Annotated in this window: 48 protein-coding genes and 2 pseudogenes (1 of these 50 running past the window's edge); 26 read left to right on the forward strand and 24 right to left on the reverse strand. The window is 62.1% G+C overall.

Annotated elements, in window-relative coordinates; all coding sequences use genetic code 11:
- The 10 genes and pseudogenes from ASF84_RS06640 to ASF84_RS06690 form a co-directional block, all read right to left on the reverse strand.
- Positions 1-803, reverse strand: a pseudogene (locus ASF84_RS06640) (Ig-like domain-containing protein); the annotation flags it as partial.
- 1,178 nt (positions 804-1,981) lie between these two features.
- Positions 1,982-8,488, reverse strand: coding sequence for a DUF4347 domain-containing protein (locus tag ASF84_RS06650; RefSeq protein WP_056836504.1), 6,507 nt, complete (start codon positions 8,486-8,488; stop codon positions 1,982-1,984).
- Between the two features lie 90 nt (positions 8,489-8,578).
- Complete coding sequence (locus ASF84_RS06655) at positions 8,579-9,217, reverse strand: phage tail protein (protein WP_056836506.1); 639 nt, start codon at positions 9,215-9,217, stop codon at positions 8,579-8,581.
- A 47-nt stretch (positions 9,218-9,264) separates the two neighbouring features.
- Entirely contained in the window at positions 9,265-9,609 is a 345-nt protein-coding gene (locus ASF84_RS28995; protein ID WP_156684165.1) for a hypothetical protein, read from the reverse strand.
- Complete coding sequence (locus ASF84_RS06665; RefSeq protein ID WP_442963028.1) at positions 9,606-10,106, reverse strand: GNAT family N-acetyltransferase; 501 nt, start codon at positions 10,104-10,106, stop codon at positions 9,606-9,608. Before ASF84_RS06665 ends, ASF84_RS28995 begins: the two co-directional genes overlap by 4 nt.
- 118 nt (positions 10,107-10,224) lie before the next feature.
- Positions 10,225-12,324, reverse strand: a complete 2,100-nt coding sequence (locus ASF84_RS06670; RefSeq protein WP_177339452.1) for an efflux RND transporter periplasmic adaptor subunit — start codon at positions 12,322-12,324, stop codon at positions 10,225-10,227.
- Positions 12,321-13,640 carry an efflux RND transporter periplasmic adaptor subunit gene (locus ASF84_RS06675; RefSeq protein ID WP_056836510.1) on the reverse strand — a complete coding sequence of 440 codons (1,320 nt, stop codon included), beginning with the start codon at positions 13,638-13,640 and terminating at the stop codon, positions 12,321-12,323. The genes ASF84_RS06670 and ASF84_RS06675 overlap by 4 nt, the downstream gene beginning before the upstream one ends.
- Positions 13,637-14,398: an efflux RND transporter periplasmic adaptor subunit gene (locus tag ASF84_RS06680; protein WP_442963029.1), complete on the reverse strand. Its 762-nt coding sequence runs from the start codon at positions 14,396-14,398 to the stop codon at positions 13,637-13,639. Before ASF84_RS06680 ends, ASF84_RS06675 begins: the two co-directional genes overlap by 4 nt.
- 227 nt (positions 14,399-14,625) lie before the next feature.
- Entirely contained in the window at positions 14,626-15,807 is a 1,182-nt protein-coding gene (locus ASF84_RS06685) for a sensor histidine kinase (protein WP_082481398.1), read from the reverse strand.
- 212 nt (positions 15,808-16,019) lie between these two features.
- On the reverse strand, positions 16,020-18,212 hold the full coding sequence (locus tag ASF84_RS06690) for a TonB-dependent receptor (protein WP_056836516.1): 2,193 nt from the start codon (positions 18,210-18,212) through the stop codon (positions 16,020-16,022).
- 202 nt (positions 18,213-18,414) lie between these two features.
- Between ASF84_RS06690 and ASF84_RS06695 the strand changes: the two genes are divergently transcribed.
- From ASF84_RS06695 to dmeF, 5 genes are all read left to right on the forward strand, one after another.
- Positions 18,415-18,930 (forward strand): sigma-70 family RNA polymerase sigma factor, encoded by a 516-nt coding sequence (locus tag ASF84_RS06695; protein ID WP_056836518.1) that lies wholly within the window; start codon positions 18,415-18,417, stop codon positions 18,928-18,930.
- Positions 18,931-19,908, forward strand: a complete 978-nt coding sequence (locus ASF84_RS06700; protein WP_056836520.1) for a FecR domain-containing protein — start codon at positions 18,931-18,933, stop codon at positions 19,906-19,908.
- Between the two features lie 461 nt (positions 19,909-20,369).
- Entirely contained in the window at positions 20,370-22,784 is a 2,415-nt protein-coding gene (locus tag ASF84_RS06705) for a TonB-dependent receptor (RefSeq protein ID WP_056836522.1), read from the forward strand.
- Positions 22,785-22,904: 120 nt separating this feature from the next.
- Positions 22,905-23,177 (forward strand): metal/formaldehyde-sensitive transcriptional repressor, encoded by a 273-nt coding sequence (locus ASF84_RS06710; protein WP_056836524.1) that lies wholly within the window; start codon positions 22,905-22,907, stop codon positions 23,175-23,177.
- Positions 23,178-23,191: 14 nt separating this feature from the next.
- Positions 23,192-24,103 (forward strand): CDF family Co(II)/Ni(II) efflux transporter DmeF, encoded by a 912-nt coding sequence (gene dmeF / locus ASF84_RS06715; protein ID WP_056836526.1) that lies wholly within the window; start codon positions 23,192-23,194, stop codon positions 24,101-24,103.
- A gap of 30 nt (positions 24,104-24,133) precedes the next feature.
- Here the strand turns inward: dmeF and ASF84_RS06720 are convergent, their stop codons facing one another.
- Positions 24,134-24,448, reverse strand: coding sequence for a hypothetical protein (locus ASF84_RS06720; RefSeq protein WP_056836528.1), 315 nt, complete (start codon positions 24,446-24,448; stop codon positions 24,134-24,136).
- Between the two features lie 400 nt (positions 24,449-24,848).
- Here ASF84_RS06720 and cyoA point away from each other — a divergent pair, with 400 nt between their 5' ends.
- The 4 genes from cyoA to cyoD are packed head-to-tail and all read left to right on the forward strand — an operon-like array spanning position 24,849 to position 28,729.
- Positions 24,849-25,796, forward strand: a complete 948-nt coding sequence (gene cyoA / locus ASF84_RS06725) for a ubiquinol oxidase subunit II (RefSeq protein ID WP_056836530.1) — start codon at positions 24,849-24,851, stop codon at positions 25,794-25,796.
- Positions 25,797-25,798: 2 nt separating this feature from the next.
- Positions 25,799-27,772 (forward strand): cytochrome o ubiquinol oxidase subunit I, encoded by a 1,974-nt coding sequence (gene cyoB, locus ASF84_RS06730; RefSeq protein WP_056836532.1) that lies wholly within the window; start codon positions 25,799-25,801, stop codon positions 27,770-27,772.
- Between the two features lie 2 nt (positions 27,773-27,774).
- Positions 27,775-28,389 (forward strand): cytochrome o ubiquinol oxidase subunit III, encoded by a 615-nt coding sequence (gene cyoC, locus ASF84_RS06735; RefSeq protein ID WP_056836534.1) that lies wholly within the window; start codon positions 27,775-27,777, stop codon positions 28,387-28,389.
- A 1-nt stretch (position 28,390) separates the two neighbouring features.
- Entirely contained in the window at positions 28,391-28,729 is a 339-nt protein-coding gene (gene cyoD / locus ASF84_RS06740; protein WP_056836535.1) for a cytochrome o ubiquinol oxidase subunit IV, read from the forward strand.
- 63 nt (positions 28,730-28,792) lie between these two features.
- Here cyoD and ASF84_RS06745 read toward each other — a convergent pair whose 3' ends face one another.
- The 6 genes from ASF84_RS06745 to ASF84_RS29450 all read right to left on the reverse strand — a co-directional run bounded on the left by ASF84_RS06745 (position 28,793) and on the right by ASF84_RS29450 (position 34,690).
- Positions 28,793-29,062 carry a hypothetical protein gene (locus ASF84_RS06745; RefSeq protein ID WP_056836537.1) on the reverse strand — a complete coding sequence of 90 codons (270 nt, stop codon included), beginning with the start codon at positions 29,060-29,062 and terminating at the stop codon, positions 28,793-28,795.
- Between the two features lie 49 nt (positions 29,063-29,111).
- Positions 29,112-30,443 (reverse strand): APC family permease, encoded by a 1,332-nt coding sequence (locus ASF84_RS06750; protein ID WP_056836677.1) that lies wholly within the window; start codon positions 30,441-30,443, stop codon positions 29,112-29,114.
- A 162-nt stretch (positions 30,444-30,605) separates the two neighbouring features.
- Positions 30,606-31,538, reverse strand: coding sequence for a DNA-binding transcriptional regulator DsdC (gene dsdC / locus ASF84_RS06755; protein WP_056836539.1), 933 nt, complete (start codon positions 31,536-31,538; stop codon positions 30,606-30,608).
- Positions 31,539-31,553: 15 nt separating this feature from the next.
- Entirely contained in the window at positions 31,554-32,939 is a 1,386-nt protein-coding gene (locus ASF84_RS06760) for a D-serine ammonia-lyase (RefSeq protein ID WP_056836541.1), read from the reverse strand.
- A gap of 44 nt (positions 32,940-32,983) precedes the next feature.
- Positions 32,984-34,327, reverse strand: a complete 1,344-nt coding sequence (locus ASF84_RS06765) for a GntT/GntP/DsdX family permease (RefSeq protein ID WP_056836544.1) — start codon at positions 34,325-34,327, stop codon at positions 32,984-32,986.
- A gap of 210 nt (positions 34,328-34,537) precedes the next feature.
- On the reverse strand, positions 34,538-34,690 hold the full coding sequence (locus ASF84_RS29450) for a hypothetical protein (protein ID WP_164708410.1): 153 nt from the start codon (positions 34,688-34,690) through the stop codon (positions 34,538-34,540).
- A gap of 227 nt (positions 34,691-34,917) precedes the next feature.
- Here ASF84_RS29450 and ASF84_RS06770 point away from each other — a divergent pair, with 227 nt between their 5' ends.
- The 7 genes from ASF84_RS06770 (at position 34,918) to ASF84_RS06800 (ending at position 41,491) form a co-directional block, all read left to right on the forward strand.
- The gene (locus ASF84_RS06770) at positions 34,918-35,862 is read left to right on the forward strand and encodes a PDR/VanB family oxidoreductase (protein ID WP_056836546.1); all 945 of its coding nucleotides are present in this window, start codon (positions 34,918-34,920) and stop codon (positions 35,860-35,862) included.
- Between the two features lie 62 nt (positions 35,863-35,924).
- Positions 35,925-37,256 carry an aromatic ring-hydroxylating dioxygenase subunit alpha gene (locus tag ASF84_RS06775; RefSeq protein ID WP_056836548.1) on the forward strand — a complete coding sequence of 444 codons (1,332 nt, stop codon included), beginning with the start codon at positions 35,925-35,927 and terminating at the stop codon, positions 37,254-37,256.
- Positions 37,246-37,779 (forward strand): aromatic-ring-hydroxylating dioxygenase subunit beta, encoded by a 534-nt coding sequence (locus ASF84_RS06780; RefSeq protein WP_056836550.1) that lies wholly within the window; start codon positions 37,246-37,248, stop codon positions 37,777-37,779. Before ASF84_RS06775 ends, ASF84_RS06780 begins: the two co-directional genes overlap by 11 nt.
- On the forward strand, positions 37,779-38,372 hold the full coding sequence (locus tag ASF84_RS06785; protein WP_056836552.1) for a cysteine hydrolase family protein: 594 nt from the start codon (positions 37,779-37,781) through the stop codon (positions 38,370-38,372). The genes ASF84_RS06780 and ASF84_RS06785 overlap by 1 nt, the downstream gene beginning before the upstream one ends.
- Entirely contained in the window at positions 38,369-39,193 is an 825-nt protein-coding gene (locus tag ASF84_RS06790) for an SDR family oxidoreductase (protein WP_056836554.1), read from the forward strand. Before ASF84_RS06785 ends, ASF84_RS06790 begins: the two co-directional genes overlap by 4 nt.
- Positions 39,194-39,231: 38 nt before the next feature.
- Positions 39,232-40,467 (forward strand): dienelactone hydrolase family protein, encoded by a 1,236-nt coding sequence (locus tag ASF84_RS06795; protein ID WP_056836678.1) that lies wholly within the window; start codon positions 39,232-39,234, stop codon positions 40,465-40,467.
- A gap of 253 nt (positions 40,468-40,720) precedes the next feature.
- On the forward strand, positions 40,721-41,491 hold the full coding sequence (locus tag ASF84_RS06800; protein WP_056836556.1) for an SDR family NAD(P)-dependent oxidoreductase: 771 nt from the start codon (positions 40,721-40,723) through the stop codon (positions 41,489-41,491).
- A gap of 117 nt (positions 41,492-41,608) precedes the next feature.
- Here the strand turns inward: ASF84_RS06800 and ASF84_RS06805 are convergent, their stop codons facing one another.
- Complete coding sequence (locus ASF84_RS06805; RefSeq protein WP_056836558.1) at positions 41,609-42,220, reverse strand: hypothetical protein; 612 nt, start codon at positions 42,218-42,220, stop codon at positions 41,609-41,611.
- Positions 42,221-42,571: 351 nt separating this feature from the next.
- On the opposite strand from ASF84_RS06805, the gene ASF84_RS06810 reads away from it, so the two are divergent.
- On the forward strand, positions 42,572-43,123 hold the full coding sequence (locus ASF84_RS06810; protein ID WP_156684166.1) for a serine/threonine protein kinase: 552 nt from the start codon (positions 42,572-42,574) through the stop codon (positions 43,121-43,123).
- A gap of 421 nt (positions 43,124-43,544) precedes the next feature.
- On the opposite strand, the gene ASF84_RS06815 is transcribed toward ASF84_RS06810, so the two are convergent.
- The 3 genes and pseudogenes from ASF84_RS06815 to ASF84_RS06825 form a co-directional block, all read right to left on the reverse strand.
- Positions 43,545-44,018: a nuclear transport factor 2 family protein gene (locus ASF84_RS06815; RefSeq protein WP_056836564.1), complete on the reverse strand. Its 474-nt coding sequence runs from the start codon at positions 44,016-44,018 to the stop codon at positions 43,545-43,547.
- A gap of 10 nt (positions 44,019-44,028) precedes the next feature.
- A pseudogene (locus ASF84_RS06820) lies at positions 44,029-44,197 on the reverse strand (cyanase); the annotation flags it as partial.
- Between the two features lie 44 nt (positions 44,198-44,241).
- Positions 44,242-45,198, reverse strand: coding sequence for an alpha/beta fold hydrolase (locus ASF84_RS06825; RefSeq protein ID WP_082481401.1), 957 nt, complete (start codon positions 45,196-45,198; stop codon positions 44,242-44,244).
- 167 nt (positions 45,199-45,365) lie between these two features.
- Between ASF84_RS06825 and ASF84_RS06830 the strand changes: the two genes are divergently transcribed.
- The gene (locus ASF84_RS06830; protein ID WP_056836568.1) at positions 45,366-46,256 is read left to right on the forward strand and encodes a LysR family transcriptional regulator; all 891 of its coding nucleotides are present in this window, start codon (positions 45,366-45,368) and stop codon (positions 46,254-46,256) included.
- 221 nt (positions 46,257-46,477) lie between these two features.
- Here ASF84_RS06830 and ASF84_RS06835 read toward each other — a convergent pair whose 3' ends face one another.
- The 3 genes from ASF84_RS06835 to ASF84_RS06845 form a co-directional block, all read right to left on the reverse strand.
- The gene (locus tag ASF84_RS06835) at positions 46,478-47,497 is read right to left on the reverse strand and encodes an AraC family transcriptional regulator (protein WP_177339453.1); all 1,020 of its coding nucleotides are present in this window, start codon (positions 47,495-47,497) and stop codon (positions 46,478-46,480) included.
- Positions 47,497-48,510: an AraC family transcriptional regulator gene (locus ASF84_RS06840; RefSeq protein WP_177339454.1), complete on the reverse strand. Its 1,014-nt coding sequence runs from the start codon at positions 48,508-48,510 to the stop codon at positions 47,497-47,499. The genes ASF84_RS06835 and ASF84_RS06840 overlap by 1 nt, the downstream gene beginning before the upstream one ends.
- A 352-nt stretch (positions 48,511-48,862) precedes the next feature.
- A complete protein-coding gene (locus ASF84_RS06845; protein WP_056836573.1) occupies positions 48,863-50,119 on the reverse strand; it encodes an OprD family porin in 1,257 nt (418 codons plus the stop codon).
- Between the two features lie 361 nt (positions 50,120-50,480).
- On the opposite strand from ASF84_RS06845, the gene antA reads away from it, so the two are divergent.
- The 8 genes from antA to ASF84_RS06885 form a co-directional block, all read left to right on the forward strand.
- Positions 50,481-51,884: an anthranilate 1,2-dioxygenase large subunit gene (gene antA, locus ASF84_RS06850; protein WP_056836574.1), complete on the forward strand. Its 1,404-nt coding sequence runs from the start codon at positions 50,481-50,483 to the stop codon at positions 51,882-51,884.
- A 2-nt stretch (positions 51,885-51,886) separates the two neighbouring features.
- Entirely contained in the window at positions 51,887-52,378 is a 492-nt protein-coding gene (antB, locus tag ASF84_RS06855) for an anthranilate 1,2-dioxygenase small subunit (RefSeq protein ID WP_056836684.1), read from the forward strand.
- A 17-nt stretch (positions 52,379-52,395) separates the two neighbouring features.
- Positions 52,396-53,418 (forward strand): anthranilate 1,2-dioxygenase electron transfer component AntC, encoded by a 1,023-nt coding sequence (gene antC / locus ASF84_RS06860; RefSeq protein ID WP_056836576.1) that lies wholly within the window; start codon positions 52,396-52,398, stop codon positions 53,416-53,418.
- Between the two features lie 128 nt (positions 53,419-53,546).
- Complete coding sequence (locus ASF84_RS06865) at positions 53,547-54,707, forward strand: ABC transporter substrate-binding protein (protein ID WP_056836578.1); 1,161 nt, start codon at positions 53,547-53,549, stop codon at positions 54,705-54,707.
- Between the two features lie 63 nt (positions 54,708-54,770).
- Positions 54,771-55,682 (forward strand): branched-chain amino acid ABC transporter permease, encoded by a 912-nt coding sequence (locus tag ASF84_RS06870; RefSeq protein WP_056836579.1) that lies wholly within the window; start codon positions 54,771-54,773, stop codon positions 55,680-55,682.
- A gap of 9 nt (positions 55,683-55,691) precedes the next feature.
- Positions 55,692-56,717, forward strand: a complete 1,026-nt coding sequence (locus tag ASF84_RS06875) for a branched-chain amino acid ABC transporter permease (RefSeq protein WP_056836581.1) — start codon at positions 55,692-55,694, stop codon at positions 56,715-56,717.
- A complete protein-coding gene (locus ASF84_RS06880) occupies positions 56,714-57,463 on the forward strand; it encodes an ABC transporter ATP-binding protein (protein ID WP_056836583.1) in 750 nt (249 codons plus the stop codon). Before ASF84_RS06875 ends, ASF84_RS06880 begins: the two co-directional genes overlap by 4 nt.
- A protein-coding gene (locus ASF84_RS06885) for an ABC transporter ATP-binding protein (protein WP_056836585.1) crosses the window boundary here: on the forward strand, positions 57,456-57,671 show its 5' end (the start). It continues 471 nt past the right edge of the window; only the first 216 of its 687 coding nucleotides appear in the window; its start codon is at positions 57,456-57,458; its stop codon lies off the right edge, out of view. Before ASF84_RS06880 ends, ASF84_RS06885 begins: the two co-directional genes overlap by 8 nt.

Raw genomic sequence — 57,671 nt, forward strand, 5'->3', positions numbered from 1 at the left:
AACACCAGCGCCGCACTGCCGCTGCCGGAAACATACGTGGCGTAACGGGTCACCCCGCCCACGTCCAGCACCAGCCGGGGCGCCAGTGCGCCGGTTTGCACGGCTTCGCTGGCATTGACAGTGAAGTTCAGCGTGTCGCCGGTTTTATAGCTGCCATCGGCCGGGGGCGTCACACTGACCACCACCGGTACTACACCGTCGATGGTGACGTTGGCAGTGCTGGCAACATTGTTCAGGGTAAGCTGGGTGTCGTTGCCAACGCTGTCGCGCAGCGTGCCGCCGTTGAGCTGTATCGAACCGCCCAACACAATACCGTTGCTGTCCAGTTGGCCAATAGTGGCGGTCAGGCGGAATATCAGGGCGCTGCTTCCGGAGCCGGATACATAGCTGGCGTATACGGTGCCGCCGGTGTCCAGGGTCACGGCGAGGCGCGGCACGCCACCGGTGGCATCGACCACCATGGTCTCGCTGAAATTGACCGTAAAATCCAGGTTCTGCCCCGCCACATAAGTACCGTTGGCTGGCACCGTCACTTGGGTGACTGCGGGTGCGACGCGGTCAATGCTGTAGCTGGCGCCGATCAGGCCGCCACTGATGGCGTTGCCGGCAGCGTCGATAATTCCGGTACCACTGCTATCAAGGTCCAGGCGCAAACTGCCGACGCCGCTGACGGTATCAACCCGCACGGTATAGGTCCGCGCATCCACCTGGGTCACACTGGCAATGCTGCCGGACGCAGTGCCGGTCAGGGCCAGGCTGAAGTCCGAGGCCCCGACGCCGCTGACGTTCTCGCTGAAGCTCACCGTGAAGCTGACCGTACCGCTGTTGGTCGGGGTCGAATCGACCCGAACGATGCTGCTTGCAGTCGGCGCCGTGGTATCCACCAACACACCGGCGGCGCTGCCCAGGCCATTGAGGTTCAGGGTCCAGGCCGCTGGCGGCGGTGTCGCCCGCCTGCACGGTGTACTGGAACACCAGCGCGCCACTGGTGGCGCCCGAGACATAACTGGCATAGCGGGTCGCACTGCCCATGGTCAAGACCAGCCGCGGCGTACCGGTGGTGGTATCGACCACCACCCCTTCGCTGGTGTTGAYCGTGAAGCTCAGGACGTCGCCGGCGTTGTAACTGCCGTCGGCCGGCAGGCCGACCGAACCCACCACCGGCACGATCGCGTCGACCAGCACGCCCGYGGTGCTGCCCAGGCCATTGAGCGTGGTGTTGACATCATTACCGACGCTGTCGCGCAGGGTCGCGCCATTAAGCTGCAGGTTGTTGCCGACGCTGATGCCGTTGGTGTCCAKCTGGCCACTGGCAACGGTCAGGCGAAACACCAGGGCATCGGTCCCGGCCCCGGACAGGTAGCTGGCATACACCGTACCGCCCGTGCCCAGCGTRATTGCCAGGCGTGGCGTACCGCCGGTGGTATCGAGCAGCACGGCCTCGTCCAGGTTGACGGTGAAATCAAGGGCCTGCCCGGCCACATAGGTGCCATCGGCCGGGACATCGACACGGGTGACACTCGGTGCCACGCGGTCGATGACATAGCCGGTGCCGATCAGGCCGCCGGTKATGGCATTGCCGGCAGCGTCAACAATGCCGGTGCCGCTGGCTTTCAGGTCCAGGCGCAAACTGCCGACGCCGCTGACGGTATCGACCCGCACGGTGTAGGTCCGCGCATCCACCTGGGTCACACTGGCAATGCTGCCGGACGCGTTGCCRGTCAGGCTCAGGCTGAAGTCCGARRCYCCGACGCCGCTGACGTTCTCGCTGAAGCTCACCGTGAAGCTGACCGCACCACTGTTGGTCGGGCTGGTATCGACCCGCACGATGCCACTGGCCGAAGGTGCCGTGGTGTCGACCAGCACGCCAGCGGTGCTGCCGACGCTGTTGAGTGTCAGGTTCAGGTCGTTGCCGGCCACGTCGGTCAGCGCGTCACCGCGCAGGTCAAGACTGTTCACCGCGATGCCGTTGCTGTCGGTATCACCGGCCTGCACCACGTACTGGAACACCAGCGCCGCACTGCCGCTGCCGGAAACATACGTGGCGTAACGGGTCACCCCGCCCACGTCCAGCACCAGCCGGGGCGCCAGTGCGCCGGTTTGCAAACACCAGCGCCGCACTGCCGCTGCCGGAAACATACGTGGCGTAACGGGTCACCCCGCCCACGTCCAGCACCAGCCGGGGCGCCAGTGCGCCGGTTTGCATGGCTTCGCTGGCATTGACAGTGAAGCTCAGCGTGTCACCGGTCTTGTAGCTGCCATCGGCCGGGGGCGTCACACTGACCACCACCGGTACTGCACCGTCGATGGTGACGTTGGCAGTGCTGGCAACATTGTTCAGGGTAAGCTGGGTGTCGTTGCCGGCCGTGTCGCGGATGCTGCCGCCATTGAGCAGCAGCGCGCCACCCAGCACGATACCGTTGCTGTCCAGTTGGCCACTGGCAGCGGTCAGGCGGAATACCAGCGCATTGGAGCCAGCGCCGGACACATAGCTGGCGTATACGGTGCCGCCGGTGTCCAGAGTCACGGCGAGGCGCGGGGTGCCGCCGGCGGTATTGACCTGCACCGTTTCACTGAAGCTGATCGTGAAATCGAGGTTCTGGCCGGTGATATAGGTGCCATCGACCGGCGCGGCGACGCTGCTGATGCTCGGCACCACACCATCGATAACGATAGCTTTCTGGCCTGCGATCGAATCGCTGCCGCCCAGGGTCGGCAGGACCAGCGCGGCGTTGTCGTTGCTCACGCTCTTGATCGTCGCGCCATTCAGTTGCAGGGCCATGGTGCTGGCGTAGTCGAGGTCGGCACTCACATCACCGGCCTGCACCGTATAGGCGAACGTCAGGGTATTGCTGCCAGAGCCGCTGACATAAGTCGCCAGGCGGTCGGTCAGCCCGGTTTCCAGCAACAGGCTCGGGATACCGCCGGCGACATCGACGGCCATGTCGAAGGTCACCGTGACATCCAGCGTCTCGCCTGCTTTGTAGGCGCCGTCCGCTTGCACAACGCTGACATGGGTCACGGTCGGGTTCAGCGGTGCGACGGTGATGGCGATGGCATCGGTATCGGTCCTGGTAACACCGCTGCCGCTGTTGCCATTGTCGCTGCTCACGATTTGCAGCGACGCAGCGCCGTTGTAGCCCGCCGCCGGGGTAAATGTAAGGCCATCAAGGGCCGCGTTGACATCGGCCAGCGAACCGCTGAACCAGACACTGGTGTCGTTCGTACCCGAGCCGACTGTCAGGGTCAGGTTGGCCAAGGTCGCCAGAGTGATGCGGCCATTGGTTGCAGCGAGGGAGACAGCGATCTGATTGCTGCCCACGTCCACGTCACTAACCACAATGGCATTGTTGTTGGCCGTACTGAAGGTCAGCACGCTGTCTTGCGGCACGCTCTGGCTGACCGGCACGCTGTTGACCGGCGCATCGTTCACCGCACTGACAAGCAGGCTCACGTTCTTGCTGTCGGTCTGTGCAGAACCGCCGGTGTTGCCGTTGTCGTTGATCGACACGGTCAGCGTGACGGTACTGGTGTTGTCGAGCGCGGTCTGGAAACTGACGCTGGAGGCAGCAATAAAGGCGTTGATATCGCTCAGCGACCCCGACAACGACAGCGCGCCGGTGCCCGAGCCCAGTACTGTGACACCGCTGCCCGAGGTGGCGGTCAACGTACCGCTGGGCACCGAAAAGGTCGCCGTGACAGAAGCGCTACCGGCATCGACATCGCTGAAGCTGATACCGGTCAGCGCGCCCGGCACATCCTCGGTAACGCTGATACTGGCAGGTACTGTGACCACCGGCGCATCGTTCACCGGATTGACGCTGAGGGTCATGCTGGTGCTGTCGGTGCTGGCGCTGGCGGTATCGACGCGGATGGTCAGCGTCTCGTCGGCCGTAGCGTTGGCCACCGTGGTGTAGGTCAGTCCGTTGTTGGCAATGAAGGTGTTGATGTTGGTGAGCGTACCGGTCAGGGTCAGCGCGCTGGACGTACCGCCCACGGTCACGCCGCTGCCGCTGGTGGCGGCGAGGCTGCCAGCGCCGACACTCAGGGTCACGGTACCGCTGCTGGAGTCGACATCGCTGAGGCTGATCTGGTTGATGGCCGAAGCCACGTCCTCGACCACCTGGGTACTCGATGCCGCCGTGATGACCGGCGAGTCGTCGACCGCCGTGAGGGTAAGGCTGCGGGTGACGGCGGCAGCACTGGCACCCCCGCCATCGGTGACCACGAATTCGAGGGTACGGGTCGTGGTCGTCGGGCTGTCTGACAGATTGGTGTAGGTGACGGAGCGCAGCGCCGCCTGCCACTGCGCCTGGCTTGCCAGGTTGCCGGCGGAGCTCAGGTTCAGGATGCCGGTGGTAGCGTTCCACGAGCCGATGATATTGCCCATGGTCGCCGTATCGGACACCAGCGCCAGTACATCCTGACTGTTGCTGTAGTTACCCGAAACACGCACGGTGGCCGAGGCAATGCCCGGGCCGTCGGCATCGCTGAGGGTCAGGCCGCTGTCGATGACCACCGGGGTCGAGGTGACGTTGTTGCCTTCGGTCCAGGCCACGCTGCCGCCCGTGCCGGTGAGAGTCGGCGCATCGTTGACCGCCGTCACGACCACGCTGGCGGTGTCGGTCGCAGTGGAAAAGGGCGTGGCAGCGCCAGAAGTGGTGACGTTGATCTTGGCGCCCTGGAGGCCGCTGGTGGCACCGCTCTGGTCCCAGGCCTTGTAGGTGATGGTCGCGATTTCACCGTTGATGCCGTCCGGAATGAAGCGGACACGGTCGCTCGAACGCAGCATCAGTGCGCTGGTGGTGGCGACGGTATCGACATTGCTCCAGGTGCTCCCCCCGTTGGTGGAGTACTGCCACGTGCCATAAGTGGACGTCAGGCCAGTGATGGCGATGCCCTGCACAGCGCCGGTGTCGACATCGGTGATGCCTGCGGTGAGGGCACTGACCAGGTCGCCGGTGTTGGTGGTGGAGGTATCGGTCAACGCCGAAAGGCTCGGCGCGACCGGGGTCAGCACTGGCGCGTCGTTGACCGAGGTCACCACCAGAGTGGCCTGGGCGGTGCCAGTGGAGAACGCGGTGCTGCCACCATTGGTGGTGGTGTCAACCGTGCTGCGGTTACCGGTGGTGGACGCAGTACCGGTGGTGCGGTCCCAGGCACGGAAGGTAAAGTTGACGTTCTCGCTGTTGGCGCTATCGGGGATATAGCGCACCTGACTGGTGGAGTCCAGCAACAGCGCGGCGCTGCTGGAAACCGTACCGATGTCGGTCCAGTTGCTGCCATCGGTGGAGTACTGCCAGAAGCCGCGACCGCTGGTGGCGGTGACTGCGATACCCGTCTGGGCGCTTGTATCCAGATCGCCATAAGTGACGCTGCCGAGGACGGTGCTGACCAGGTAGCCGTTGGTAGCGGTGTTTTCGTTGATGGACGCCAGCACGAAGGGACCGCCGCTGAGGGTCGGCGCATCGTTGACCGATACCACCGTCACGGTGCTGGCGATTGACACAATGCCGGCGTTACTCCCGCCACTGCTGGTACCGCCGCTATCGCGAACACCGATCAGGATGGCGGTGCGCGAAGCGCCCGTCGGGCTCTCGCTGTCGTTACGGTAAGCCATGCCGTTGACGAGGGTCTGCGCCAGCGCCGTGGAGAGCCCGGCATGGGTGATGCTCACGGTGGCGGTCGTGCTGCTGACAGCCACCGATACGCTCAGGCCGTTGGTGGACGTCGTGACCGAAGTCTGGTCGACCAGGGTCACCGCAGTGCCGTCGATGATCAGCTTTTCCAGGTTGCCATTGCCCAGGTTGCTGACCTGCACATACAGCCCGGTGATGCTCTGCCCTGCTTCGATGGTGCTGATGGCGGCGCCGCTGAACAGCGTGGACCCCGTGCCGTTCTCGGTGAAGGTGGGGTTGGTCGCGGTGGCGGTCAGGGTCGGTGCGTCATTCACCGCCACGACCGAAAGGGTTACCGAGGCTGCGGTACTGGTGCCGCCAGTGCCATCGTTGACCGTGACCTGCACGGTGCGCGTCGAGGGGGTGATGTCGGCGTCGTTGCTGTTGCGGTACGCCAGGCGCTGCAGCAGCGCGCTGACCGCGACGGGAGTCGCCGCACTGTTCAGGCTGATCACCAGCGGGTTACCCAGGGTGCCGCCGGTGTAGGTGCCGATCAGGTCATTGCCATAGGTAATGTTGCTACCGCTGACGTTGATGTTCGTCGCGCCCGCGCCTTGACCCGAGATCCACAGCTCGTCTTCGCTGGTTACGCCGTTGTTGCTGATCGACACGGTGACGTTGCCACCGTTGAAGTTGGCGCTGTCGGTATCGGTGACCGTCGTGTTGGTGCTCGAATCGAGCAACACGCCCGCGCTGCCCTCGGTGTAGCTGACAGCGTCGCCGTTGAGGTTGGTGATCACCGGGGCTGCGTTGCTGGAGGTCACGAAGTTGAGCGCAACGTTGTTCCTGATGCCGGCATAGACCTTGCCGTCGGCATTGGCGAAGGTCTTGTTGTCGATGCGAATCGCGTAGGCCACGCCTTGCGCAAGGTCCGCCGGCGGGTCGATGGTCCAGGTGGTGCCGGAGCCGGTGACCGCGCTGCTGCCCACCGCGATAGTCTGCACCACGGTGTTGTCGCTGGTGCGCACGATGTAGATATTGCCCGTTCCCTTGGTCACCACATCGTTGAAGGTCAGGACGATGTTTGCCGTCGGCGACACGCTCAGGCTGTTGTCAGCGGGCGTGGCGCTGGCCAGTTGCGGCGAGCTGCCGCCCTGAAAGTAAACGCTGCTGAGGGTGGAGGAAGCGACAAAGATGTCCAGGTCGCCATCGCCGTCGAAGTCACCCATCCGGTATTGCTGGTTGCCCATGTCCGCCAGGGTAACGCCGGCGAATGGTGAACTGGTGATAGCCATGTCAGTGAACGTAGTACCGTCGTTCCTGGCATACCGCCAGGCTGATCCATTACCACTGGTCTGGTAGATCACATCAGCGTCACCATCGCCATCGAAATCCCCCAGTACTACCCGGTTGACCGGCGTGACAGGCAGGTTCAGGTTGCCGGCAACAGTGGTAAAGACGCCATTGTCGTTGCGCAGATACTGGAGCTGGGTGTTCTGCAAGGCATACATAAGATCCGAATCGCCATCACCGTCGACATCCGCCACCTTGTAGTTGTAGGCCAGGAAATCAGACAGGGTCACGTTTTTGAACGGTGAGAGAGCGTCGGTACTGAGCACGTCTACAAACGTGCCGTTGCCGTTGTTCAGCTTTACACGCCAGGGCGAGCCGCTAGTGGAGTTGGTCTGGTACAGGAGATCGACGGCGCCATCTGCGTTGAAATCCCCCGCAATTGACCTCACGCCGAAAACGGGGGCATTACCATTCGTGATGTCTTCGGACGTGAAGCTTGATCCGTTATTGCGATAGAGCAGCACTTGCGACCCGCTGACGGCGGCCACCATCAGGTCGGTATCCCCGTCACCGTCGAAGTCGGCGGCGTGGTAGTTGGAACCGCCGGTTGCCGCATCGAGCAGGGTTACACCAGCAAAGGGCGAGGTGGCCTGGCTCACGACGCTGAAGGTGCCGTCGGCATTGCCCAGTGCCAGATTCCATGGTGCATTCGCACCGGAGCCCTGGTAAAGGATGTCGGCGCGGCCGTCATTGTTGAAGTCACCGACCACCGAGCGCATGAGGTTGTTGCCAGAAGCCAGAAGTGGCGCAGTAGCGCTGGTGCCGCCAGTGTAGTTCTGTGCCATCAGGCTGTCGTAGCCGGACACACTCAGGGCAGCGGTTTCGATGGCGCCGCTGCTGCGTTCCAGAGCCCAGTTACCGCCGAGTGCCGCCGCACCGGTGTCATCGATCGACGCGGCGACATCGGCGCCGGTGATCGCAGCCAGTTGGTCCAGGAAAGCCTGGCCTTTCTCGCCCTCGCCCACATCGCAGCCGTAGAGCATCAAATCGCCGTCGGCCTTGAGCGCCGAACCGATGCTGACCAGTGCTTCGCTGTGCTCGGCGAGGTTGTTGCTGGCCAGCCAGACGTTGCCCGTTTGCACGGTGCCGTCGGCACCGTGAGACAGCAGGTGAATGGCGTCCAGGCCCTCGCGACCCTTGAGGTAATCGGCCATCTGCTGCAGGCCGTCCTTGCTCGGGTCAAGAATCACCACTTCGGCGGTGCCGGAAAGGCCGGCAAGCAGTTGCGCGGTGTCGTTGACCTGGCCATCGACGAACACCACTTCCTGGCGCTGCGTGCCCTGCTGCTGGCTCGACGTATCGGCTGCGGCCGCTGGGATCTGGCTGGTCTCGTTGCTGGAGGTGCTGACCCGGGCTGCATCGGCAGTGGTCTGCGCTGCAGCCTCCTGGGCAACCACGCCCACGGACGCATCGAACATGATTCGCGGTTCAAGCGCCATCAGCATAGGCGCCTGCCCAGGCTCAACGGGCTGGAGCTGCTGGGCGGACTTGCGCGAGAGTCGTTCGATGAATTTCATGGTGCACCTCGTGGTGTGTCACCGCAGTGCCAAATCCGGCAGTACGGCCAAAAAAGTGGCGGTGCCTGAAGGCACCGCCGGTTGTTGCGGTTAGTCGCGGGTCGGGTAAATGCCTTGGGTCGCAATGACGAAACTCACGGCAAGGTACGGGTTCATGACCGAGATCGGCATGCTGCCACCCGAGGTGCTGATAACGCCGGCGGCGGTGACGGGACCGGCCGAGGTCACCGGCGTGGTCGCCAGATCGACCCGGGGCAGGTCAGCGCCAGTGTTGTCCTTGCCGCTGTGATATGCCGGGTAGTTGGTACCGGCACCATCGTTGACGATACCCAGGCAACCGCCTGCGATCGGCGTGTCGCTGGTGGCAATGGCGTTGACCACCTGGTTGGTGTTGACGCCCGGCAGGCTGGTTGCGTTGGCGGTAATGGCGACCACAGGGTTGTGAATCGGCATGTTTGCGACCAACTGGGTCACGTTTTCGGTACCCGCGGCTTCACCGATATCGTGCATCGAAAGACCTGTACCCTGGCCCCAGCCGATAGGCGAGCGTCCCCGAAAGTCAGGCAGGGCGAAGGTGGTCTGGCCATTGCCGCCATAGACGGTGCCGATCAAGGCAAACAACGCCTGATTCTGCATCAAAGGAAGCTGCTGCCCGTCGCACATCAAAAAACCTCTTGGGGCGTAATTGCTGGCCAGCATTCTGATTTCGCCAATGAATGGATCTGCCATCGAACATGTCCTTTTGTTTATTGAGTTGCGGGGTTGAAATTCCGTTATCAGATCGTTGTGTTGTCCGCGACCTGGCGCTTGTACTGCACGACCGCCTCAAGCACCTGGCGCCCGTCGGGTTCAGGCATCAGCGGCGTCATCATCAATTGCCAGGGCTGATCGCGGCCCGGGCCGAACAGGTTGAACACTCCCTGTACCGGGATCACCCCCAGCGGCAGTACCAGCAGCAGCGAGTAGCATTCGTAATCACGGCTCATCGGCACGCCTTCTCTGAGCTCGAGTACGCCCACCCTCACCCCTTGACCGGGCGCGACCTGAAGCACGAAACCCTGCGTCCCGGCCTCTTTCAGTTCAGCAAAACGGGGCACGCTGTAAACGACTGCGTTACTCATGAAGTTTCCCCTGGTTCAGTACGAGGATCTCGGCGCAGCCGCGTGTAGACCCCGGAGTCGCCATTGACGTGAAAGCCCAGTCGCTCATACAGACGCATTGCAGGATTGTGGTGCTCGACGAACAGATCCACGCCCAGGCCCTGCTCGTCGACCTTGCGTAACTGTTCTTCGATCAGCGCGGTACCGATACCCCGCCCTTGATAGTCAGGGAGCAGGTTGATATCGATAAGGTTGAGGGATGCCTGGCCCCAGAACAGGTAAAGCCGGCCGATGGCCTGGCCTGACTGCTCGACGATGAGGAATTCGCCGTCGGGGTAGTGAGTCTGGTAGTAAGCGTGCTGGATATTGAACTGCTGGCTGAGAAAGGCCGCGATCTGTTCGGCGGGCCAGCCGCTATGGGACATCTCAAAGGCGCGCGAGCCGGCATAAAGGCTTTCGATGAACGCCATATCGTCTGAATGCAAGGCACGGAGTGTCACAGCGTACTTCGACAACATCAAAGCAACTTCCCTGTATGAACGACTTATCCGGTGAATCTTTCTTTGTCACGAACGTCACATGCGATTGCGCGGCAGAATGCCAGCATCGTAGCGCAAGTGTCTGACAATCACATGACTAAAATCCACTTTCCCTGACGCCTAATGCAGCCATTCGTCGCCAGGCAGATCCCAGTAACGACATGGCTTTCCCGTCCAGTACCACAACACCTCTCTGCGGGTGCGACACCTGTTGGGGCGCCACACTTTGAAGCCCGAAACGAACCCCATATTGAGCCTCCAGCGGCTGCGCCCTTTTCTCTTCGTCACGGCGCACGGCAATCGGTCCGTGCTGGTCGGACACCAGCGCCTCCTGATCGATGAAGGCGACGCCATTGGTGTCTACTTCTTCAAGGCTCACCGGCAAGGAATTGCGCAGCACATCATCGGCGACAAAATGCCCGGTGGTGCCCGGCTCGACTCGCCACAAATCTGCCTCAGCCAGATAGCCCCGCAAGCGCAATCCGCCCTCGGCAACCTGGGCCAGCGGCTGCTCGACACTGACCCAGCGTCCTGGCGCCAGATTCTGTGCCAGATCGCGGACCACACCGGCATGCGGCGCACGCAGGCTCAGGCGCTCACGCTGGGCGTCAAGACCACGGTACTCGGCCACAGCCTCCGCCAGGCGCTGTTCCAGGATGCCGCTGTCGGCGGCCGTGGCGCTGCGGCCCGACTGGCGGCGCAGTTGCAATTGCAGAATCTCGATTTCGCGCCGGGTAATGCTCAGGCGCGACTCAAGGTCCGGCGACTCCAGCGTCAGCAGCACCTGATTGTGCGTGACAGGCTGCCCATCCTTGACCCGCACCTCGCGCACCCGCGACGGGGCCGGTGCGTGCAACGCGCTGACGCGTTGCGCTTCAAGCATCGCCGGCACTTCCACCGCGCTGCGCCACGGCACCATCAATATCGTGAGCAACGCCAGCAGCCCGACGCCAAGCAATAGCACCTTACGGGGCTGTGCCTTGTCGCGGTGTTGCCACCAGTGCCCCCACTCGCGCCAGATCGGCAGGCCAATGAACCACACCAGTTCGACCATCATCAGGAAGATGCCGAGCACCTTGAAAAACAGGTGATACACCGCCAGGGCGATACCGAAAAACAGGGCTGCGCGCCAGATCCAGGCGGCATAGCTCCAGCACAGCAGGCGCTTGCGCAGCGCCGGCGACCAGCGCTCCGGTGCCGGCTCGCCGTAGCCGAACAGACGCTCGCGCAGGTGCCAGCGGCCCAGGGCAAAACCCCGGCTTTGCAGGTTGTCGACGCCCCACAGGTCGCTGAGCAGAAAGTAGCCATCAAAGCGCATCAGCGGGTTGACGTTGATGATCACCGTGGTAATCCACGTCGCACTGGCCAGCATGAACGCGGCCGTGCGGCCTGCCCCGTCCGGCAACAACGACCAGGCCAGCAAGGCCATGCAGGCCAGCAACAGCTCGGCCAGCACGCCGCCGGCACCAATCAACAGGCGGGTACGCCGGTCCTGCACACGCCAGGCATCGCTGACGTCGGTGTAGAGCATCGGCAGCAAGACCATGAACGCCACACCCATGCTCGGCACTCGGCAGCCGGCGCGCTTGGCCATGTAGGCATGACCGAATTCGTGGCAGAGCTTGGCAAAACCCAGCGCGATGGCAAAGGCCGCCACGCCCCCCAGGCTGAGCAGATGCGGAAAGGTCGCCAGAAAACGCTCCCAGTCGCGCATGACCAGAAAGATACCCAGCAACAGCACTGTCGGCAGGCCCAAACGCAGCAGGCTCGGACCGAAACGCTCCAGCCACGGCCAGGTGCGATTGAGAAAAGCATCCGGACGCCACAGCGGAATGCGCAAGAACAGGTATTTGTGCAGCACCTGGGTCCATAAGCCCTGGCGCTGGCTGGCCGCCTTGACCTCGTAACCGGCACGTTGCTCGGCATCGCTGGCGCTGATCAGGTCATGCCCGCGCAAGAAACGCAGCAGTTCTTCGATCGCTTGCGGCCCCAGCGGCGCACCGGGCTCGGCATTGGCCGCGTTCAACACCCGCGCCGGGTCGCCCAGCGTCCAATGGCTCAACAGTCGCATGGCCGGCGCGCCCAGCTTGAAGTACTTGCCACGCAGCGGGTCGGCCAGTGTCCATTGCGGCGAACCGTCGAGCCCCGGCGCCCCCGCTGAAAGCTGCAGGTCGGCACGCAGCGCCGGCAATATCACAGGCCCACCGCCTGGCGCAGGGCGGCCAGCGGTCGGCGCAGCAGGTACAGCGCCAACGGCGCCCGCTCACCGAAGACCTTGGCTGTGCCGCGCAAGCCGATCCGCGGCGGGGCCGCCTCGAAGGCTGCATCGAGCCGATAGGCCAGTTGCCCGGCCGCCGTGTTCTGGGCCTGGTACGCGGCACGCTCCAACGTTGCACGATGACGATTCAGCGGATCGCTGTCCAGGAACAGCGCAACTTCAGCGCCCGCCTCCAGGCCGATGGCATCGGCCACCGGCAGTTCGATACGCAGCTCGGCCCGGGACGGGTCAGCGATTTCCAGCAAGCGCTCGCCTGTGCGCACCGGCTTGCCGGTCCAGCGCTGGGCATCGGCGAACACGGCGATGCCGTCACGTTCAGCGCGCACCTCACTGCGCGCCAGCAACTGGCGGGCATAATCACGTTCAGCGCGTTTCTGCTCGACCCGGGCGGCCAGCAGGTCGAGCCGGGCACTGGAGTCGGCATCGGAAAATGCCCGCTGGGTATTGGCCTTCAATTCGGCCTCGGCGACCCCAAGGGTGCGTTCGGCCACATCGGCCTGGGCCTTGAGGCTGGTGGCGTCGAAGCGCACCAGCACCTCCCCGGTCTTTACCAACTGGTTGGGCTTGATCAGAAATTCGGCCACCACCCCATCCAGCGGCGCGGCCACGACCTGGCCATTGAGTGGCACCACTTCGGCGGGTGCCAGCACCGACTGGCGCACCGGTACCAGAAGCACTAGCAACAAGGCCGCGGCCATCGCCCAGCGGGTCCGCCCCGGCCAGCGCAAACGCCACGGTTTGCCCGGCTGCAAGGCACGCCAGGCGTGGCTGTAGCAATCGCCCAACTGCGTCAACAGGGCCTGTTCGGCGCCATTCCAGTCGGTATCACGGGCCAGCCAGAGACCGCCGAACACCTCACCCTCGCGGCTTTTCAGTGGCAGCCAGAAGGCATGAGGGGCCGACAGCGCCTGCCAGTCATCACGACTGGCCTGGTCCAGATCTTCTGGAGGCACCACGCCCGGCAAGGCGAAACGCTCACCGGCCGCCAGGCGCGAGGCAATGCGCTCAATGAACACCACGAACGGCGCGTTCGGCTCGACCGCACTGATGCCAGTCAGGGCGCGTACCTTTCCTGTGATCAGCAAGGCGGCGTGACGGAAGCCGAACAGCGCCTGGCTGTCGTTGACCATGCTGAAAGACAGTACCTCGACCGAAGCGGCCGCACGCGCCTGACGCTCGAGCTTGAGGTAATGGGCAAGAAGCTGTTCAAGGGCGCCTGGGACAGGAGCGTTCACGGCGACTCCGAAAAGTGCGCCGTGCCGCTCATACCGGCCAGCAGGCCCTGAGTGTGGGCCGGTACGCTCGCGATCAACAGCAGCGTCTGGCTGCCCTCGTCGATCCTCGCCCCCAGGCGCTTGACGACGGCGTTGATCGGCGTGCCGGTTTCATCCGGGACGAAACTGAAGGTCTGGTCGGGCTTGAGCTTGCCAAGCCAGCGCGAAGGCACCAACAGATGGATTTCCAGGGAGCGGTTGTCGACGATTTCCAGCAGTGGCGTGCCGCTGGCGACGCTTTCGTGTGCCTGCACGCGTCGCATCACGACCTGGCCATCGAACGGTGCCCTCACCTGGCAGCGCTGGACCTGCACCTGATAGACCTGCGACTCGGCCTGGGCCTGGGCCTGCCGGGCCTCGGCCAGGGTCACCTCGAATTTGCCGACGGAATTGAGCGCTGCCAGTTGCTGTTTGTTGCGCAGCTCTTCACGAGTCGCCCGCACAGCGGCGCCGGAAGCATTGGCCTGAGCCTGATAAGCACTGCAATCGAAACGCACCAGCACATCGCCCTTGCTGAACGATTGCCCTTCGGCGTAAGGCAGCTCCGTCACCCGGCCAGCCAATTCACTGGCCAATACCGCCTGAAAGCGAGCGCGCAGTACGCCGCGAACCTCGCTGGAGGCAGACTTGGCGCCCTCGAGTAGTGGATCACTGTCGCTCGCAGCCTGCGCTGCACCGCTGATCAGGGCCAACACCGCCCACCACACTGCCTGCTTCATTCGCCACATCCCTGTACAAGGTCGGAAATATTCAATCGGGGTATCGACAAGCGTTCAGAGAACCTGAACTCCGTTGGTCAGCCCGGGCAACAGACAAGGACGCCGCCGGCAATGACCTGGGTACGCTGTGAATGGCCTTGCAACAGCCGCGCATGCCAAAGTGGCCGGATGCTATCAATATTTCCGGACGCTCGGTAGTGGCGACTTACCGGTTTGATCACAGCCGCTCAAAGATCAAAGCTGACCTTGCATTCAACCCCGGGGCGAAGGTTGGTGAATATGACCTCGGCGCCAATCTGCCGGGCCAGGGACATGATGATCCGCATGCCCAGAGAGCGGCTTTTCTTGTCTTCGAATCCTTGGGGCAGACCCAGTCCGGCATCGGCGACAATCAAGGTCACATGCCGGTCGCTGCACGCCAGCCTGACGCTGATCAGCCCTGAATCGGCTCCAGGATAAGCGTACTTGAGCGAGTTTATGGCCAGCTCATTGACGATCAGTGCCAGCGGTATGGCCCTGTCCAGGGCCAGGTGCACAGAGGCCAGCGACACATCAAACGCCACCGCAGCAGGTGCCGTGGCCTGAATGCCGCGCATGATTTCCTGAAGGTAGGACGCCGCATCGACCGAGCCGGCCTGATCGGCCTTATAGAGCCGCTCATGCACGGCGGCGATGCTCATGATACGGCGCGATGTATCGAGCAAGGCCTCGCGCGCCACGTCATCGGTGAGCTGACGCTGCTGCAGCTGGATGAGATTGACGATGAGCTGGAGGTTGTTTTTTGTACGATGATTGACTTCTTGCAACAGCATTTCCTGCTGCACCAGAAGCTGCTCTTTTTCCCTGAGCGATTTACGCAACTCCATTTGCGTCATGACCTGAGACGCCAGGATCTTCAAGGCAAAACGCTGATCTTCACGCAGTTCTCTGGGCTTGGTATCCAGGATACACAGGGTGCCAAGCCCAACGCCGTCAGGCGTTTCAAGCAGGCAACCGGCATAGAAGCGCAAGCCGCCGTCGACGCTGACCAGCGGGTTGCAGTTCATGCGCGGGTCATTGCGCAAGTCATCAATCACCGTCAGGCCAGGTTGCAAGAGCACATGCTTGCAGATCGACACATCAAGCGGCGTTTCACGCAGGCCAAGGCCCACTTCGGCCTTGAACCATTGGCGATCGCTGGCGATGAGGTTGACCACCGAAATGGGCGCCTCACAAAGCTGCGCGGCCAGCGCGACCAGTCCATCGAACCCGGCTTCGCGGGGCGAGTCGAGAATGTCGTAAGTATCCAGCGTCCTTAACCGATCCGAGGCGTCCCTTGCGTCGGTGTCCAACGGAGCTGTCATGGAGTATTCCAAAAAAGACTGAAACCAGATGGCTGGCCAAACATGACCCGCCTGTACCGCAGCCATTGGCAGGTGCTGGACAGTAGCTGTAGTGCAGATGAAATGCCATGTTACATCGACATGATGCGTTTCAAAACATTCAAAAAGCGGTGAGCACGCCAATATTGATTGACGTGCCGGGCCTCTGATTACCAGAGCTGACTGTAATGACTCTCTGCACTCAAATGGCTTTCGTGCAGCAAAGCGATGCCCCTTGCCCGTTCATGGCCTGAGCGACCTCAGAAATCGACCGTCGCCGACACTTGCAACGTCCGAGGATACCCCGGCGAGAACGCCCCATACGACGCCACGCCCGACCAGTACTCACGATCAAAGACGTTCTGCACCGTGGCACGCAGGGTCGTCGGCCGGCCGTCGATACGGGTGGTGTAGCGCGCCCCCATGTCAAAGCGGGTCCAGGCGTCCAGTTGCTGGGTATTGGCCTGATTGATGTACTGGCGGTCGGTATAAATGGCGCCACCGGTCAGCGTGAAGCCCTCAAGCCCCGGTGCATCCCACTCGGCCCAGAGGTTGGCTTGCACATCCGGTACACCGACCGGCTTGTTGCCACGGTTGGCGGTGGTGGCCGAGTCGGTGAGCTTGCCGTCCAGCAACGTCACGCCGCCCATCAGGCGTGTGCCCGGCGCGACTTCGCCGAACAGGCTCAGCTCCAGCCCACGGTTGCGTTGTTCGGCCTGGACCGAGAACAGGTTGTCGGCGCCGACTTCGCCGCTGGGCTTCTCGATCTGGAACAGCGCCAGCGTGGTCATGAACGTGCCGTGCTCATACTTGACGCCCAGTTCATGCTGCTTCGACTCGTACGGGGCGAAGGTCTGGCCGGCATTGGCTGCGGTGCCGGGAGCGATGTCGCCCTTGCTCAGGCCTTCGACGTAGTTGTAGTACAGCGAGACGTCCTCCCAAGGCTTGACCACCACGCCGACCAGAGGCGTGGTGGCGCTGTCGCTGTAGGCCGAGCTGACAGGACCTGCGGCGCTGTAGTTGCGCGACTCGATGTCCTGGCGGCGCACGCCGAGGGTCAGTTGCACGCGTTCGTCAAGCATCGACAAGGTGTCGGTCACGGCAACGCCGGACAGCTCCGACTCGGAAATACGCAGCACCTTGGGCGTGGCAATGAAGGGCCTGGCGGTGTCGACGGGGTGGTAGATGTTCGAACGGATTTCACTGCCGTTGTTGATCCCCCGTGACAGTTCGTCCTGGTAGCGGGTCGCCATGACCGTGGTGGTATGGGTGACGGGGCCCGTGGCGAATACACCCCGCAGACCGACATCGGCGGTGGAGCGATCGACGTTGAATTTGTAATAGCCCGGCACGTTGCTGGTGTCGCCGGCCTCATTGAGGATTCTCGGCACCTGGTCAGACAGCCGCTTGACGTCAGAGCGTCCGCCACCGGCATGGGCAAACACGGTCACGCTGTCGCTCAGGTCATATTCGCCGCCCAGCAGGGCCGACTGCTCCCGGGTGTCCGACCAGCCCCAGCGCTGCGACAGGTTGGTGCGACCGTTCGGTGCGGACGGTACCTCCACGCCCGGCGCGAGGGTGAACGGCCGTGAAGCGGCGTCGACGCTTTCCTTCTGACTGATGTAATCAAGGTTAAGGCGCAGGCGCTCACCGCGATAATCCAGGGCAATGGCACCGATCCCGAGGTCGCGCTGCTGATCGTCAATGGCGGTATCGCCCCCTTGCAGGTTACCGTTGAAACGCACGCCAAACTGCTTCTCCTCACCGAACCGCCGGCTGAGGTCCAGATGACCGCCCATCTGCGAATCGGAGGCGTAAGTGCCGGTAAACCGGGTCAGGTCTTCGTCCAGCGGACGCTTGGGCACGACATTGATCACGCCACCGACGCCACTATTGGGCGAAATGCCGTACATCAGCGCGCCGGGCCCCTTGAGCACCTCGACCCGCTCGGCGTACTCGGTGAACACCCGGTAGTTCGGGGCCACGCCATACACGCCGTCGAACGCCAGTTCACCCAGGTTGCCCTCGCCAATGGGAAAACCACGAATGAAAAACGAATCGACGATGCCGCCGGTCTGGCCGGTGGAGCGCACCGAAGGGTCCCGTTGCAGCGCATCGGCCACCGTCACGGTCTGCAGGTCGGCCAGGGTCCTGGCGGTGTAGCTGGTGACACTGAAGGGCGTGTCCATCACATCCTTGTTGCCCAGCATGCCCAGCCGGGCACCCCGCGCAACCTGGCCACCGGCAAGGGTGTCGGGCAATGCGGTCGGCGTGTTGTAACGCGCCTTGATGTCGGTGGTGTCGAGGATCAGCACCTCGGTGCCGGCCTCGCCGGGAACAGGACCGGCCGCCCAGGTACTGGCGCTGCCTGTGGCCAGGACCAGGCTCGACAAGGCGGTATGAATGGCGAGCGTTAACGCGCGCTCGGCGCGGGGACGACTGACAACGGGCATGGCGGGAATCCTGTTCAAGAAGCGAAAATGCTAATCACTCCTATTGCCAGCCGACCAGCCAAAAAGTATCACCGTCCGTGAGGCTTTTTTACCCCTGCCGCGTTCTGGCGACTGTTGGCGCGCCGCCAATCGCCGCTTGCATCGCAGCCAGCTTCTACACTAGCATCAGGAACAATTCTCAATTGCATGAAATGCGGCCGCCATGAGCGAAACCCTTGCCCCCCATGACGACACTCACCTGCGCGTGATCGAAGCCCTGTACGCCGGCCATCACGGCTGGCTGTACGCAACGCTGAGAAAAAGGCTGGGCAATGCCATGGATGCGGCGGACCTGGCGCAGGACACCTTCACCCGCATCCTCGCCTCCCAGATCACCGTCATCAACCAGCCGCGGGCCTACCTGAGCTGCGTGGCCAAGGGCATCCTGATCAACTGGTACCAGCGCCAGGCCCTTGAGCAGGCCTATCTGGAAGCGCTCTCGCAGGTGCCGGCCCACGAGGTGCCTTCGCCGGAATGGCGTCTGATCGTGCTGGAAACCCTGCACGACATCGACGCCATGCTCGACACCCTGCCCCCCCTGGTCAAGCGTGCCTTCCTGCTGTCGCAGATCAGCGGCCTGAAGTACGACGACATCGCCACGCAACTGGGCGTATCGCTGATTACGGTCAAGCGCTACATGAAGCAAGCCTTCGTGCAGTGCCTGTTGCAGGTGGAGTGAGTGCTCACGCGTCGTCAGGAGCCGCATCTCGATCAACAGGCCATTGAAGAAGCCGCCGACTGGCTGATGCGCCTGAGTGAAGGCGAACTCGACGAAACCGAACGGGCCGAATGGGAGCACTGGAAAACCAGCACGCCCGCGCGTATCCGGGCCTGGGGCCGTGTACAGGCGCTGCAAAGCAAGCTTGGCGGCGTGCCGCCGTCGTTGGCGATGTCGGCCCTTGACCGTCCTGGCAGCCCTGCCCGGCGTGCCGCGCTGGGTAAGCTGGCGGCGCTGCTGGCCGTCGTGCCGGTCGGCTGGGGTGGCTGGAAACTAGCCGAGGTCCAGCAATGGTCGGCCGACCATCGCACCCTTGTTGGTCAGCAACGCGAGCTGACCCTGGCCGACGGCTCGACCGTGACCCTGAACACCGATACCGCCATCGATGTGCGATTCGATGCCCAGCAGCGGCTCATCCATCTGCGCGACGGCGAAATTCAGGTGCAGACCGCAGCGGACCCTGCACAACCGCCGCGACCGTTTCGGGTCGTGACCCGCCAGGGTCACCTGCAGGCGCTGGGCACGCGCTTTACCGTGCGGCAACTGCAGCCACGCACGCAACTGGTGGTGCTCGAAGGCGCTGTGCAGGTCGAACTGGCCGGGAACAGCCAGTCCGCGCCCTTGATCGTGCACGCAGGACAACGCAGCGATTTTTCATCGAGCGCCTTTGGCGAGCTGTCCCTGGCCGCGCCGCACAGTAGTGCCTGGACCCAAGGCATGCTGATGGCCGACAACCTGCGCCTGGACGATTTCATCGCTGAACTGACGCGCTATCACCGGGGCGTTCTGCGCCTGGACCCGGCGATTGCCGGGGTGCGCATTTCCGGTGCCTACCCGGTCATTGACACCCGACGCACGCTGAACATGCTGGTACGCACCTACCCGATCCGGGTCAGCGACCCGCTGCTGGGCATGTGGGTCACGCTCTCGCATGCCTGAGACAACGCAAAAACCTGCAGGAGATGGAACCGCCGCCAAGGCGGCGCGCAGCAAACACACGATCTGTAGGAGCCCACTAGACCCCAACAACCCTGTGTCACTGACACCGCGCCAAGGCGGCACGCTGTCGCGCATCAAACATGGACCCGGTAGGAGCGCGTTTACCGGAATGCGGGACCACCGCGACCGGCTGCGTAGCAGTCGTAAAATTGCAGCGTTTCACAGGTTTCTGCGAGCGCTTCGCACTCGGTCGCCGGCAAGCGGGCTCCTACAGAGGTGAATTTTATAGGCAAAAATCAATAAGTTATTTTGTGTTTGATGAGAGCGACCAACGGCCGCGAAAAGATCCATCGGCTGCGCGCATGCTTGACTGATCGAAATCAGCCGCACGGGTGATACTTTTTTCGCGCTCGGCTGGCTTTATGAACACGTACCCTTTCGTCCGGCCCACAGGTCCATTCATGCCCGCTGCAAGCGCCTTGCGCCCGGATCGTCACTTGCAACGCGCCTTGCATCGTTCAGCGCTGGGCCTTGCCCTGAGCGGCCTGTTCTGTCCGCAGGTCCTGGCCGTCGAGGCTGCGCCGCTGAATGCCACGGCGCTGCACACCTATCAGATTCCCGCAGGCCCGCTGGGCGCTACCCTGTCGCGCTTTGCCGTGGACGCCGGCATTGCCCTGTCGTTCCAGCCGGCGCTGACCGCCGGCCTGAACAGTCCCGCCGTGGTGGGCGAATACTCGGTGCAAGCGGCCATCAATCGGCTGCTGGAGGGCAGCGGCCTGGGCATGCTGTTACGCAGCGACGGCAGCTACACCCTGGTGCAGCGCCGGATCACGCTGGACGAAACGACCGTGACCTCTACCGGCAAGCGTGCCGACCCGTTGACAACGGAGTATGCCGGTGGGCAGGTCGCCACTGGCGCACGGCTGGGTGTGCTGGGCAATACCGATGTGATGGACGCGCCCTTCAGCGTCAGCACCTGGACCTCGGCGCTGGTCAGGGATCAACAGGCGGTCACCGTCGGCGACCTGCTGGAGCGCGACGCCTCGGTGCGCTCCACCGGCCAGAAAGGCGGGATTGTCGACTCGTTCTTCATCCGTGGCTTTCCGGTCGCCGAAGGCAACCTCGGTGAGCTGGCGTTCGACGGCGTGTATGGCGTCGCGCCGAACTACCGGGTGTTCACCGACTACGCCGAACGCATCGAGCTGCTCAAGGGCCCGGGCGCCCTGCTCTATGGTATGTCGCCCAACAGTGCCGTCGGTGGCGTCATCAACGTGGTGCCCAAGCGTGCCCTGGAGCAGGACCTGACCCGCCTTGTCGCCCGTTACACACAGGATGCCCAGTTCGGCGGCCACCTTGATGTCAGCCGACGCCTGGGCGAGGAGCGCCGCTTCGGCGTGCGCCTTAACGCCAGCACCCAGCAAGGCGACACGGCGATCGAAAACCAGGCGCGGGACATCGACATCGGCGCCATTGCGCTCGACTATCAGGGCGAACGCCTGCGCGCCAGCCTGGACTGGCTCAGCCAGCAAGAACGCATTGATGCTGCTTCAAGGCCGTTCCTGATCGCCCCGGGCCTCGATATTCCGGCGGCGGCCAACGGCCGTGTCAACGTCAGCCAGGCCTGGGGCTGGTCGCGCACCCGTGATCAATCGGCCCTGTTCACCGGCGAATACGACCTGAGCGACACCCTGATACTGTTCGCTCACGCCGGTGGCGGCACCTCGGCAGTTGCACGGCTGTCCGACCAGACCCCCACGATCATCAATGCCGCCGGCGACACGTCCTCGATACCGGGCCACTACCGGTTCGAGGTCGAGCGCCATACCGTCGATGCCGGTTTACGCCTGCGCCTGGACACCGGGCCGGTCAGCCACCGGACAACCTTGCAAGTCAGTCGTTATCGCGACGAACTGTCACGCGGGATCGTGACCGGCGCGCCGGTTCTGTCGAATATTGACCACCCGATCGAACGCGCCAGGCCTTGGCTCCAGAGGCCAGGCACCCCGAAAGTGTCCGCAAGCGAACTGACCGGCGTGGCCCTGGCCGACACGCTGTCGGTGCTGGATGAACGCCTGCAGGTAACCCTCGGCGTGCGCCAGCAGCGTATCGAGTCTTATAACTACGACGCCAACGGCCGATTGACCTCGCCCCATGACGACGGCAGAACGACGCCGCTGTTCGGCCTGCTGCTCAAACCCTGGGACCAGGTATCGCTCTACTACAACTACATCCAGGGCCTGAGCAAGGGCGATATCGCGCCCTCCGCCGCCACCAACGCCGGGGAAATCTTCGCGCCTTATCTCTCTCGCCAGCATGAACTCGGGATCAAGGCCGACTACGGCTCCTTCACCACCAGCGTGGCGCTGTTTCAGATCACCAAACCCAGTGGCGAGCTGGCCTCGGGGATGTTCTCGGTTCAGGGTGAACAGCGCAATCGCGGCCTGGAGCTGAATGTGTTCGGTGAAATAGCCCCCGGCATGCGCCTGCTGGGGGGCGTGACGCTGCTCGATGCCGAGCTGACGCGTACCGCAACGCCCGCCAATCGCGGCCATGCACCAGTAGGCGTACCGCATATCCAGGCCAATCTCTGGGCTGAATGGGACACTTCATGGATCGAGGGCCTGACCCTGAGCGGCGGTGCAATCCATACCGGCAGCCAGTACGTGGACCAGGCCAACACCCAGCAGTTGGCGGCCTGGACCCGGCTTGATGTAGGCGCACGCTACACCCTGCGCCTGGCTGAACGACCGACCACGTTTCGCGTCATGGTACAGAACGTGATGGACCAGGCGTACTGGTCGGGTGTGGCCTCGTACGGCGCGTTTTCGCAGGGCGCGCCGCGCAGCGTATCAGTGTCGGCGACAGTCGACTTCTGAACAGCCATGACGGATACCTGCCATGGGTGCATCCGATGGTTTCCACCGTCTATAAATATTCATTGCATAGGTATAGGGGGTATACCTATGATGCAACCCTGAAACGTACAGGGAAACGTCATGGGTCACATCGCCGCCAACAAAGACGCGCTGCTCAAGCGGGTCAAACGCATCACCGGGCAATTGCAGGCAGTCGAGCGCGCCCTGGAGTCGGATCTCGATTGCGCCAAAACCCTGCACTTGGTGGCTGCCACACGTGGCGCCATCAACGGCTTGATGGAAGAAATCATCGAGGACCACGCCAGGGAGCATGTTGCCAATCCGGCGCTGAGCGAAGAGGAACGCAACCGGGGCGTCGAGGAACTGCTCGAAGCCATTCGCCGTTACTCCTGATAAGGAATGCCCGGATGAACCGCCCTTACGTCCATGATCACGTCTATCTCGGCGCCGCGCACGACGAAAACGCCAGGCGCACCTTATGGGTGGTGGCGCTCACTCTGGTGATGATGGTCGGTGAAATCACCGCCGGCTACCTCACCGGCTCCATGGCGTTGCTTGCCGATGGCTTTCATATGGCGACCCATGCCGGCGCCCTGGGCATTGCCGCGCTGGCCTACCGCTATGCAAGGCGTCATGCCACCAGCCCGCGCTACAGCTTCGGCACCGGTAAGGTCGGTGACCTGGGCGGATTTGCTTCGGCCCTGATTCTGGGCATGGTTGCCTTGGGGATCGCGGGCGAATCGCTGATGCGGTTGCTGAATCCTGCCGAGGTTCAATTCGGCACCGCGACCCTCGTGGCGATTGTGGGTCTGGTGGTCAATATCGTCAGTGCCCTGCTGCTGGGGCACGGGCACTCTCATGAACATGAACATGAACATGAACATCATCATGCCCCTCACGCCAGCGACAACAACCTCAAGGCGGCCTATGTGCATGTCCTCGCCGATACCCTCACCTCGCTGCTGGCCATCGTTGCCCTGCTCGCCGGCCGCTACCTGGGCTGGGTATGGCTGGACCCGCTCATGGGGCTGGTCGGCGCCCTCGTCATCGCGCGCTGGGCCTGGGGCCTGATGCGCGAGACGGCCAGTGTCCTGCTGGACCAGACCGACGCACAGGTCGCCGAGGAAATCCGTGCTCGGGTTGAACAACCCGGCGATGCAACCATCACCGACCTGCATGTCTGGCGCATCGGGCCGCAAGCGCATGCGGCCATCGTCAGCGTCATGGGCAACCCCGGCGCATCGGCCGAAGATATTCGTCAGCGCCTTACGCCGGTGCACGAAGTCAGTCACCTGACGGTCGAGTTTCACTCGGCATAAACAACCTGCAGTTGTCTGGCCGACGCGCCGTCAATCGTCGCCATGCAGGTGCGCATCGGCGCACGGTAACCGCCCCGACTCACCACCGGCGATGCGCTCGGCCTGATCGATGCCGCGCTTGAGCGCGCACTCGACATTCCATTCGCTGCCGGGCAACGTCATGATCCGCTCGACCACAGGCTGTCCGCCGTCGCCATAGACGCCCAGGAATACCTGGATGTCGCCCCCTTCCACTTCCCTGGCCCGCACTTCGATATGGCAGCCGTTTTCCGCTTCCTGCTCGAAGCATTCATCGGCCTGATCCTGTTCGACCCAAGTGTTATACGCCTTGCCACGAACAAACATGATGCACTCCTTATACGGGTATTTCCGACAATGACCTGCCCTTGGCGTGAATGATTCCATCCTTCGGCCAGCCGGTCTGCGCACGGCCTGTTATTACCACTCGTTAGTTCCGCTTCGCTTGTTTAACCGTTCGTCAGCCTGCGTAACAAATCATTGCACCAACACTGAGAGCCTTATTCAAAAACCCTCGAGACAGCGGCGAACTTACCTGGCAATTACTTTAAGCCCACGGCCTCAACAGGTGGCAAGTAAGCGAGACGGCACCGTCTCGTCAGGGTGCAGTCATCGTCCAACAAGCGAAGCAACTTCGCTTCGCTGAAAAACAAGCGAAGCGACCATTGCCGCCGCACTAACGCGTTGTACAGGTGCGTCGTCGTCTCGCGTTCTACACGGATCAGTCATGACACAGGAGCCTGTAATTAAGCGAACTTACGTACCTCACCTGGCGTACCTTGCTGCCAGTTTCCTATTAACGGGCTGCAACCTGATTGTCTTCAATCCCAAGGGTGATGTGGCCAGGGATGAGCGGGACCTGATTATCCTGGCCACCGGCCTGATGCTGCTGGTGGTCGTCCCGGTGATCGTGATGACGTTCCTGTTCGCCTATCGTTACCGGGCCACCAACAAGAAGGCCCGCTACACGCCGCGCTGGGCCAGTTCGCACAAGATCGAAGCGGTGGTCTGGGGCGTGCCGTTCCTGATCATCTGCGTGCTGGGCTGGGTGACCTGGCACACCACTCACGCTCTGGATCCGTACCGACCACTGGATTCGGACGTTGACCACATCAATGTGCAAGTGGTGGCCATCGACTGGAAATGGTTGTTTATCTACCCCGACCTGGGCATTGCCTCGGTCAATGAACTGGCTCTGCCGGTCAATACGCCAGTGAGTTTTACCGTCACCTCCGATGCGGCCATGACGTCGTTCTTTATTCCGGCCCTGGGCGGGCAGATTTATGCCATGGCCGGCATGCAGACCAAACTTCATTTGATTGCAAACGAAACCGGCGAGTTTCGCGGCATTGCCGCCAACTACAACGGCCACGGTTTCTCCGACATGAACTTCTCGACACTTTCATTGAGCCCAGACGATTACCAGGCCTGGATCGAAAAGGTGAAATCCGTTCCCCGCCCTCTGGACAATACCGCTTATGCCACGCTGGCCAAGCCCACTGTAAAACACGACGTTACTTACTACTCACCTGTTCAGGAGCGCCTGTTCCTGGACATCGTCGACACGTACGAAGGCATGAACAAAGCCCGGGGTGGGACGCGCGACCAGGTTCAAACGCCTGCGCCGCAACCGCGCACTGATGCGCAAAAAGATTTGATGGCCGAGGAGCGTTGATCATGTTTGGAAAACTGTCCTGGGACGCTATCCCGACCAGCGAACCCATTGTCATGTACACCCTGGCGGTGGTGGGCCTGATGGGGGTGGCGCTGGTGGGCTCGATCACCTGGAAACGCCAGTGGGGATATATCTGGCGCGAGTGGTTCACCACGGTGGACCACAAGAAGATCGGCTGCATGTACATCATCGTGGCACTGGTCATGCTGCTGCGCGGCTTCTCCGACGCGATCATGATGCGCACCCAGCAAGCGATGGCGGCCAGTGGCGGGCCGGGCTACCTGCCGCCGGAACACTACGACCAGATTTTCACCGCCCACGGCGTGATCATGATCTTCTTCATGGCCATGCCCTTTGTCGTGGGCCTGATGAACATCATCGTGCCACTGCAGATCGGCGCCCGGGATGTGGCCTACCCGTTTCTCAATGCCTTGAGCTTCTGGCTATTCGTGGTCGGCGCGGCCCTGGTCAATATTTCTTTGGGCGTGGGCGAGTTCGCCCGCACCGGCTGGGTGGCGTACCCGCCGTTATCGGGCCTTGCCTACAGTCCGGGGGTGGGGGTCGACTATTACATCTGGTCGTTGCAGATCTCCGGGATCGGCACGTTGCTGACGGGCCTGAACTTCTTCGTGACCATCCTGAAGATGCGCACCACCGGCATGACGCTGTTCAAGATGCCCGTGTTCACCTGGAACGCCCTGTGCACCTCGATCCTGATCCTGGCCTCGTTTCCGATCCTGACCGCGACCCTGTTCATGCTCTCGCTGGACCGCTACCTGGGCATGCACTTCTTCACCAACGAGGCCGGCGGCAACCCGATGATGTACGTCAACCTGATCTGGGCCTGGGGACACCCGGAGGTGTACATCCTGATCCTGCCGGCGTTCGGCATTTTCTCGGAGATCGCTGCCACATTCAGCAGCAAACGCCTGTTTGGCTATGTCTCGCTGGTCTGGGCCACGATTGCGATCACTATCCTGTCGTTCATTGTCTGGCTGCACCACTTCTTCACCATGGGCGCGGGGGCCAACGTCAATGCCTTCTTCGGCATCATGACGATGATCATCGCCGTGCCGACCGGGGTGAAGATCTTCACCTGGCTGTTCACCATGTACCGCGGGCGGGTGCGCTTCGAAACACCGATGCTGTGGACGCTGGGCTTTATCGTCACGTTCAGCATCGGCGGCATGACCGGCGTGCTGCTGGCGGTGCCGGGGGCCGACTTCCTGCTGCACAACAGCCTGTTCCTGATCGCGCACTTCCATAACGTCATCATTGGCGGCGCGGTCTTCGGCTACATGGCCGGGCTGACCTACTGGTTTCCCAAGGCCTTCGGTTTCCGGCTCAACGACCGGCTGGGGCGGATTGCCTTCTGGTGCTGGCTGACCGGGTTCTATTTCGCCTTCATGCCGTCCTATGTCCTGGGCTTCATGGGCATGACCCGCCGGCTCAATCACTTTGACGTTCCCGAGTGGCGTCCCTGGCTGCTGCTGGAGCTGGTAGGCGTGGGCATCATCCTGTGCGGGGTGGCCACCCAGGCGCTGCAGCTCTACATCAGCATCCGTAACCGCCACCAATACCGCGACCTGACCGGCGATCCATGGGACGGGCGCACGCTGGAGTGGGCCACCACCTCACCGCCACCGTTCTACAACTTTGCCGAGCAGCCCAAGGTCGATGACCTGGACGCCTACTGGGGCATGAAGGAGCGCGGGGTCAGCACCCTCAGCCACACCGACTACCGCAGCATTCACATGCCGCGCAACACCGCGTCGGGCATGGTGATCAGCGTCTTCGCCCTGATCTGCAGCTTCGCTCTGGTATGGCACATCTGGTGGATGGCGATCTTCGGCCTGGTGGCGTCCATCGTTGCCGTGATCGTGCGCAGCTATGACCAGGACACCGACTACTTCGTCCCGACCGAAGAAGTGGCACGCATTGAAAAAGCACGTCTCAAAGACCTGGCGGAGGCCTGACCATGTCCAATCTCGTGATGGAAAAAGACATCGCCCACAACCATGAACAGGGTCATGAGGACGCAGGGTCCATGAGCGTGTTCGGCTTCTGGGTCTACCTGATGACCGACTGCATCCTGTTCGCCACCCTGTTTGCCGGCTATGCGGTGCTGCGCGACAGCGTGGCCGGCGGGCCCTCGACCATCGATATCTTCGAGCTGCCCTACGTGCTGGCCGAGACCATGCTGCTGCTGTTGAGCAGCATTACCTACGGCTACGCCATGCTGGCGATGAACCACGGATCCAAGGCAGGCGTGTTGCGCTGGCTGGGGGTGACGTTCCTGCTGGGGTGCGGCTTTATCGTCATGGAGATCAATGAATTCCATCATCTGATCGTCGAGGGCTACGGCCCGGACCGCAGCGCCTTCCTGACCGCATTCTTTACCCTGGTCGGCACCCACGGTGCCCACGTATTCACCGGGCTGATCTGGATGCTCGTGGTGATGGCGCAGGTCAAGCAGCGCGGGCTGACCAGCACCAATGCCACCCGGCTCAGTTGCCTGAGCCTGTTCTGGCATTTCCTCGATGTCGTCTGGATCTGCGTATTTACCGTCGTTTACCTGTTGGGAGTGGCATGACATGTACAGACAAAGTCCGGTTCACAGCAGCGCTGGCAGCCGTCATGGCAGCCGCCGCTCGTACCACGTCGGGTTCATCCTGTCGGTGCTCCTGACCCTTATCCCCTTCGCCCTGGTCATGTACCCGGCGCTGCCACGCAACGTGACCGTGTGGGTGGTGGTCGCGTTCGGCGCGGTGCAGATCTTTGCCCACCTGAAGTTCTTCCTGCATCTGGACACGGCCTCGGAGCAGCGCTGGAACCTGATTGCGCTGGTGTTTACCGTGGTGATCATTGCGTTGCTGGTGGGGCTGTCGCTGTGGATCATGAACAGCATTCACCACAACATGCTGGCGCACTGAAACCTTGAAGCAAGGTCTTTGATGCCGGGCTGCCCGTGAGGTGCCCGGCATCTTTTTTTGCGCTCAGGGCAGGGTCGGCAAGTGCAGCGAACTGATCTTGAGGCAGTCACGCTGGTTGCGCGCCAGCCTCTCGGTCGTGAAGGCATATGCCTGATCGGCCGCGGTCTTGAGCAACTGCCAGTCCTCCTGGCTGATCCACTCACGCGTGCGCAATTCATTGGCGCGTGCAATCAGGGTGTTGTGATAGTCCTCGGGAAATTCCAGACGATAGACGTCGTCTTCAAGCAGCAGGCGCCAGGCCTTGAGTTCCATTTCAAGATCGGTTTCGCTCATGGGGCAACTCTCCTCCAGGTCAATGATTTCAGTCTGATCGCCCCTGCCCTCAATCGGCTTTGGCCAGGGGTGTCGCCATCCGGTTGCAGGCATACAGCACGGCGCCCAGCAGCATCAGCCCACCCCCGCGCAGCCAGGTATCGAGGCTTTGCTGGCTGAGCAACACCAGGCACGACACGATCGCCAGCACCGGCACCCACGTCGGCACGCGAAAATGCGCCTCGCCCACCGGGTCGCGGCGCAGCACCAGCACCGCCAGGTTGGTGCTGAGAAACACGAACAGCAACAGCAGCACCACGGTTTCGGCCAGGGCTGCCAGCGTGCCGGTCTGGGTCAGGACAATGGCCACCAGGGTTGTGGCGACGATTGCCACCCAGGGCGTGCGGCGCTTGGCCAGCACGTTTGCCAAAGGCTGCGGCAACAGGCCCAGACAGGCCATGCCATAGGTCAGCCGGCTGGCCATGATCATGGTCAGCAGCGCGCCATTGGCCACCGCCACCAGAGCAATGAAGGCAAACACCCTGGGCGGGATGTCCAGGCCCGACGCCTTGACCACCTCAAGCAGCGGTGCCGAAGTCGCCACCAGTTGCTCCATGGGCAGCACCGCCGAGGCCGCCACGCCCACCGCCATATAGACGATACCCGCCGCCACCAGCGCCGCGAACAAGGCACGCGGGTAAACCTTACGTACATCCCGGATTTCCTCGGCCAGGTTGGCCGAGGTCTCAAAGCCGACAAACGAGTAGAACGCCAGCAACGCTGCGCCCAATACGGCCAGCATCGGATTGACGCCCGGCTTGAACTCGACCGCGCGGGCAAGATTGGCCTCGCCCGACCGCAAGAACCAGGCCGCCGCGACCACTACCAACAGCAGGCCGGACACCTCGATCACGGTCATGACCATGTTGGCGCCCAGCGACTCCTTGATGCCGCGCGCATTGAGCAGCGCGATCACCATCAGGAATACCATCGCCGCCAGCGGCGCCGGCACGTCGACGAACGCCGCCAGGTAATCACCGGCAAAGGCCAGGGACAGCCCCGCTGCACTGGTCACGGCCGCCGCCAGCATGCAAAAGCCCACCAGAAAGGAAATCAAGGGCGACTTGAAGGCTTTTTCGGCAAACACAGAAGCCGCCCCGGCATGGGGGTACTTGGTGACCAACTCGGCGTAGGACCCTGCGGTGAGCATGGCGAAGAACAGCGCCACCAGCAGTGGCACCCAGATGGCACCGCCCACCTCGCCGGCGATGGTGCCGGCCAGCGCATACACGCCGGCACCGAGCACATCCCCCAGGATGAACAGGAACAACATCGGGCCGGTGATGGCGCGGCGCAAGGACGGTCCGGTAAGTGTGGCGCGATGTTCGGCTGGCTGGGTCATGGGCGGCTCTGGCGACAGGTTGCAGTGAGCAGGCATCGGGCAAATGCCTGAAGACTGCGCGATTCTTCTGTAATGGAAGAATTTTGCACCGCCAAAGTTCATTCGTTTTGCCAGTCGAACGTATGGAACGCCCCCGGCATGGTGGGCTGTACACGCAGTCTTTCAGTTGTCGGCCTGCTCGATGAGCCAGTCGATCAGGACCTGCAGTCTTTTGGGCATGGCTTCATGCGCCGGATGGACGAGGTAATAGCCATAGTTCATCACCCCTTGGAATCCACCGAACGGCAGCACCAGTTCGCCATCCTGCACGCGCTTGCGCACCAACTGTTCACGCCCCATGGCCACGCCGGCCTGGTTGATGGCCGCCAGCGTGCTCAGATCGGAACGGTCAAAGGTCATGAAGCGCTCGGGCAGTTCGAGGTTCTGGCCGGCGGCCTGCAGCCAGAGGCGCCATTCGGTATCGAACGCAATGTTGTCCCAGGCCGCGACATCGTGCAGCACCGTGCAGTGCGACAGCCGGGCGGGCTGGCCTGTCAGGTCATGGGCCCTGGCGTAGTCCGGGCTGCACACCGGGGCGATCCGCTCCGGCATGAGCCGCCGACTGCGCAAGCCCGGATGCTCGCCGTTCGAATAGCACAGGGCAAGGTCAATGCGCCGGGTCCGGTAATCCACCGGCTCATTGCCCACGCGCACATCCAGTTGAATACCCGGATAGCGGGCCATGAAGTCGCCCAGTCGAGGCACCAGCCAGCACTGCGCGATCGACGGCCGGGCATACAGGCACAATTGCCCTTGCAGTTGGGCGTGGGCACGCTCCTGCACCGCTTCAGACAATGTGTCCATCGTGAGTTGCATGGCCTGGAAAATACGTTCGCCATCGTCAGTCAATTCGACCTTTCTGGCCAGGCGATGGAACAGCTTGAGCTTCAGTTCATCCTCCAGCCGGGCCATGCGATGGCTGACGGCACTGGCGGTCAGGCACAACTCGTCGGCGGCCCGCGTGAAACTGAGATGACGGGCGGCGACCAGAAACGTGTGCAAATTAGCCAGATGGGTGCCGCCCAGCTTTGGCGGCCTGGGCCCGGATGCGGTCATCGTCTTGCTCCTTTTCTAATCAGCGGCAGTGTCCGGGCTGGAGGTTGCCAGATCATGGGCCGCTTGCAAGGCCTGGCCCCTGGCCAGGTAAATGGCAAACTCGGTGGCTGGCACCATGCTGCCACCGGTGCCCCAGATCAGGTGCGTGGCATTGTTCAGATGCGCTGCCGACAGGCCAAGGCGCTGCAAATACGCCGTATCGCCCAGAACGCGGGTGTAACCCGGAGCCCCTGCCAATGCCGAGGGCTCCAGTCTGACCTGCTCAAGTTCATGGGCCAGAAACACCAGGCGATACAATTCTTCATCGTTCACGGTGCAGTAACCGTCGACAAGCCGTTGCATCGCCCGCCCCACAAAGCCCGACGGACGCCCCACCGCCAGGCCGTCAGCGGCGGTGACGTTATCGATGCCAAATGCCTGCACATTCACCTGATCGTGCAGCCCGGTATGCACGCCCAACAGCATGCAGGGCGAATGGGTCGGCTCGGCAAAGATACAATGCACCGCATCGCCAAAGACCAGCTTCAAGCCGAAGGCAACACCGCCTGGCCCGCCTCCCACGCCACAGGGCAAATACACAAACAACGGGTGGTCGGCATCGACGATCACCCCAGCGTGCTTGAACTGTATCACCAGCCGTTCGGCAGCCACCGCATAGCCCAGAAACAGATGGGGCGAGTTCTCGTCGTCGACGAAGTAGCACGCCGGATCGTCCCGGGCTTGCAGACGCCCCTGCTCGACCGCGACGCTGTAGTCGGACGCGTATTCCACCACGGTCACACCGCAGGCTCGCAGCTTGTCCTTTTTCCATTGCCGGGCATCGGATGACATATGCACGGTGGCCTGAAAGCCCAGCATGGCGCTCATGATGCCGATGGACAGGCCCAGATTGCCTGTGGAGCCGACGGCAATCTTGTAGTGGCTGAAGAACGCGCGCGCCAGATCACCGGACAGCACCTCGTAATTATCCTCCAGAGTGATCAATCCGGCCTCTACAGCCAGGTCCTCAGCGTGCTTGAGTACTTCGTGAATGCCACCGCGGGCCTTGATCGAGCCCGACACCGGCAGTTCGCTATCCTTCTTCAGCCATAGCGCGCCAGCGGCCGGCAGGTCCGCCTCTTGTGCCAGCCGTTGCTGCAGGTGCGGCAGCGGCTGGATACCCGACTCGATGATGCCGTGCAGGGCCGCCGTGTCGGGAAACACCAGCGCCAGGTAAGGCGCGAAGCGGCGCAGGCGCTCGCTGGCGTCCCTGACGTCTGCACGGGTCAGACCGACATCCGCCAGGGCGACAGCCGCCGGCGCAATCGCCGGGTTGAACCAGGTAACTTGCTCAAGCGCGACGAGTTGTTTGATAAGCGGGTGACGTGTGCACCATTCGTCCAGCGATTTGCCATGAATCATGAGGCCGCCTTATGGTTTTCCAGTATGAAGAGGCGCAGCGACCATCAGATCATCTGCGAGAGTGCCAGCGTGAACAACAGCGCGGTAAACGAAGCCAGTACCGTGGCCCCGGTGAAATGCCTGAGCGCCTCTGACAACGAAAGCCCCAGGTACTCCTTGACCACCCAGAAGGCAGAGTCGGTCACGTGCGTCCAGCCAATGGCGCCGGCGCCAATGGCAATGACCAGGATCTCGGGACTGTACTCGGGGCGCAGCGCCATGACCGGCAGTACCATGCCGGCCGTGCTGATCATGGCCACCGTGGCAGAGCCGACGGCAAAGTGCATGAGGCTGGCGATCAGCCACGCCAGAATGATCGGGTTGATCGGCGATTGTCCCAGCACATCGGCCAGTGTCTTGCCGATGCCGCTGCCGACCAGCATGTCATTGAATGCACCGCCGGCACCGATGACCAGCAGGATACCGGCCAGGGGCGGAAAGCACCGGTTGGTCAGGCTGAGCAAATCGCTCATGCTCAAGCCACGGCGCAGGCCCAGCGACCAGTAGCCGAAGCAGATCGACAGGGCCAGCGCAACCAGCGGGTTGCCAATGAAGGCGATCCACTCAAGAGCCATCGAACCCTGGGCAAAAAAGGGCACCGCCAGGGTTTTACCTACCATCAGCACCAGGGGTAACAGGATGGTCGCCATCGCGATGCCGAAACCTGGCGCCTGCTGCTTGTGCTGGACTGCCTCAGTGCGCGCCGCCAGAAATGATGCCTGGCTTGCAGGCGCCTCACGGCAGCAGGTGAACTTAACCCACAAGGGGCCGGCAATCATTGCCGTGGGCAGGCCGACGATCAGCCCGTAGAGAATCACCTTGCCGATATCGGCCCCGAGCATGCCGGTAATGGCGGTGGCCGCCGGGTGCGGCGGCAGGATGCAGTGCACCACCATCAGCGAGGTCGCCAACGGCACCCCAAGGTACAGCAGGTTCAGCCCGGTCTGACGGGCGACCACATAGATCAAGGGGATCAGCAGCACGAAACCCACCTCGAAAAATACCGGGATGCCGGCAATAAAGCCCACCAGCATCATGGCCCAGGCGGCATTTTTCTCACCCATCCGTTGCAAGAGTGTGGTGGCGATGCGCTTGGCACCGCCGGACTCCTCAAGCAGTTTGCCCAGGATGCTGCCCAGGCCGATGATGCCGGCCAGAAAGCCCAGCGTACTGCCCACGCCCTTCTCGAACGCCGAAAGGATGGCGGTCGGCGTCATGCCCGTGCCGATCCCGACCAGCAGACTGGCCGCCAGCAACGCCAGGAACGGATGAATGCGCCATTTACTGATCAAGACCACGATCAGCAGAATTGAGGCGCCAAGAATCAACAAGGAGGACGTCGGGGTCATGGCTGGGGCGGCTCCATCGCAGCTCGCATCGGGTGCGAGTGGTTGTGGTTGTTTGCGATGGATTGGACGTCAGGCCGGGGGCGGGTACAAACGATGGTTCGTCAGTTCATGGATGATCTGTGCTCATCAATCATAAAGGATGCTCATGCCTCGGACGTCGTTGCCGTGGCTCGCGTGCAGTGCGCCGTGCACGCAAGCCATAGGCACGGCCTATTTATCGGGTTTCGCCCCGTCCTTCTGCTGCATCTGCACCGATGACTGGCTGCCGTCGGTGTTGTTCTTGGTTTCGTTGCCGGAATTGTCGAAACAGCCCTGCAGCAGCACGGCGCAGCACAGGCTCAGGAACAGTGATGACGCTTTCATCGAGGCACCTCCTCTGAATCACTCGATAGACAAAGACCGAAGGCGGTCAGGAAGGTGGACGCACAAGAGGGCTGACAGTTCGCTGTTTCAGACCGGCTGATCCGGCCTGTGCATTTACGCAAGATACGGCTATCGATTTGCCGGTATCGGCTTTTTTGCATCCCTGGCTGCTCCGTACAGTAGGCACGACTTCAACGGCGACCCGCCGCCCCACTCAGGAATCGTGCATGTCCAGCCTGTCTCTGCGCATCGAGCGGATCGAGCCGCTTACCGCCACCGTCCGCCGTCTGATTCTGGTCGATGCCGCCGGGCACCCTCTTCCGGCCTTCACGCCGGGTGCACACATCGAGGTGCAGATTCCGGGTGACAAGCCGCTGTGGCGCGCCTATTCGCTGGTCAATCTGCCCGATGGCCGGCACTACGAAATCGCGGTGCAACTGGAAGACCGCAGCAGTGGCGGTTCGCGCTGGATTCATGGCGTCGAAGCCGGCCAGCCGGTCACCGTGCGGGCACCGAAAAACCATTTTCCGCTGCACGAACAGGCCCAGGACTGCCTGCTGATTGCCGGCGGCATCGGCATCACCCCCATCCTGGGCATGGCCCGCGCCCTGTCGAGCCACAACCGGCCTTTTACCCTGCACTACGCCGGCCGTGAACCGGCCCGCATGGCGTACCTCGACGAAGTGCGGGCGCTGGGCACCGCGCAGTGCTGGATCAGCGGCGGCGACCCGGCGCGGCGCCTGCCATTGGCCACGCTGCTGGACGCACCTGCACACGGGCGCCATCTCTATGTCTGCGGCCCCAAGGCGCTGATCACCAGCGTCTTGCAGGCCGCCCGCGAGGCCGGCTGGGACGATGAGCAGGTGCACAGCGAGCTGTTTATCGGCGCACTGGAGGCCGAGGCTGAAACCGGCTTCGAGGTGGAGTTGCGCGCCAGCGGCGTGACCTTGCAGGTGCCGGCCGGCACGACCGTGCTGGACGCCATGATCGCCGCCGACCTGGACCCGATGTTCGACTGCCGGCGTGGTGACTGCGGGGTGTGCGTGGCGCAGGTGCTCGAAGGCGAAGTGGAACATCGCGACATCTGCCTGTCCGCCCGTGAACGGGCCGATGGCAGTTTCTGCACCTGTGTGTCGCGTGCCAGCAGCACCCGGCTGGTGCTCGATTTGTAACCTGACTTGTGGGGTGTGGGCCTGTCCCGCATCTGTGTATGGCCGTTAGATAAGGAACCCTCATGATTCCCAGCAACGAACAGATTGCGGCCCTGGTCCGCGACGACAGCGTGCACAAGAGCGTGTACACCGACCCTCAGCTTTTCGAACTGGAAATGCAGCGCATCTATGGCCAGGCGTGGATCTACGTCGGTCACGAAAGCCAGGTCAAGAACCCGGGCGACTACCACACCACGCGCATCGGCGATCAGGATGTGATCCTGGTGCGCGGCGCCGACAAAGGCGTCAACGTGCTCTACAACCGCTGCCCGCACAAGGGCGCCAAGCTGGTGGCCGAAGGCGACGGCAACGTCGGCAAGTTCTTCCGCTGCCCGTATCACGCCTGGACTTTCAAGCTCGACGGCCAGCACCTCTCGGCCCCGCTCAAGAACGGTTTCGAGGGCACCTGCTTCAACCCGAAACACCCGGATTTCTCCATGGTCAGCCTGGCGCGGGTCGACAGCTACCGCGGCTTCGTGTTTGCCAGCCAGATCGACCACGGCCCGGACCTCAAGGCGTTTCTCGGCGGCGTGATCACCTCCATCGACAACCTGTGCGACCGCTCGCCGGTGGGTGAAGTGGAAGTGGCCGGCGGCGTGTTCAAGGTCATGCAGCGCTCCAACTGGAAGGTGTTCTACGAAAACCTGCATGACACCATGCATGCCCGCGTCACCCATGAATCCTCGGTCGATGCCGCCCGCGACGAAGCGCAGGCACTGGGCGAAATGCCTTTTGAACTGCTGATCATGGACGGCAATGGCGAGCCCTACGACTTCTGGGAAAAGCTCGAACTGCGCGCCTACCACAACGGCCACGGCTACATGGAGGCGATCTTCGACCCGGCGGCAGCCGAGCGCGATGAGGTCTCGCGCGCGCATTTCGAGTGCCTGACCCAGGCGTACGGCGAAGAGCGCGCCCGCGCCATCATGGGCATGAACCGCCACAACACCGTGATCTACGGCAGCGGCTCGCCGCACACCGTGTTCATGCAGTTCCGGGTCATCCGCCCTATCGCGGTGGACCGCACCCTGGTCGAGATCCAGACGTTTCGCTGCAAGGGTGCGCCGGATGCGGTGTTCGACCGGGCCCTGACCTACGCCAACGTCATCAACTCGCCCTCCTCCAACGTCATGCCCGATGACGTGGAAGTCTATGCCCGCTGCCAGGAAGGCAACATGACCCGCGGCGGCGAGTGGATCAGCATGCACCGCTACGCCGGCACCGATCAGACGCTGCCCGATGGCGCGGTATCGACCAACGGCACCAGCGAGCTGCCGATGCGCAATCAGTTCGCGGCCTGGAAGCACTACATGAGCGCCACCGTGATCGCCAAGGAGAGCACCCATGCTGCTTGATCGCACCTTTGATGTCTCGACCCACGACCTGACCCCGGCCCAGGTGCCGACCGACACCCTGCGCCAGCTTGAACAGTTCCTGTACCAGGAAGCCCGGCTGCTTGATGAGCGCCGCTTCTGGGAATGGGACCGGTTGTTCACCGACACCGGCATGTACTGGGTGCCGCAACAGCACGGCCAGGCCGATCCGTTCGAGCATATTTCGCTGTTCTGGGAAAACCGTATGCTGCGCGAGGTGCGCATCCGCCGGGTCGAGAACGTACGCAACTGGTCACAGCAACCGGTGACCCGCACCGCGCACCTGGTCGGCAACGTAATGGTAGAAGGGCTCGACCGCCAGGGGCTGCTGGTGGTCAGCGCGACCTTTCAGGTCAGCGAATGGCGCCTCGACCAGCGCCAGCTGGCCGGGCGCTACACCTGGAAGCTGGCCACCCAGGATGATGGCCAGTGGAAGATCCAGCTCAAGCGCGTCGACCTGATCAACTGCAACGACGTGTTCGCCAACCTTGAGGTGTTCGTCTGATGCGCCGCCCGACGGTGATCGCCCTGCACTACCAGAACGACGTGCTGCACCCGGACGGGCGCATCCGTGTGGGTCTGGCGGCCGACGACCCGGCGCGCACAGCGGTGATCGCCAGCGCCGTGGCCTTGCAGCAGGGCGCCCGCGCACGCGGCTGGCCGATCATCCATGTGCGCGTGGCCTACCGCCCCGACTACGCCGACCTGGTACAGAACGCACCGATCCTGCGCGCCGTGGCCGCCAGCGGCGCGGTGCAGGACGGCACCTGGGGCGCGCAGTTCCACGACGCCTTGCAGCCGCAGCCCGGCCCGCTGGAGTTTGTTGTCACCCATACGCGCATCAATGCGTTCTACGGCACGCCGCTGGAAACCCTGCTGCGCCAGCTGGAAGCGCGGCACCTGCTGATTGCCGGCGTCGCCACCCATTCGGTGGTGGAAAGCACGGTGCGCCATGCAGTCGATTGCGGCTTCGAGGTCACCGTGGTGGCCGATGCCTGCGCCGCCGCGCAACCGGCCACGCACCTGGCCAGCCTGGAGTGCATGCGCCTGATTGCCACAATCAGCGATGTGCCCGGCCTTCTGGAGAATGATCTATGACTTCAATTCCTTCGGCTTGCCTGCAAGGCCAGGTGGCCATCGTCACCGGCAGCACCCAAGGCCTGGGCACCGACATTGCCCGCCAGTTGCTGCAGGCCGGAGCCCGCGTGATGCTGGTCGGCCGCAGCCACGACACCGGCACCGCGCTGGCTCATGAGCTGGGCGAGCACTGCCGGTTCGTGGCCTGTGATGTCGAGCAGGACGACGATATCGAGCGCTGCATCACAGCCACCCTCAGCGCCTTCGGCCGGCTCGACATCCTGGTCAACAACGCTTGCATCTATGAAGACCAGGGCCTGCTGTCGGACCGCGCCCAGTGGCTGCGCACGCTGAACGTCAACCTGGTGTCGGCGGCGATCTTCGTACAGAAAGCCACGCCGCACATGAGCCAGGGCGGCACCGTGATCAATATCGGCAGCACCGGTGGCAAGTTCGGCGCTGCCGGCCGTGCCCTGTATCCGGCCTCCAAGGCCGCCATGCTGCAATTGACCCGCAACCTGGCCGTGACGCTGGCGCCGACCGGCATCCGCGTGGTAAGCGTGTCGCCGGCCTGGACCTGGTCACCGACGGTCGCCGGCCTCAGCGGCGGTGACATCGCCGTAGCAGACCGCGTCGGCGCGGCCTTCCATCCGCTGGGCCGGGTCGGGCGCGGCGAGGAAATCGGCCAGGTGGTGGCCTTCCTGTGCAGCAGCGGCGCGTCATGGATCACCGGTGTCGACATTCCGGTGGACGGCGGCTTTTCGATCCTGGGGCCTGACCAGGGCCTGTCGCCGCGTGTATGGTTCGAGCGCCTGCGCGACAGCGTCCAGGCCGCGACTTGATGCTTAACCTGATGAATAACGATAACGAGGAGCACGACATGGGCAAGATGATCACCGTTCAAGCCAGCGACGGCAGCGGCAGCTTCGCCGGTTACCTGGCCGTTCCCGCCAGCGGCAAGGGTCCCGGCGTCGTCATCGGCCAGGAAATCTTCGGCATCAACGCCAACATGCGCCAGGTGGCCGACTTCTATGCCGAGGAAGGCTATGTCGCGCTGGTCCCGGACCTGTTCTGGCGCCTGGAGCCGGGCATCGAACTGGGGTACACCGAAGCCGACTTCGCCCGCGCCATCGATCTGTTCCAGCGCATGGACGTCGACAAAGCGGTTCAGGACATCGCGACCAGTTTCGACGCCTTGCGCGGCTTGCCTGAGGTCGAAGGCAGCGGTCTTGGCTACGTGGGCTTCTGCATGGGTGGCAAGCTGGCCTACCTGACCGCCACGCGCACCAACGCGGCCTGCAGCGTAGGCTACTACGGCATGGGCATCGAGCAGATGCTCGATGAGGCCAACAGCATCGAGGGCCGCCTGGTGCTGCACTTTGCCGAACAGGACAGCTACTGCGACGCCAATGCCCGCGCCGCCATCAGCGAGCGCCTGGCCGGGCGCGCCAAGGTCGAGATCTACACCTACCCAGGCGTGGACCATGCCTTTGCCCGCCAGGGCGGCATGCACTACGACAAGCCCGCCGCGCTGATGGCTCATCAGCGCAGCATCGCCGCCCTCAAGCAGGAGATCGGCCCGCACTTCAACCTGTCCGACCTGTGGGAAAAACACATCGAATACGAATTTGCCGCACGCGACGTGCCCGCGACCATGGCCACCATGGTGGCCGAACCCTACGTCAATCACATCCCGACCATGACCGGTGGCGTGGGCTATCGCGAACTGAGCCGCTTCTACCAGCACCACTTCGTCCACGGCAACCCGCCCGACATGAAGCTGGTGCCGATCTCGCGCACCGTCGGCGCGTCACAGATCGTCGATGAATTCGTGATGTGCTTTACCCACACCAGCGAAATCGACTGGATGCTGCCCAACGTGGCGCCCACCGGCAAGTATGTGGAAATCCCGATGCTGGGCGTGATCAAGTTCCGCGGCGACAAGCTGTGCCATGAGCACATCTACTGGGACCAGGCCAGCGTACTGGTGCAGATCGGCCTGCTCGACCCGACCGGCCTGCCGGTGGCCGGCGCTGAAACCGCGAAAAAGCTGCTGGACGAGCAACTGCCGTCCAACACCCTGATGGGCCGCTGGTCGAGCAGTGAGTCGCTGTAAGCGTCAGGACTGACACCCGACGTGTGGGAGGGGGCTCTGCTGCGTCTGTTCCATAGCCATCGCCGGCAAGCCGCCTCCCACAGTCTGATCTGGCTGAAATCCAAGGGTGTCGTTAATCCTGTGGGAGGCTGCTCTGCAGGCGATGAGGCCGGCAGGGGCGATACATAGGCGGCGCTTGTCAATTAGCCACCTGAACGCCATGCCTGGTGGCGAAGTCATAAACCTACTTCAACCATGCTCCTCAAGGTGCCTTATGCGTCTGATACCCGAACTGAACAGCGAGGCTCACGTGCTGATAGCCGGCGCCAGCCGCGGCATCGGCCTTGCACTGTGCGCAGCGTTGCTGGCCCGCGATGATGTGGCTCAGGTATGGGCGGTGGCGCGACAAGCCAGCACCTCCGCAGGGCTGGCAACGCTGGCAGAGCAGTATGGCCAACGCCTCAAGCGAGTCGACTGTGACGCGCGCGATGAGCAAGCCCTTGCTGCGCTGGTGAGCGAGACGCTTGCAGGATGCGAGCACCTGCACCTGGTCATCAGCGCGCTTGGCATTCTTCATCAAGACGGCGCAAAAGCAGAAAAGGGCCTGGCGCAACTGACGCTTGCCAGCCTGCAAGCGAGCTTTGCGACCAACACCTTTGCGCCCATCCTGCTGCTTAAACACCTGCTGCCGTTATTACGCAAACAACCGTCTACTTTCGCGGCGCTGTCGGCGAGGGTCGGCTCTATTGGCGACAACCGATTGGGTGGCTGGTACAGCTACCGCGCCAGCAAAGCGGCACTCAACCAGTTGCTGCACACGGCCAGCATCGAATTGAAACGCCTGAACCAGGCCTCTACGGTGCTGGCCATACACCCTGGCACGACTGACACCGAGTTGTCTCAGCCCTTCCAGGCAAACGTGCCTGAGGGACAACTGTTCGAACCGGCTTTCTCGGCGCAACGCATCATTGAGGTGATAGGCGCGCACGGACCGGCTGACAGCGGGACGTTCTGGGCCTGGGACGACAAACCCATTGTCTGGTGACCCACTCTACGTGACTGCCTGCCCGGTTCCTCTTGGACCGGCTGTTTTCAACGGGTTTCGATGAAAAAGCCCTACTCGCCCAACCGCCCGCCGCTGCGCACGCAACTACCCGCGTGCCTACTCCACAAGCGTAGGTGTGTCCCCGGCATCCAGGCAGACCGTCAATTGCTGGCCTTGCTTGTTGACGGCGCAATCAGGCAGTGCTTGCTGCTTCAGGACCGCCAGTGGTATGGATACAAAAAATCCACTCAGTGCGGTCGCAACCACTATTTTTCCGAACAGTTTCAACCCGGAAAGTGAGGCTTTCTTGTTCGCCGTTTTGGCTCTTGTACAGGCATACAAACCGCTGGCGAGGATCGCTGCACCGATCAGCATGGCAACCGTGATGTCGGACTGTACCGGGCTGAAAATCAGATTACCGTTGGCATCGTCCGGGTAGTTCAGTTGCCACCAGCCGCCGATGCAGAGTGGCATAAGCCCGGCGGCCATCCAGGCGAAGATCGACCCCGACAGCCGCAGCAAGATGGCCACTATCAAGCCGATCATGGCAACGCCCCAGCCAATAAGATAGAGTTGGGTGCCCATGGCGCCGCCGAACAGGGTGCCGCTGACCTCCCTGGGTGTCAGCAGGGCCCAATTGAAAAACGCGATGTGCGCAAGCACAACACATACGGTCATCCAGCTCACCGGATAGTAAAGCCATAGCCATCGGCTGTTGGAGGGAAGCATTGTCTTACTCGTGCAGTGGCAGGAAAGTGTGTCAGAGAACCAGGCATGAAACGAGAGCGTGCCAGGCATCAGCACCATCGCTGAACGTGTAGAGTTCAGCGTTGGGATAACACCTGTTTGCCTGTTTCTGATTCGGGTGCCAGTGTGCAATAGGCTTTTCTGGATTGCATATGTTTTTCGGCAAGAGGCTTGCCACTCAATTTCAGTGGGCCTTGAGACAGGTAACCGGATAATTTCGTCCATTCATGCGCGCTGGCTGTCAACTGCAAGCTCGGGGATACACCCTGTTCGAGATGGCTCGGATACCTACAAGGCCGAGACATTTCATTTGCGCCTATCGGAGCAATGACCATGAGTGCCAATATCGATTGGATCGTCGTGCTGGATGCATCGCTGGAAGAGGCAAAACCGTTGGCGCAAAAGGTCAGGGACTGGCTCATGACGCAACAGGTCGTCTCCTCGTCAGCCCCCGAAGCACTCTCGTGGGTCGGGAACGACTTGCTCGGTCGTGGCATGATGGCCGCGAACTGGGAGACCCATCCGGCAGGGGATCGTTCTGCGCAGTGCGGGATGCAAACCATTATCGAGCGGCGCGTATTCCATACCGGCGATAACGGCATACAGGGATTTGCATGCCCGATCTGCAAGGCCACGCACAGCCCCGATGACCTGCCGTGGAGTGACGCAGTAGAAGCCTGGTATTCAGCAGAGCCTGACGACTGCATGCAATGCCCTGCCTGCCATGCCAGCCCTGGTATCGTTGACTGGACGTTCCTGACGTGCGAATGGGGCTTTGGCAACCTCGCCTTCGGTTTCTGGAACGGGTCCATCGACCAGCGCCTGGTGGAGCAGATTGCCTCTATCACCGGCCACCGCTGCCGGCTGGTTCACGAACATATATGACGCTACGCCAATGTCTGAATGATCAAGTCAAAGCGCTTTAATTATCCGATTCCTGTCACCGCGCCATAAATCCTGACAGACCATTGCCAGACCTTTAAAACGCGAGACGCCGATGATGAACGCCCGGAGAATGACCCACCAAGACAGAGGAACAGTCGGAATAGCGCTCGACTTTACGGGTTGTAAATGAGCATTCCGACCAGGATCGCACACGTCCAGACTCACGCACGACCCTGTCTTTAACGCAGCGATGGCAACGCAGGTAGTTTTTAGACGTACCCTATGGAAGTCGCTGATGACATCCCTTGTGCATCAGGCCAGTCAGCTCGCACAGCGACAGAGTGAGCGCCCATTTAACCTGTCATGTCTGTTGAGGGCGACGGAACTGTTGGTCGTCTCTATCAACGAAGGTAAGGGCGCCTTAAAGACCAAGCTCACTCAAGCCAGGATGGTCGTCCGGACGTCGCCCCAAAGGCCAATGGTACTTGCGATCGGATTCAGCAATCGGCAGGTCATTGATACAGGCAAAGCGCCGTTGCATCAGCCCGTTCGCGGCGAACTCCCAGTTCTCATTACCGTACGACCGGAACCAGTTGCCCGAATCGTCGTGCCATTCATAGGCGTAGCGCACGGCAATACGGTTATCGGTAAAAGACCATAGCTCCTTGATCAATCGGTAGTCCAACTCCTTGCGCCACTTTCGTTCGAGAAATGCCTGAGCCTGAGCGCGACCTTCGATGAATTCGCAACGGTTACGCCAGGCCGTGTCCTGGGTATAAGCCAGAGCGACTTTAGCCGCGTCTCGGGAGTTCCAGCCATCCTCAGCCCCGCGGACTTTCTCAATAGCGGTGTCGAGGGTGAATGGCGGTAATGGCAAACGTTTTTCTTCACTCATTTGGGCGTCCTCAGAACTGTTTGTGCGGCAGGAATGTTCCATCCAGGGTCATCACTGAGCGCGATCCCCCTTGTGATTTTCGACTTTTTAATGTCCAGCTTGAACTTGATCGCGCTGATGAAGCCGCCGAATTGCTCCTGCGCCCATGCCTTGAGTGCGGTGCCGTAGACCTGCACCAGCAAGCACACCGCCCGCCGTTGCAGACGTGCGATGAGGCTTATTTTTACGGCACCAGATTCCGGTCTAGGAAACGGTGGATTTCGCCGCTGATCTCGTTCAAATGTGTTTCCAGTGCGAAGTGCCCGGTGTCATAGAAATGCACCTCAGCGTTGGGAATATCACGCTTGAACGCTTGCGCTCCTGCGGGAAGAAAAAACGGATCGTTCTTTCCCCAGACGGCCAGCATCGGCGGCTGATAGGTACGAAAATACGCCTGGAACTCGGGGTAGCGCTTCACGTTGGTGGCATAGTCCAAGAACAGGTCAAGCTGGATTTCATCGTTACCTGGTCGCGAGACGAACGCGTCATCCAAGGTGTACGTTTCAGGTGCGATACTGTCAGGGTTCGCTACGCCATGGGTGTATTGCCACTTGATTGATTCTGGTTTGAGTAACTCACGCAATGCGTTGCGATGCTCGGCAGTGGGAGCGCTCCAGTAACGTTGAATCGGGTTCCAGCCCTCGCTGAGGCCCTCAACGTAAGCATTCCCGTTTTGGCTAATGATTGCAGTGATTCTATCGGGGTGTGCGACGGCCATCCGCCAGCCTACAGGCGCGCCGTAGTCGAAGACTTCAAGAGCGTAGCGATTCAGCGCCAGCGCTTCAGTAAATCCATTCATGGTTTTGGCGATGTTGTCGAACGTGTATGAGTACTTCGCCCGATCAGGGCTGTCCGAAAATCCAAAACCCGGGAAGTCAGGCGCAATCACGTGGTAACGGTCCGCCAGCTTCTCAATCAAGTCGCGATACATGAATGATGACGTAGGGAATCCATGAAGCAACACGATGGTGGGCGCCGAGGGATCGCCCGCTTCCCGATAGAAGATGCGGACTCCTTGTACCTCTACAAAATGATGTTGGACGTCGCTTGCCCTTTGGGGGCTGATTTCAGCTGCTTCCACGCCTGCGATGGTGAGCGCTGCACTGAGGGCAGTGGCGGCCAACAAATTGTTAATGCTCATGCAAGCTCCTTGGACGCTGAAAAAAAGATAAGGGGTCTATCAGGCGGTCAGTTCATGGCTTATCAAGCGCCAGGCGCACCCACTTGACAGAGCTATATTGCCTGTTTCAAGCAAGCCACATAATCCGAGAATATCGGCAACCTCCCTACCAGATAATGGAATACTCAATGGACAGATTTGAGGCAATGAAGCTGCTCGTGGCTGCGATTGATGCTGGCAGCCTGACGGCAGCCGGACGGCTAGCCGATATCCCCCTTACCACCATCAGCAGGAAAATTTCTGACCTAGAGAAGCTGATAGGTAGCCGTTTATTGATTCGAACCACGCGCAGGCTCTCGTTGACCGATGCCGGGGTGGCTTATGTGGCTGCGGCGCGCCGAATATTGGAGCAGCTGGAGGTTGCCGAACGCGAAGCTGCCGGAGAATTCACTGTCCCCAAAGGCGAACTGGTCCTGACCGCGCCAATCATGTTCGGCCGGCTGCATGTCCTGCCGATCATCAACGCGTTTTTAGGTGAGTTTTCCGAAATCAACATCCGTCTCTTGCTTTCTGATCGCAACGCTCACCTCGTTGACGATCACGTGGACATGGCTGTGCGCATTGGAACACTCGCTGATAGCGGCATGATCGCCACTCAGGTAGGCGCCATGAGAACTGTAATGTGCGCGAGTCCCAGGCTGCTGGACACTTATGGAAGACCTGAATGCCCCGCCGATCTGCAGAACTTGCCAACCGTGCGATTTGACGCCCCTGTGCCTTTTCAACACTCAAAACATGGCGTGGCAGAATCAACGAGGCGGATTACCCCGCGCTTATCGGTGACGACCGCTGACGCAGCAGCGCAGGCCGCCATTGATGGAGTTGGAGTCGTTCAGTTGTTGCACTACCAAGTCGCGGAAGCGATCAGCGAGGGACGGCTGGAGATTGTGCTGGATAAATACGAGCCTTCGGCGGCGCCTATCAACCTGATCCACATGTCACCTGGGCATATGCCCCTGAAAATGAGGCGGTTTCTGGATTTTGCTGTTCCTCGGTTTCGTCAACGCCTGGATCAGTAAACTCGGCAATGGAATGCGTAATCAATGCCTTCTCATAAGGCTCATACGCCAAGTTGGCTAAGCGTTTTTACACACTCGGGGCCGATAGCTGATTTACAGGCCCTGCAAGTGCAGCCTCTCTAGCAGTCTGCACAGCCCCCCTCACGCGTGTAATGTCGCTCTGGTTTCACGCCCGGACTCAGCCCCACGCAGACAGCTCTGCCGAAAATATCAGCCGCACCTCATCCTGCAGCCGTCTGATGCGGCAATTCACCAAAACGCTCTTTGTAATAGCGCGCAAAACGCCCGCCATGGGTAAACCCGTGGGCCATGGCCACCTCCGTGACGCTCAGCTCACGTCGCTCCAGCAGACAGTCACGTACCGCCTCCAGCCGCAGGTTACGCCAGCGCTCCATGGGCGTTTGCGCGTAGGCCCGCTGGCACAGGGTGTTGAGGCTGCGCATGCTGATGCCGGCTTGCGTGGCCAGTTCACCCAGCGACAGGGCGTCGCCCAGGCGGCTGCGCATCAAGCCTTCGATACGCTGCAACTGCCGCAGCGCCTGGCGCCGGGCCGGGGACTCAAGCACCGACAGCGGCGTTTGTGCGTCATGCGGTGGGTGGGTAAGCAGAAACAGCGGCAGGCTTTCTTCCAGGTGCCGCAGCCAGTGGCCATGCAGCGGCTGGCTGGCACTGTCGTCGAGCTGCGCCAGCAACTCGTCCACCCGCCGCAGCCAGCCACGCACCTGAGTGTTATCGAGGCAATAAGCAGCCGGCAGGTTGAAATCCGCCGCCAGCCCGCCCTCGTCCACCAGCCGCTGCTGGGTCAGGCGCAACAGCGAGCGCGGCACCTTGAGCAGCAGTTGCTCGCAGCCGCTGTGCCAGACCAGACGCGCCTGGCGGCTCGGCGACAACACCGCCACCTGCCCTTCTTCCAGTTCCAGCGCCAGGCCGTCGCATTCGATGCTGGCGCGGCCGCGCAGGGGCATCTGCATCAACACGAAATCGGTAAAGGGTCGTGGCCGGACTTCGACCTCGGCGCCATAGCGCAGCACGAACAACTGGCAGCGCCCGACTTCGGCGCGAAAGAACGCCGTATCGACACGGCCGCTGCGCCAGCTCAGGTCATGCTCGACCAGTTCACGGGCCAGCAACCGGTGGCTTTCCTGGCGCGAATGGCTGGTGAACACCGGGGTCTGGCACAACCGCGACAGGTCAAGCGCTGCGCTGCCATTGAGCGCAGGCTCCATCGACGTGGCCATCATCACTGCGACCGCCCGAGACGGGCCAGATTGCGCTGCAAGGTCATGCTCGGGGTTTCGTTGAACAGCTTGCGGTATTCGCTGGAAAAGCGCCCCAGATGGGTAAAGCCCCAGCCCAGGGCGATCACCGAGATATTGCGCGACGAGGTGTCTTCGAGTATTTCCTGGCGGGCGGCGCTCAGGCGGTATTTTTTCAGGTAGGCCATGGGCGACATGCCGAAGTATTTCTTGAAGCCTTCGAACAGTTTGAAGCGCGACACCCCGGACATGGCCTCGATGTCCTCCAGGTGCAACGCTTCGCGAGCGTGGTCGTGAATGTATTGCTTGGCGCGCACCAGGTAATGCGGCAGCTTGACGCCTACGACGCTGCGCAGCTCTTCGGAATAGTTATTGGGCTGGGCCAGGATCAGGCCCTTGATCAGCGAGCTTTCGATGTCGCGGGAGAAAAACGTCTGGTCGTACAGTTCGCGGCTGCGCTCCAGTTCGCCGATAAAGTAGCGCGCCATGCGCCACCACGAGGCCGAGGCGCCATTGACGGCGTCCATCAGCGGCTCGAAGCGCAAGGGTGTGTCCAGCGAACGCTGCAGCATGTCTTCCAGGGTGTGGCGCATGGCGGCGCGGGTAATGGCCACTTGCACCTTGCGGCAGTCGCCTTCGATCGACAGCGCCTGCCCTTCATGCGGCGAGATGATGATCGCGTGATCGGGGTCGGAGGTGACTTCAAAGCCCTGCTTGCTCAGGTGCTGCGCACCGCTCAATGGCAGGCTGAGGCTGTAGCTGTTGAGGTGCTCGGCGTCCTCGATGCCGATGGTGACATCCGTGCCATAGGCAATAACGCCCAGGGTGGTGGACATCGACTTGAGCACGTTGCCGCTGTGCTGGAACCGGATACGGCTGGGGTAACGGGTGTCGAGCAAATGGGGCCCGCAAATGCCGGCCATCCACTGTCGTGCACCCTTGAGGTCATAACCTTCGATCCGGATATCCCGGACCTGTCCGTCTGCTGTTGTCGTCATCAGGGCACCCACGGCTGTTTCATGGACGCGCTCTGGCGGCACGCCTTTGTTTTGAAAGAGCAATCTTTATGCCGCCGCCCGCCCGTAAGGCGGCCGGCGAAATATGTGGATAACATTTACCTAATTAGTGGACAGCCGTCTACACGCCACCGCTCTAGCCTGCGCCACCTGAAAACTGCACGCGCAGGACTAAAAGCAGAACCACGCTGCAAAAAAGAGCAACCGTTCATTATTTGCACAGTTGTCACGCATGAGAGGGCACCGCACTGGGTATTACTTGCCCAGCCGGTGTTACCTGAAGCGCTGCGCTAAAATCTGCATTTTTAGAAGCGCGCTTACAAGACGTGTCGACTTACCAGAATTTCCAGGTGTAGGTCGTAATCAGTCGGTTTTCGTCAAAGTCATTGCCGTGGCGGAACTTGACGTTGATGTTGCGTAGTTCCACGCCCAGGTTCTTCAGCGGCCCGTCCTGCACCACATAAGACAGATAGATATTGCGTTCCGACTCGCTGTTATCGCTTAAGGCCCCCCGGTCGATGTCACTGCCACGAATGTAACGGGTCATCAACTTCATGCCCGGCACGCCCACGCCGGCAAAATCAAAGTCGTAGCGCGCCTGCCAGGATTTCTCGTTGGGCTTGATAAAGGCAATGGCCGACCAGTTCACCAGGTAAGGCTGCGGCGCATAACCGTTGAGGGTCGGAAAAGCGCTGTCGCCCAGCATGCGCTGGTAGCCCAGGCCAAAGGCGTGGGCGCCCTTGCGCAAGGTGGTCATGGCACCGTAGGAGCGGTTATCGATGCGGCCGTACAGGGCATCGCCGTCTTCCTTGTTGTTGAAATAACGCAGGTCGGTCTTGAGCTTGTAGCCGTCACCCAGGTCACTGAGGTAGGTCACGCCCAGGTAATGCTGGCGGTAGATGTCTTCGAGCTGCCCGTAAAAGTAGGTGCCGGTCAGGTTGGGCGTGAACGCGTAGCTGGCGCCACCGAAGTTCAGGCCATCGCTGCGCCGCTGCACGTCGGGGCCGTTGAACAGGTACATTTTTTCGCTGTTGGACGACTCACGCCCGCTGATCTCGGTAAAGCGCCCGCCGGTGAGGGTCAGCTTATCCACTTCCTTGGACTCGATCAGCGTGCCGTGGTAAGTGGTCACCAACTGCCGCGAATCGTCGAGGTAAGCCACAGGCAAGGTGGGCCGGTGCTCACCGAACCTCAGCTCGGTCTTGGAGTAGCGCATCTTGGCGGTAAAGCCGCCACGCCCATAGTCGGTGGCCTGCTCCTGCTTGCTCTTGCTGTAGGGAATGATGCCGTCCGGGCCGCGGCCGCCACCGCCGTCGAGCCGATAGGCGTACTGGGCCGAGGCGTCCAGGCCAAACTGCACCGGGCCTTCGGTGTAGCCCGAGATAAAGCGCAGGTCAAAACCCTGGCTCCAGTTGCCGACCCGTGAGCGGGCCGGATTTTCACCCTTGAAATCGCGGTCGATATAAAAGTTGCGCAAGCCCAGCGACAGCTGGCTGTCGTTGATGAAATCGGCGTGGGCCAGCATCGGTGCAAACAGGCCGGCCAGGCTGGCGGTGTGCACACAACGGGTCAACCAACTCGCTTGAAACATGACGTATCCCTCAGTTACGGCGCAACCAAGACGGCTGCCCCAATCGTTGGCAGTGGGTGCTTTATTAAAATTTTTAGCGTCAGTCATTATGGGCGCTGCCGCGACGGTGAAACACCGAATGGGCAGTCGGGCTGATTAGGCAGAATTAACGCAGCGCTCGCTATCCCGTTAATCGGGTATTCATATCCAGTTACTTGTTTTGTACCTGACCCGCCCCTGAATCGCCCGCCGGGCCGGGGCGCGCACTTTATGGACTGTGTTTGCCGACAAAGCGGATAGACCGGTTTCGGGGCACCTTGTCTAATGCCAGCCACACGCAACTTATTAATGGCACCCAGTCGCAACAACGAGGTGAGCGTAAATGAACAGTGCAAGAAGCCCGGAACAATGGAAACACTTTATTGAAGGCTGCCTGGACTTTCGCCCGGCCGACGGTGTTTACCGTATTGCCCGCGACATGTTTACCGAGCCTGAATTGTTCGACCTGGAAATGGAACTGATTTTCGAAAAGAACTGGATCTACGCCTGCCACGAAAGTGAAATCGCCAACAAGCACGATTTCATGACGATGCGCGCCGGGCGCCAGCCGTTGATCATCACCCGCGACGGCGAAGGCCGCCTCAATGCCCTGATCAACGCCTGCCAGCACCGCGGCACCACCCTGACCCGCGTGGGCAAGGGCAACCAGTCGACCTTCACCTGCCCCTTCCATGCCTGGTGCTACAAGAGCGACGGACGCCTGGTCAAGGTCAAGGCGCCGGGTGAGTATTCCGAAGGCTTCGACAAGGCCACTCGCGGCCTGAAAAAGGCCCGCATCGAAAGCTACAAGGGCTTTGTGTTCGTCAGCCTGGACGTTGAAGGCACCGACTCGCTGGAAGACTTCCTGGGCGACGCCAAGGTGTTCTTCGACATGATGGTCGCCCAGTCGCCCACCGGCCAGCTGGAAGTGCTGCCCGGCAAGTCGGCCTACACCTACGACGGCAACTGGAAGCTGCAGAACGAAAACGGCCTGGACGGTTATCACGTCAGCACCGTGCACTACAACTATGTGGCCACCGTGCAGCACCGCCAGCAGGTCAACGCCGAAAAAGGCGTCGCCGGGGCCGACACCCTGGACTACAGCAAGCTGGGCGCCGGCGACAAGGAAACCGACGACGGCTGGTTCGCGTTCCACAACGGCCACAGCGTGCTGTTCAGCGACATGCCCAACCCGGCCGTGCGCCCCGGCTACAGCACCATCATGCCGCGCCTGCTCGAAGAGTACGGTCAGGGCAAGGCCGAGTGGATGATGCACCGGCTGCGCAACCTGAACATCTACCCGAGCATGTTCTTCCTCGACCAGATCAGCTCGCAGCTGCGCATCATTCGCCCCCTGGCCTGGAACAAGACCGAGATCAACAGCTTCTGCCTGGGCGTGGTCGGCGAGTCGGATGCCGACCGCGAAAACCGCATCCGCCAGTTCGAAGACTTCTTCAACGTCTCCGGCATGGGCACCCCCGATGACCTGGTGGAGTTCCGCGAGGCGCAGCGTGGCTTCCAGGCCCGCCTGGAGCGCTGGAGCGACATTTCGCGCGGCGAAGGCAAGTGGGTCGAGGGCGCCACGCCCAACAGCGAAACCATCGGCATCTCCCCGGCCCTGACCGGCACCGAATTCACCCACGAAGGGCTGTACGTCAACCAGCACAGCAACTGGCAGCGCTTCATGCTTGAAGGCCTGGCGCGCAAGGCCGCCGAAGAGCAACCGTTGAAACTGCGTGAGGTATGAACATGGATTCGCAACTGCAATACCGCATCGAGCAATTTTTCTACCGCAATGCCCAGGCCTGTGACAGCCAGGACTGGGATGCGTACCTGGCCATGTTCAGCGAAGACAGCGAGTTTCATTTGCCGCAATGGGATTCGGAGCACGTCTACACCACCGACCCCAAGAAAGGCATGTCGCTGATCTACTACCCCAACCGTGGCGGCCTGGAAGACCGGGTGTTCCGCATCCGCACCGGCAAGGCGGCCTCGACCATTCCGATGCCGCGTACCTTGCACCTGATCAACAACGTGCGCATCGCTGAGCTGGACGGTGGCGACCTCGAAGTCAAGGTCAACTGGCACACCCTGTACTACCGCCTGCAGACCGCCGAGGCATTTTTCGGCCACGCCACCTACCGCCTGCGGGCGGATGGCGACAGCTGGAAGATCAGCCGCAAGCATGTGGTGCTGCTCAACGACACCATTAACTCGGTGCTCGATTTCTATCACCTCTGACGCGCGGACATCCGGATATGAGCCACAAGGTCGCATTCAGCTTTGCCGACGGGAAAACCCTGTTTTTCCCGGTGCAATCCCATGAAATCCTGCTTGATGCCGCGCTGCGCAACGGCATCAATATTCCGCTCGACTGCCGCGAGGGCGTGTGCGGCACCTGCCAGGGTCGCTGCGAATCGGGCCAGTACAGCCAGGATTATGTCGACGATGAAGCGCTGTCGGCCCAGGACCTGCTGGAACGCAAGATGCTGACCTGCCAGACCCGGGTGCAGTCGGATGCGGCGTTCTATTTCGACTTCGATTCCAGCCTGTGCAATGCCGCAGGGCCTGGCCGGCTCAAAAGCATTGTGCGGGCGGTCGAGCAGGTTTCGCCCAACACCGCCATCCTGCACCTGGACGCTGGCGTCGACGGCCAGAAGCTCGACTTCCTGCCCGGCCAGTACGCCCGGCTGCAAGTGCCGGGCAGTGAAGGCATGCGCTCGTATTCGTTTGCCAACCGCCCCAATGAGAGCAACCAGTTGCAGTTTCTGATCCGCCTGCTGCCGGACGGGCTGATGAGCAACTACATCCGCGAGCATGCGGTGATCGGCGACGAAATCCTGCTTGAGGCGCCATTGGGGGCCTTCTACCTGCGTCACGTTGATAAACCGCTGGTGTTCGTGGCCGGCGGCACCGGGCTGTCAGCCTTCCTCGGCATGCTCGACGAGATCGCCGAGCGCGGCTGCGGGCAGCCGGTGCACCTGTACTACGGCGTACGCAACGCCGCCGACCTGTGCGAAACGGCGCGCATTGCCAGCTACGCCGAGCGCATCCCGGGCTTTCGCTTCACCCCGGTGATCAGCGACCCGAGCCCGGACTGGGACGGCAAGCGCGGCTACATCACCGAGCATTTCGACCTGGCGGAGTTTCGCGATCAGGACCTGGACATGTACCTGTGCGGCCCGCCGCCGATGGTCGAGTCGATCAAGCAATGGCTGGCCGACCAGACGCTGGAGCGCACGCGCCTTTACTACGAGAAATTCACCGAAAGCAACACCTGACCCTGCACGCCGGCGCTGGAGAGCCAAAACCACAATCAAGGCGCCGGTTTACCCATGATTCACCCTTTTTTACTGCCCTCGACTAACAACTACTTCGTGCGCGATGCGCGATTCATTAAGGCGGCATTATGAAAACACTATTGGTGGCAACCTTGCTGGCAGCCAGCGGCGCAACGAGCCTGTCGGCCTGGGCCCAGGACCCGGTGCGCATCGGCTTTATCACCACGCTGTCGACGCCGGCCGGCTACCTGGGCGAAGACTCCCGCGACGCGTTTCAACTGGCCATCGACCAGGAAAACGGCAAGCTCGGCGGGGTGCCGGTCAATCTGGTGGTCGAGGACGACGGCCTGCAACCGGCGCGGGCCAAGCAGATCGTCGACCGCATGAGCCTGGACGGTATTTCCCTGTACACCGGGGTGATCTTCTCCAACGTGCTGGCCGCCGTAGTCAACACCGCCACCAAAGACGGCTTCTATATCAGCAACAACACCGGTCCTTCGAACCTGGCCGGCAAGCAGTGCAAGCCCAACTACTTTGTCGCCTCTTACCAGAACGACACCATTCACGAGATGGCCGGGGTCGCGGCCAACGACCTGGGCTACAAGAAAATGGTCATCCTGGCGCCCAACTACCAGGGCGGCCGCGATGCACTGGAAGGTTTCAAACGCACCTTCAAGGGCGAGGTGACCGAGATCTACACCAAGCTCAACCAGCTGGACTTCTCGGTCGAACTGGCACGAGTGCGCTCACTGGCCCCGGACGCCATCTTTGAATTCCACCCGGGCGGTGCCGGCATCAACTTCGCCAAGCAGTACGGCAGCTCGGGTCTGAGCAAGACCATCCCGATGGTGGTGCCGGTGTTCTCGATGGACGAACGCATGCTCGCCGCCACCGGCGATGTCGCCAAGGGCACCAACGTGGTGACCCTGTGGAACCCGGGCTCCGACAACCCGGCCAACCAGGCCTTCGTCAAGGCCTTCACCGACAAGTACAAGCGTGTGCCGACCGTCTATGCCGCGCAGGCCTACGACACCGCCCGGCTGATCGGTGCGGCCCTGAAAACCGTCGATGGCAACGTCAAGGACGCCGATGCCTTCCGTAATGCCCTGCGCAACGTCAAGTTCGACTCCATTCGCGGCAACTTCGCTTTCGGCAAGAACCAGCATGCGGTCATCGACTGGTACCTGCTGCGGGTCGAGGCCGATGCCAACGGCAAGCTGGTACAGGTCCCGGTCAAGACCATCGCCACCGCGCAAGTGGACAGCTTTGCCGCCGAATGCACCCTGTGATTCGACTTTTGGGCCGCGTGCCGGCCCCTTCGGGGGCCGGCACTTTGCGTAGGACTTTTCAGCATGCTGCTACTTGAACAAATCCTCAACGGCCTGCAGTACAGCGCCCTGCTGTTCCTGCTGGCTTCGGGCCTGACGCTGATCTTCGGCATCATGGGTGTCATCAACCTGGCGCACGGCGCGTTCTACATGGTCGGGGCCTTCTGCGCGGCCTACACCGCCTCGGCCAGCGGCTCGTTCTGGCTGGCGGGTCTGGCAGCGATTGCAGGCTCGGCGCTGTACGGACTGGTGATCGAGACCGGCATCATGCGTCGCCTCTACACCCGCGACCACCTCGACCAGGTGCTGGCGACCCTCGCGGTGGTGTTCTTCACCAACGAGCTGATCACCGTGCTGTTCGGCCGCAGCCCGCCGGCCATGCCCACGCCCGAGTGGTATGGCACCTTTGTCGAAGTGTTGCCCGGCCTGATGTACCCGGTCAGCCGCCTGTTGTTCATCGCTGCCGGCATCGTGGTGGCCATCGCCATGTGGCTGCTGATCAACCACACGCGCCTGGGCATGCTGATCCGCGCCGGGGCCGATGACCATGAAATGGTCGGCGCGCTGGGCGTCAACATTTCGCGCCTGTACACCCTGGTGTTCGTCTTTGGCTGCGTCTTGTGCGGGCTGGCCGGGTTCATGGCCGCGCCGCTCTTGTCGGTGGAAATCGGCATGGGCGAAAAAGTGCTGATCACCACCTTCGTGGTCATTGTCGTGGGCGGTGTCGGCTCGGTGCGTGGCGCCCTGGCCGGCGCCCTGCTGATCGGCATGGTCGACGGTCTGGGCCGGGCCTATATCCCGCAGCTGCTCGACCAACTGGTGCCGGCGCAGATCAGCGGCACCTTGAGCGGCGGGCTGATTTCCGCCAGCGCCTACATCGTCATGGCCATCGTGCTGCTGGTCCGTCCGCGCGGCCTGCTGCCTGCGCGCGCCTAGGAGAAACCCATGTCTCGTCGAGTCCTGATTGACTTGTTGTGCCTTGCCGTCTTTGCCCTGCTACCACTGCTGGCCTCGTTGCTTGATGAACCGTTTCTGGTCAGCCTGTTTACCCGCCTGGCCATCTACGGCATGGCAGCCGCCAGCCTGGACCTGCTGATCGGCTACGGCGCGATGATCAGCTTCGGCCATGCCGCGTTCTTTGGCCTGGGCGGCTATGTGGTCGGCATCGTCGGCTTTCATACTGCCCAGGCCATGCCGCTGTGGGGCTGGGAAGGTTCGAGCAGCGCGCTGGTGGTCTGGCCGCTGTCGCTGCTGGTCTGCGCGCTGTTTGCGCTGGTGACCGGCTACCTGTCGCTGCGTACCAGTGGCGTGCAGTTCATCATGATCACCCTGGCGTTCGGGCAGATGCTGTACTTCGTGCTCAGTTCGCTGTCGCTGTACGGCGGCGACGACGGCATCCTGCTCACCGAACGCAACGCCGTGCCGGGGCTGGATATGGACAGCCCGGTGCAGTTCTATTACCTGTGCCTGGGGTTGCTGGTGGCCTGGCTGCTGTTCTGCCGGCGCCTGGTCAACTCGCGCTTCGGCTATGTACTGCGCGGCCTCAAGCAGAGTGAACGGCGCAGTATCAGCCTGGGCCTGCACCCGCTGCGCTACCGGCTGACGGCGTTTGTGATTGCCGGTGTCGGCGGCGGCCTGGCCGGCATTCTCTGGGCCAACTACGCCATGTTCGTCAGCCCCGACATGGGCGCCTGGCACAAATCCGGTGAGTTGATGGCGATGGTGATCCTCGGCGGCGTCGGCACCCTGCTCGGCCCGATCCTGGGCGCGGCGGTGTACCTGGGCCTGGAGCAGGTCCTGAGCCTGTGGACCGAGCACTGGCTGCTGATCTTCGGCCCCATCCTGCTGGCGGTGGTGCTGTTCGGCAAGAAGGGCTTGTACGGACTGCTGCTCAGTCCCCTGCCCGCCCGGCGCCGTAAACAACCGGCGCCGGTCCCGACCGCCGCCGTCAACAGCGAGGTGCCGCAATGAATGCGCAACTGTCGATCCAGAACCTGGAAAAAACCTTCGGCGCGGTCAAGGCCACCAACAACGCCAGCTTTGATATTGCCCCGGGTGAACTGCACGCCATCATCGGCCCCAACGGTGCCGGCAAGTCGACGCTGATCGCGCAGATTGCCGGCGAGATCACTCCCGACAAGGGCCGCATCCTGCTCAAGGGTGAGGACATCACTCAGGTGCCGGCCCACAAGCGCCCCGGCCTGGGCCTGGCGCGGGCGTTTCAGGTCAGCCAGCTGTACCCGGAATTCACGCTGCTCGAAAACGTCGCCATCGCCATCGCCGCCCGCGAGGGCAAGACCTTTGGCATGTGGAAGCCGCTGGGCAGCGACCCGGAACTGATGCAGGCGGCTGCAACCTATCTGCAACGCGTGGATCTGGGGGCTCGGGGTCAGTCGCCGGTAAACGAGCTGTCCCACGGTGAGCGCCGGCAACTGGAAATCGCCCTGGCCCTGGCGCAGGAAGCCTCGGTGCTGCTGCTGGACGAACCCATGGCCGGCATGGGCGCCGAGGAGTCGGCACGCATGACCCAACTGCTGCAGGCGCTCAAGGGGCGTTACTCGATTCTGCTGGTCGAGCACGACATGGACGCGGTATTCGCCCTGGCCGACCGCATCACCGTGCTGGTCTACGGCCAGACCATCCTGACCGGCAGTGTCGAACAGATCCGCAACGACCCGCACGTGCGCGCCGCCTACCTGGGAGAAGAACATGCTTGAAGTCAGTGGATTGCAGGCCGGCTATGGCCTGAGCCAGGTGTTGTTCGACATGCACCTGAAAATCGAGCAGGGCCAGGTGGTATCGCTGATCGGGCGCAACGGCATGGGCAAGACCACCACAGTCAAGTCGATCATGGGCCTGCTCAAGCCCACCGCCGGCAGCGTACTGATTCACGGCCGGGAAATGCGCGGTGCCGCGCCCTACCGC

This window comes from Pseudomonas sp. Leaf127 (genome assembly GCF_001423155.1).
GTDB classification, from domain to species: domain Bacteria; phylum Pseudomonadota; class Gammaproteobacteria; order Pseudomonadales; family Pseudomonadaceae; genus Aquipseudomonas; species Aquipseudomonas ovata.

Bases quoted from the DNA above. Each gene is read 5' to 3' on its own strand.
- ASF84_RS06810 (WP_156684166.1), top strand. From the start codon at position 42,572: ATGAGTGCCAATATCGATTGGATCGTCGTGCTGGATGCATCGCTGGAA.
- antB (WP_056836684.1), top strand. From the start codon at position 51,887: ATGGATTCGCAACTGCAATACCGCATCGAGCAATTTTTCTACCGCAAT.
- ASF84_RS06800 (WP_056836556.1), top strand. From the start codon at position 40,721: ATGCGTCTGATACCCGAACTGAACAGCGAGGCTCACGTGCTGATAGCC.
- cyoC (WP_056836534.1), top strand. From the start codon at position 27,775: ATGTCCAATCTCGTGATGGAAAAAGACATCGCCCACAACCATGAACAG.
- ASF84_RS06805 (WP_056836558.1), bottom strand. From the start codon at position 42,220: ATGCTTCCCTCCAACAGCCGATGGCTATGGCTTTACTATCCGGTGAGC.
- cyoD (WP_056836535.1), top strand. From the start codon at position 28,391: ATGTACAGACAAAGTCCGGTTCACAGCAGCGCTGGCAGCCGTCATGGC.
- ASF84_RS06790 (WP_056836554.1), top strand. From the start codon at position 38,369: ATGACTTCAATTCCTTCGGCTTGCCTGCAAGGCCAGGTGGCCATCGTC.
- ASF84_RS06650 (WP_056836504.1), bottom strand. From the start codon at position 8,488: ATGAAATTCATCGAACGACTCTCGCGCAAGTCCGCCCAGCAGCTCCAG.
- antC (WP_056836576.1), top strand. From the start codon at position 52,396: ATGAGCCACAAGGTCGCATTCAGCTTTGCCGACGGGAAAACCCTGTTT.
- cyoA (WP_056836530.1), top strand. From the start codon at position 24,849: ATGACACAGGAGCCTGTAATTAAGCGAACTTACGTACCTCACCTGGCG.
- ASF84_RS06870 (WP_056836579.1), top strand. From the start codon at position 54,771: ATGCTGCTACTTGAACAAATCCTCAACGGCCTGCAGTACAGCGCCCTG.
- ASF84_RS06765 (WP_056836544.1), bottom strand. From the start codon at position 34,327: ATGACCCCGACGTCCTCCTTGTTGATTCTTGGCGCCTCAATTCTGCTG.
- ASF84_RS06835 (WP_177339453.1), bottom strand. From the start codon at position 47,497: ATGATGGCCACGTCGATGGAGCCTGCGCTCAATGGCAGCGCAGCGCTT.
- ASF84_RS06705 (WP_056836522.1), top strand. From the start codon at position 20,370: ATGCCCGCTGCAAGCGCCTTGCGCCCGGATCGTCACTTGCAACGCGCC.
- ASF84_RS06830 (WP_056836568.1), top strand. From the start codon at position 45,366: ATGGACAGATTTGAGGCAATGAAGCTGCTCGTGGCTGCGATTGATGCT.
- ASF84_RS06785 (WP_056836552.1), top strand. From the start codon at position 37,779: ATGCGCCGCCCGACGGTGATCGCCCTGCACTACCAGAACGACGTGCTG.
- ASF84_RS06760 (WP_056836541.1), bottom strand. From the start codon at position 32,939: ATGATTCATGGCAAATCGCTGGACGAATGGTGCACACGTCACCCGCTT.
- dmeF (WP_056836526.1), top strand. From the start codon at position 23,192: ATGAACCGCCCTTACGTCCATGATCACGTCTATCTCGGCGCCGCGCAC.
- ASF84_RS06690 (WP_056836516.1), bottom strand. From the start codon at position 18,212: ATGCCCGTTGTCAGTCGTCCCCGCGCCGAGCGCGCGTTAACGCTCGCC.
- ASF84_RS06695 (WP_056836518.1), top strand. From the start codon at position 18,415: ATGAGCGAAACCCTTGCCCCCCATGACGACACTCACCTGCGCGTGATC.
- ASF84_RS06775 (WP_056836548.1), top strand. From the start codon at position 35,925: ATGATTCCCAGCAACGAACAGATTGCGGCCCTGGTCCGCGACGACAGC.
- ASF84_RS06865 (WP_056836578.1), top strand. From the start codon at position 53,547: ATGAAAACACTATTGGTGGCAACCTTGCTGGCAGCCAGCGGCGCAACG.
- ASF84_RS06880 (WP_056836583.1), top strand. From the start codon at position 56,714: ATGAATGCGCAACTGTCGATCCAGAACCTGGAAAAAACCTTCGGCGCG.
- ASF84_RS29450 (WP_164708410.1), bottom strand. From the start codon at position 34,690: ATGAAAGCGTCATCACTGTTCCTGAGCCTGTGCTGCGCCGTGCTGCTG.
- ASF84_RS06685 (WP_082481398.1), bottom strand. From the start codon at position 15,807: ATGGCTGCGGTACAGGCGGGTCATGTTTGGCCAGCCATCTGGTTTCAG.
- ASF84_RS06665 (WP_442963028.1), bottom strand. From the start codon at position 10,106: ATGTTGTCGAAGTACGCTGTGACACTCCGTGCCTTGCATTCAGACGAT.
- ASF84_RS06875 (WP_056836581.1), top strand. From the start codon at position 55,692: ATGTCTCGTCGAGTCCTGATTGACTTGTTGTGCCTTGCCGTCTTTGCC.
- ASF84_RS06815 (WP_056836564.1), bottom strand. From the start codon at position 44,018: ATGAGTGAAGAAAAACGTTTGCCATTACCGCCATTCACCCTCGACACC.
- antA (WP_056836574.1), top strand. From the start codon at position 50,481: ATGAACAGTGCAAGAAGCCCGGAACAATGGAAACACTTTATTGAAGGC.
- ASF84_RS06845 (WP_056836573.1), bottom strand. From the start codon at position 50,119: ATGTTTCAAGCGAGTTGGTTGACCCGTTGTGTGCACACCGCCAGCCTG.
- ASF84_RS06840 (WP_177339454.1), bottom strand. From the start codon at position 48,510: ATGACGACAACAGCAGACGGACAGGTCCGGGATATCCGGATCGAAGGT.
- ASF84_RS06745 (WP_056836537.1), bottom strand. From the start codon at position 29,062: ATGAGCGAAACCGATCTTGAAATGGAACTCAAGGCCTGGCGCCTGCTG.
- ASF84_RS06825 (WP_082481401.1), bottom strand. From the start codon at position 45,198: ATGAGCATTAACAATTTGTTGGCCGCCACTGCCCTCAGTGCAGCGCTC.
- ASF84_RS06750 (WP_056836677.1), bottom strand. From the start codon at position 30,443: ATGACCCAGCCAGCCGAACATCGCGCCACACTTACCGGACCGTCCTTG.
- ASF84_RS06680 (WP_442963029.1), bottom strand. From the start codon at position 14,398: ATGAAGCAGGCAGTGTGGTGGGCGGTGTTGGCCCTGATCAGCGGTGCA.
- ASF84_RS28995 (WP_156684165.1), bottom strand. From the start codon at position 9,609: ATGAGTAACGCAGTCGTTTACAGCGTGCCCCGTTTTGCTGAACTGAAA.
- ASF84_RS06770 (WP_056836546.1), top strand. From the start codon at position 34,918: ATGTCCAGCCTGTCTCTGCGCATCGAGCGGATCGAGCCGCTTACCGCC.
- ASF84_RS06655 (WP_056836506.1), bottom strand. From the start codon at position 9,217: ATGGCAGATCCATTCATTGGCGAAATCAGAATGCTGGCCAGCAATTAC.
- dsdC (WP_056836539.1), bottom strand. From the start codon at position 31,538: ATGACCGCATCCGGGCCCAGGCCGCCAAAGCTGGGCGGCACCCATCTG.
- ASF84_RS06780 (WP_056836550.1), top strand. From the start codon at position 37,246: ATGCTGCTTGATCGCACCTTTGATGTCTCGACCCACGACCTGACCCCG.
- ASF84_RS06795 (WP_056836678.1), top strand. From the start codon at position 39,232: ATGGGCAAGATGATCACCGTTCAAGCCAGCGACGGCAGCGGCAGCTTC.
- ASF84_RS06710 (WP_056836524.1), top strand. From the start codon at position 22,905: ATGGGTCACATCGCCGCCAACAAAGACGCGCTGCTCAAGCGGGTCAAA.
- cyoB (WP_056836532.1), top strand. From the start codon at position 25,799: ATGTTTGGAAAACTGTCCTGGGACGCTATCCCGACCAGCGAACCCATT.
- ASF84_RS06720 (WP_056836528.1), bottom strand. From the start codon at position 24,448: ATGTTTGTTCGTGGCAAGGCGTATAACACTTGGGTCGAACAGGATCAG.